The 53982-nt window shown below is 60.9% G+C and carries 66 protein-coding genes, 2 tRNA genes and 1 riboswitch (1 of these 69 only partly in view); of the genes, 39 read left to right on the top strand and 29 right to left on the bottom strand.

Features of this window, described 5'->3' with window-relative positions:
- Nucleotides 1-39: 39 nt before the first annotated feature.
- From N6H05_RS08230 to N6H05_RS08250, 5 genes are all read right to left on the bottom strand, one after another.
- Nucleotides 40-1656, bottom strand: a complete 1617-nt coding sequence (locus N6H05_RS08230) for a GMC family oxidoreductase (RefSeq protein ID WP_174834965.1) — start codon at nucleotides 1654-1656, stop codon at nucleotides 40-42.
- A gap of 94 nt (nucleotides 1657-1750) precedes the next feature.
- Entirely contained in the window at nucleotides 1751-3217 is a 1467-nt protein-coding gene (locus N6H05_RS08235; RefSeq protein WP_174834964.1) for an aldehyde dehydrogenase family protein, read from the bottom strand.
- Nucleotides 3218-3328: 111 nt separating this feature from the next.
- Nucleotides 3329-5518, bottom strand: a complete 2190-nt coding sequence (locus tag N6H05_RS08240; protein WP_174834963.1) for a TonB-dependent receptor — start codon at nucleotides 5516-5518, stop codon at nucleotides 3329-3331.
- Nucleotides 5519-5675: 157 nt separating this feature from the next.
- Nucleotides 5676-6101 carry a GlcG/HbpS family heme-binding protein gene (locus N6H05_RS08245; RefSeq protein WP_155178461.1) on the bottom strand — a complete coding sequence of 142 codons (426 nt, stop codon included), beginning with the start codon at nucleotides 6099-6101 and terminating at the stop codon, nucleotides 5676-5678.
- A 36-nt stretch (nucleotides 6102-6137) separates the two neighbouring features.
- Nucleotides 6138-7370 (bottom strand): D-amino acid dehydrogenase, encoded by a 1233-nt coding sequence (locus N6H05_RS08250; protein ID WP_155178463.1) that lies wholly within the window; start codon nucleotides 7368-7370, stop codon nucleotides 6138-6140.
- Nucleotides 7371-7477: 107 nt separating this feature from the next.
- Nucleotides 7478-7562: riboswitch (glycine riboswitch) on the bottom strand.
- Between the two features lie 154 nt (nucleotides 7563-7716).
- On the opposite strand from N6H05_RS08250, the gene N6H05_RS08255 reads away from it, so the two are divergent.
- From N6H05_RS08255 to N6H05_RS08285, 7 genes are all read left to right on the top strand, one after another.
- A complete protein-coding gene (locus N6H05_RS08255; protein ID WP_155178465.1) occupies nucleotides 7717-8427 on the top strand; it encodes a CoA transferase subunit A in 711 nt (236 codons plus the stop codon).
- Nucleotides 8427-9086, top strand: a complete 660-nt coding sequence (locus tag N6H05_RS08260; protein ID WP_155184414.1) for a 3-oxoacid CoA-transferase subunit B — start codon at nucleotides 8427-8429, stop codon at nucleotides 9084-9086. The genes N6H05_RS08255 and N6H05_RS08260 overlap by 1 nt, the downstream gene beginning before the upstream one ends.
- Nucleotides 9083-9796: a protocatechuate 3,4-dioxygenase subunit beta gene (gene pcaH / locus N6H05_RS08265; protein ID WP_155178467.1), complete on the top strand. Its 714-nt coding sequence runs from the start codon at nucleotides 9083-9085 to the stop codon at nucleotides 9794-9796. Before N6H05_RS08260 ends, pcaH begins: the two co-directional genes overlap by 4 nt.
- A complete protein-coding gene (gene pcaG, locus N6H05_RS08270; RefSeq protein ID WP_155178469.1) occupies nucleotides 9789-10484 on the top strand; it encodes a protocatechuate 3,4-dioxygenase subunit alpha in 696 nt (231 codons plus the stop codon). The genes pcaH and pcaG overlap by 8 nt, the downstream gene beginning before the upstream one ends.
- 38 nt (nucleotides 10485-10522) lie before the next feature.
- Entirely contained in the window at nucleotides 10523-11614 is a 1092-nt protein-coding gene (locus N6H05_RS08275; RefSeq protein WP_230461244.1) for a lyase family protein, read from the top strand.
- A 72-nt stretch (nucleotides 11615-11686) separates the two neighbouring features.
- Nucleotides 11687-12799 carry a bifunctional 3-oxoadipate enol-lactonase/4-carboxymuconolactone decarboxylase PcaDC gene (gene pcaDC / locus N6H05_RS08280; RefSeq protein ID WP_230461245.1) on the top strand — a complete coding sequence of 371 codons (1113 nt, stop codon included), beginning with the start codon at nucleotides 11687-11689 and terminating at the stop codon, nucleotides 12797-12799.
- Between the two features lie 126 nt (nucleotides 12800-12925).
- Complete coding sequence (locus N6H05_RS08285; RefSeq protein ID WP_155178475.1) at nucleotides 12926-14095, top strand: MFS transporter; 1170 nt, start codon at nucleotides 12926-12928, stop codon at nucleotides 14093-14095.
- A 184-nt stretch (nucleotides 14096-14279) separates the two neighbouring features.
- Here the strand turns inward: N6H05_RS08285 and N6H05_RS08290 are convergent, their stop codons facing one another.
- A complete protein-coding gene (locus N6H05_RS08290; protein WP_230461246.1) occupies nucleotides 14280-14936 on the bottom strand; it encodes a haloacid dehalogenase type II in 657 nt (218 codons plus the stop codon).
- Nucleotides 14937-15319: 383 nt separating this feature from the next.
- Here N6H05_RS08290 and N6H05_RS08295 point away from each other — a divergent pair, with 383 nt between their 5' ends.
- Nucleotides 15320-17437, top strand: coding sequence for a malate synthase G (locus N6H05_RS08295; protein WP_155184420.1), 2118 nt, complete (start codon nucleotides 15320-15322; stop codon nucleotides 17435-17437).
- Nucleotides 17438-17860: 423 nt separating this feature from the next.
- On the opposite strand, the gene N6H05_RS08300 is transcribed toward N6H05_RS08295, so the two are convergent.
- Nucleotides 17861-19738, bottom strand: coding sequence for a response regulator receiver domain (locus N6H05_RS08300; RefSeq protein ID WP_155178477.1), 1878 nt, complete (start codon nucleotides 19736-19738; stop codon nucleotides 17861-17863).
- Entirely contained in the window at nucleotides 19728-22682 is a 2955-nt protein-coding gene (locus N6H05_RS08305; protein ID WP_174834962.1) for an ATP-binding protein, read from the bottom strand. Before N6H05_RS08305 ends, N6H05_RS08300 begins: the two co-directional genes overlap by 11 nt.
- Nucleotides 22683-22755: 73 nt before the next feature.
- Here N6H05_RS08305 and N6H05_RS08310 point away from each other — a divergent pair, with 73 nt between their 5' ends.
- Nucleotides 22756-23142, top strand: a complete 387-nt coding sequence (locus N6H05_RS08310; RefSeq protein WP_230461331.1) for a very short patch repair endonuclease — start codon at nucleotides 22756-22758, stop codon at nucleotides 23140-23142.
- Here the strand turns inward: N6H05_RS08310 and N6H05_RS08315 are convergent.
- The 20 genes from N6H05_RS08315 to N6H05_RS08410 form a co-directional block, all read right to left on the bottom strand.
- A complete protein-coding gene (locus N6H05_RS08315) occupies nucleotides 23106-24341 on the bottom strand; it encodes a DNA cytosine methyltransferase (RefSeq protein WP_155178483.1) in 1236 nt (411 codons plus the stop codon). The two genes, N6H05_RS08310 and N6H05_RS08315, sit on opposite strands and share 37 nt — an antisense overlap.
- A complete protein-coding gene (locus N6H05_RS08320) occupies nucleotides 24338-24541 on the bottom strand; it encodes a MerR family transcriptional regulator (protein ID WP_155178486.1) in 204 nt (67 codons plus the stop codon). Before N6H05_RS08320 ends, N6H05_RS08315 begins: the two co-directional genes overlap by 4 nt.
- A gap of 363 nt (nucleotides 24542-24904) precedes the next feature.
- Nucleotides 24905-25999: a tyrosine-type recombinase/integrase gene (locus N6H05_RS08325; protein ID WP_284113429.1), complete on the bottom strand. Its 1095-nt coding sequence runs from the start codon at nucleotides 25997-25999 to the stop codon at nucleotides 24905-24907.
- A 53-nt stretch (nucleotides 26000-26052) separates the two neighbouring features.
- Nucleotides 26053-26421 (bottom strand): hypothetical protein, encoded by a 369-nt coding sequence (locus tag N6H05_RS08330; protein ID WP_284113430.1) that lies wholly within the window; start codon nucleotides 26419-26421, stop codon nucleotides 26053-26055.
- The gene (locus tag N6H05_RS08335; RefSeq protein WP_284113431.1) at nucleotides 26418-26858 is read right to left on the bottom strand and encodes a hypothetical protein; all 441 of its coding nucleotides are present in this window, start codon (nucleotides 26856-26858) and stop codon (nucleotides 26418-26420) included. Before N6H05_RS08335 ends, N6H05_RS08330 begins: the two co-directional genes overlap by 4 nt.
- On the bottom strand, nucleotides 26855-27214 hold the full coding sequence (locus N6H05_RS08340) for a hypothetical protein (RefSeq protein ID WP_284113432.1): 360 nt from the start codon (nucleotides 27212-27214) through the stop codon (nucleotides 26855-26857). Before N6H05_RS08340 ends, N6H05_RS08335 begins: the two co-directional genes overlap by 4 nt.
- Before the next feature lie 88 nt (nucleotides 27215-27302).
- On the bottom strand, nucleotides 27303-28016 hold the full coding sequence (locus tag N6H05_RS08345; protein ID WP_284113433.1) for a hypothetical protein: 714 nt from the start codon (nucleotides 28014-28016) through the stop codon (nucleotides 27303-27305).
- Nucleotides 28013-28519, bottom strand: a complete 507-nt coding sequence (locus tag N6H05_RS08350; RefSeq protein ID WP_284113434.1) for a hypothetical protein — start codon at nucleotides 28517-28519, stop codon at nucleotides 28013-28015. Before N6H05_RS08350 ends, N6H05_RS08345 begins: the two co-directional genes overlap by 4 nt.
- Entirely contained in the window at nucleotides 28509-28772 is a 264-nt protein-coding gene (locus N6H05_RS08355; RefSeq protein WP_284113435.1) for a hypothetical protein, read from the bottom strand. Before N6H05_RS08355 ends, N6H05_RS08350 begins: the two co-directional genes overlap by 11 nt.
- 202 nt (nucleotides 28773-28974) lie before the next feature.
- Nucleotides 28975-29274: a hypothetical protein gene (locus tag N6H05_RS08360; protein ID WP_284113437.1), complete on the bottom strand. Its 300-nt coding sequence runs from the start codon at nucleotides 29272-29274 to the stop codon at nucleotides 28975-28977.
- The gene (locus N6H05_RS08365) at nucleotides 29271-29699 is read right to left on the bottom strand and encodes a hypothetical protein (protein WP_284113438.1); all 429 of its coding nucleotides are present in this window, start codon (nucleotides 29697-29699) and stop codon (nucleotides 29271-29273) included. The genes N6H05_RS08360 and N6H05_RS08365 overlap by 4 nt, the downstream gene beginning before the upstream one ends.
- A gap of 14 nt (nucleotides 29700-29713) precedes the next feature.
- Nucleotides 29714-30043, bottom strand: a complete 330-nt coding sequence (locus N6H05_RS08370; protein ID WP_284113439.1) for a hypothetical protein — start codon at nucleotides 30041-30043, stop codon at nucleotides 29714-29716.
- The gene (locus N6H05_RS08375; protein ID WP_284113440.1) at nucleotides 30040-30258 is read right to left on the bottom strand and encodes a hypothetical protein; all 219 of its coding nucleotides are present in this window, start codon (nucleotides 30256-30258) and stop codon (nucleotides 30040-30042) included. Before N6H05_RS08375 ends, N6H05_RS08370 begins: the two co-directional genes overlap by 4 nt.
- The gene (locus N6H05_RS08380; protein WP_284113441.1) at nucleotides 30255-30620 is read right to left on the bottom strand and encodes a hypothetical protein; all 366 of its coding nucleotides are present in this window, start codon (nucleotides 30618-30620) and stop codon (nucleotides 30255-30257) included. Before N6H05_RS08380 ends, N6H05_RS08375 begins: the two co-directional genes overlap by 4 nt.
- On the bottom strand, nucleotides 30617-30952 hold the full coding sequence (locus N6H05_RS08385) for a hypothetical protein (RefSeq protein ID WP_284113442.1): 336 nt from the start codon (nucleotides 30950-30952) through the stop codon (nucleotides 30617-30619). Before N6H05_RS08385 ends, N6H05_RS08380 begins: the two co-directional genes overlap by 4 nt.
- 3 nt (nucleotides 30953-30955) lie before the next feature.
- Nucleotides 30956-31642, bottom strand: coding sequence for a hypothetical protein (locus N6H05_RS08390; protein ID WP_284113443.1), 687 nt, complete (start codon nucleotides 31640-31642; stop codon nucleotides 30956-30958).
- A gap of 1 nt (nucleotide 31643) precedes the next feature.
- Nucleotides 31644-31814 (bottom strand): hypothetical protein, encoded by a 171-nt coding sequence (locus N6H05_RS08395; protein WP_284113444.1) that lies wholly within the window; start codon nucleotides 31812-31814, stop codon nucleotides 31644-31646.
- Nucleotides 31807-32058 carry a hypothetical protein gene (locus N6H05_RS08400; protein ID WP_284113445.1) on the bottom strand — a complete coding sequence of 84 codons (252 nt, stop codon included), beginning with the start codon at nucleotides 32056-32058 and terminating at the stop codon, nucleotides 31807-31809. The genes N6H05_RS08395 and N6H05_RS08400 overlap by 8 nt, the downstream gene beginning before the upstream one ends.
- 1 nt (nucleotide 32059) lies before the next feature.
- Complete coding sequence (locus N6H05_RS08405) at nucleotides 32060-32575, bottom strand: hypothetical protein (RefSeq protein WP_284113446.1); 516 nt, start codon at nucleotides 32573-32575, stop codon at nucleotides 32060-32062.
- A 144-nt stretch (nucleotides 32576-32719) separates the two neighbouring features.
- Nucleotides 32720-33406, bottom strand: coding sequence for a LexA family transcriptional regulator (locus tag N6H05_RS08410; protein WP_048937762.1), 687 nt, complete (start codon nucleotides 33404-33406; stop codon nucleotides 32720-32722).
- Nucleotides 33407-33492: 86 nt separating this feature from the next.
- Here N6H05_RS08410 and N6H05_RS08415 point away from each other — a divergent pair, with 86 nt between their 5' ends.
- The 10 genes from N6H05_RS08415 (at nucleotide 33493) to N6H05_RS08460 (ending at nucleotide 38853) form a co-directional block, all read left to right on the top strand.
- Nucleotides 33493-33711, top strand: a complete 219-nt coding sequence (locus N6H05_RS08415) for a YdaS family helix-turn-helix protein (protein ID WP_284113447.1) — start codon at nucleotides 33493-33495, stop codon at nucleotides 33709-33711.
- Nucleotides 33712-33716: 5 nt separating this feature from the next.
- The gene (locus N6H05_RS08420; RefSeq protein ID WP_284113448.1) at nucleotides 33717-34565 is read left to right on the top strand and encodes a primase/helicase family protein; all 849 of its coding nucleotides are present in this window, start codon (nucleotides 33717-33719) and stop codon (nucleotides 34563-34565) included.
- Nucleotides 34562-36097, top strand: coding sequence for an AAA family ATPase (locus N6H05_RS08425; RefSeq protein ID WP_284113449.1), 1536 nt, complete (start codon nucleotides 34562-34564; stop codon nucleotides 36095-36097). Before N6H05_RS08420 ends, N6H05_RS08425 begins: the two co-directional genes overlap by 4 nt.
- A gap of 223 nt (nucleotides 36098-36320) precedes the next feature.
- Nucleotides 36321-36719, top strand: coding sequence for a hypothetical protein (locus tag N6H05_RS08430; RefSeq protein WP_284113450.1), 399 nt, complete (start codon nucleotides 36321-36323; stop codon nucleotides 36717-36719).
- A complete protein-coding gene (locus tag N6H05_RS08435; RefSeq protein WP_284113451.1) occupies nucleotides 36716-37045 on the top strand; it encodes a hypothetical protein in 330 nt (109 codons plus the stop codon). Before N6H05_RS08430 ends, N6H05_RS08435 begins: the two co-directional genes overlap by 4 nt.
- A complete protein-coding gene (locus tag N6H05_RS08440; RefSeq protein ID WP_185704123.1) occupies nucleotides 37042-37212 on the top strand; it encodes a hypothetical protein in 171 nt (56 codons plus the stop codon). Before N6H05_RS08435 ends, N6H05_RS08440 begins: the two co-directional genes overlap by 4 nt.
- A 5-nt stretch (nucleotides 37213-37217) precedes the next feature.
- A complete protein-coding gene (locus tag N6H05_RS08445; protein WP_284113452.1) occupies nucleotides 37218-38183 on the top strand; it encodes a hypothetical protein in 966 nt (321 codons plus the stop codon).
- 14 nt (nucleotides 38184-38197) lie between these two features.
- On the top strand, nucleotides 38198-38581 hold the full coding sequence (locus N6H05_RS08450) for a hypothetical protein (protein ID WP_284113453.1): 384 nt from the start codon (nucleotides 38198-38200) through the stop codon (nucleotides 38579-38581).
- Between the two features lie 119 nt (nucleotides 38582-38700).
- Nucleotides 38701-38775: transfer RNA gene (locus N6H05_RS08455), tRNA-Thr, on the top strand.
- A 1-nt stretch (nucleotide 38776) separates the two neighbouring features.
- Nucleotides 38777-38853 (top strand) — tRNA-Met (locus N6H05_RS08460).
- Nucleotides 38854-38981: 128 nt separating this feature from the next.
- Here the strand turns inward: N6H05_RS08460 and N6H05_RS08465 are convergent.
- Nucleotides 38982-39530, bottom strand: a complete 549-nt coding sequence (locus N6H05_RS08465) for a hypothetical protein (RefSeq protein ID WP_284113454.1) — start codon at nucleotides 39528-39530, stop codon at nucleotides 38982-38984.
- A 116-nt stretch (nucleotides 39531-39646) separates the two neighbouring features.
- Between N6H05_RS08465 and N6H05_RS08470 the strand changes: the two genes are divergently transcribed.
- The 20 genes from N6H05_RS08470 to N6H05_RS08565 form a co-directional block, all read left to right on the top strand.
- The gene (locus N6H05_RS08470; RefSeq protein WP_284113455.1) at nucleotides 39647-40003 is read left to right on the top strand and encodes an HNH endonuclease; all 357 of its coding nucleotides are present in this window, start codon (nucleotides 39647-39649) and stop codon (nucleotides 40001-40003) included.
- Nucleotides 39988-40194: a hypothetical protein gene (locus tag N6H05_RS08475; RefSeq protein ID WP_284113457.1), complete on the top strand. Its 207-nt coding sequence runs from the start codon at nucleotides 39988-39990 to the stop codon at nucleotides 40192-40194. The genes N6H05_RS08470 and N6H05_RS08475 overlap by 16 nt, the downstream gene beginning before the upstream one ends.
- Before the next feature lie 3 nt (nucleotides 40195-40197).
- Entirely contained in the window at nucleotides 40198-40371 is a 174-nt protein-coding gene (locus tag N6H05_RS08480; RefSeq protein ID WP_284113458.1) for a hypothetical protein, read from the top strand.
- A gap of 211 nt (nucleotides 40372-40582) precedes the next feature.
- Nucleotides 40583-41002, top strand: coding sequence for a hypothetical protein (locus tag N6H05_RS08485; RefSeq protein ID WP_284113459.1), 420 nt, complete (start codon nucleotides 40583-40585; stop codon nucleotides 41000-41002).
- On the top strand, nucleotides 40947-42767 hold the full coding sequence (locus N6H05_RS08490) for a terminase large subunit (protein ID WP_284113460.1): 1821 nt from the start codon (nucleotides 40947-40949) through the stop codon (nucleotides 42765-42767). Before N6H05_RS08485 ends, N6H05_RS08490 begins: the two co-directional genes overlap by 56 nt.
- A complete protein-coding gene (locus N6H05_RS08495) occupies nucleotides 42767-44125 on the top strand; it encodes a phage portal protein (RefSeq protein ID WP_284113461.1) in 1359 nt (452 codons plus the stop codon). Before N6H05_RS08490 ends, N6H05_RS08495 begins: the two co-directional genes overlap by 1 nt.
- Nucleotides 44126-44127: 2 nt before the next feature.
- Nucleotides 44128-44841 carry an HK97 family phage prohead protease gene (locus N6H05_RS08500; protein ID WP_313229125.1) on the top strand — a complete coding sequence of 238 codons (714 nt, stop codon included), beginning with the start codon at nucleotides 44128-44130 and terminating at the stop codon, nucleotides 44839-44841.
- 12 nt (nucleotides 44842-44853) lie between these two features.
- Complete coding sequence (locus tag N6H05_RS08505; protein WP_284113463.1) at nucleotides 44854-46110, top strand: phage major capsid protein; 1257 nt, start codon at nucleotides 44854-44856, stop codon at nucleotides 46108-46110.
- Between the two features lie 90 nt (nucleotides 46111-46200).
- Nucleotides 46201-46464 carry a hypothetical protein gene (locus N6H05_RS08510; protein WP_284113464.1) on the top strand — a complete coding sequence of 88 codons (264 nt, stop codon included), beginning with the start codon at nucleotides 46201-46203 and terminating at the stop codon, nucleotides 46462-46464.
- A gap of 2 nt (nucleotides 46465-46466) precedes the next feature.
- Nucleotides 46467-46781 (top strand): hypothetical protein, encoded by a 315-nt coding sequence (locus N6H05_RS08515; protein ID WP_284113465.1) that lies wholly within the window; start codon nucleotides 46467-46469, stop codon nucleotides 46779-46781.
- Nucleotides 46781-47380, top strand: a complete 600-nt coding sequence (locus N6H05_RS08520; RefSeq protein WP_284113466.1) for a head-tail connector protein — start codon at nucleotides 46781-46783, stop codon at nucleotides 47378-47380. Before N6H05_RS08515 ends, N6H05_RS08520 begins: the two co-directional genes overlap by 1 nt.
- The gene (locus N6H05_RS08525; RefSeq protein ID WP_284113467.1) at nucleotides 47380-47742 is read left to right on the top strand and encodes a head-tail adaptor protein; all 363 of its coding nucleotides are present in this window, start codon (nucleotides 47380-47382) and stop codon (nucleotides 47740-47742) included. Before N6H05_RS08520 ends, N6H05_RS08525 begins: the two co-directional genes overlap by 1 nt.
- Nucleotides 47743-47762: 20 nt before the next feature.
- Nucleotides 47763-48137, top strand: coding sequence for an HK97-gp10 family putative phage morphogenesis protein (locus tag N6H05_RS08530; protein ID WP_284113468.1), 375 nt, complete (start codon nucleotides 47763-47765; stop codon nucleotides 48135-48137).
- 2 nt (nucleotides 48138-48139) lie between these two features.
- Nucleotides 48140-48550: a hypothetical protein gene (locus N6H05_RS08535; protein WP_284113469.1), complete on the top strand. Its 411-nt coding sequence runs from the start codon at nucleotides 48140-48142 to the stop codon at nucleotides 48548-48550.
- Nucleotides 48551-48564: 14 nt separating this feature from the next.
- Nucleotides 48565-49002 carry a phage tail protein gene (locus N6H05_RS08540; RefSeq protein WP_284113470.1) on the top strand — a complete coding sequence of 146 codons (438 nt, stop codon included), beginning with the start codon at nucleotides 48565-48567 and terminating at the stop codon, nucleotides 49000-49002.
- Nucleotides 48995-49363 carry a hypothetical protein gene (locus tag N6H05_RS08545; protein ID WP_284113471.1) on the top strand — a complete coding sequence of 123 codons (369 nt, stop codon included), beginning with the start codon at nucleotides 48995-48997 and terminating at the stop codon, nucleotides 49361-49363. The genes N6H05_RS08540 and N6H05_RS08545 overlap by 8 nt, the downstream gene beginning before the upstream one ends.
- A gap of 140 nt (nucleotides 49364-49503) precedes the next feature.
- A complete protein-coding gene (locus N6H05_RS08550) occupies nucleotides 49504-49671 on the top strand; it encodes a hypothetical protein (protein ID WP_284113472.1) in 168 nt (55 codons plus the stop codon).
- A gap of 46 nt (nucleotides 49672-49717) precedes the next feature.
- Nucleotides 49718-50125, top strand: coding sequence for a DUF2846 domain-containing protein (locus tag N6H05_RS08555; protein ID WP_284113473.1), 408 nt, complete (start codon nucleotides 49718-49720; stop codon nucleotides 50123-50125).
- Nucleotides 50126-50194: 69 nt separating this feature from the next.
- Nucleotides 50195-53416, top strand: coding sequence for a phage tail tape measure protein (locus N6H05_RS08560; protein WP_284113475.1), 3222 nt, complete (start codon nucleotides 50195-50197; stop codon nucleotides 53414-53416).
- Nucleotides 53416-53982 carry the 5' portion of a hypothetical protein gene (locus tag N6H05_RS08565; protein WP_284113476.1) on the top strand. Its footprint extends 123 nt past the window's final position, so 567 of the gene's 690 nt are visible here — the first part of the coding sequence; the start codon lies at nucleotides 53416-53418; its stop codon lies off the right edge, out of view. The genes N6H05_RS08560 and N6H05_RS08565 overlap by 1 nt, the downstream gene beginning before the upstream one ends.

Genomic DNA, 53982 nt, shown 5'->3' on the forward strand with positions numbered 1-53982 from the left:
GCGTACGAGGGCCATCGGCTCCTGCGGTACGATATCTCCTCAGTGGCTTCTTCGGATCAGATCGGCCGCCCGTTCGCCAATCATGATGCACGGTGCATTTGTATTCGCGCTAACCAGCGTCGGCATGATCGAGGCATCCGCAACGCGAAGACCGGTGACGCCCTTGACGCGCAACTCCGGATCGAGAACCGCTGTCGGCCCAATTCCCATCGCGCAAGTGCCAGTCGGGTGGTACATCAGGAAGGCGCTCTGACGGATATACTCGATCCAATCAGCGTCGGTTTCGACCTGCTTTCCGGGTAAGCGTTCACCTTTGTCATATTCACTGAATGGCTTGGAACGGAAAATCTTGCGCACGATCCGGCATCCTTCGATGAGCTGCTTGATCTCATCATCTCCGCCGAGCAGCTCATGTTGGATAATCGGCCGCTCACTTGGATCGGTGGAGCGGAGCAGCAACTGACCGCGCGTCTCGGGCCGGCAGATGTTGATGGCAACGCCAATTGCCGCACGCTTGTACAGGTGTACGCCGTCCGGCGTGAAGTCGTACGCGATCGGCGAGAACGACAGTTGGATGTTGGGCCACTCGAGATGGTCTCGCGTGCGAATGAACGCGAGAGCGGAGGCAACGCATGCCGTGGCTGGCCCTCGCCCAAACAAAGCGAAGTTCAAGCCATGCTTGACTATCCTGGCGACGCTTTGCACTTCGACATTGAGGCTATCGATGCCGACATGGGTCGACATCAACACTCCGGGATGTTCCTGCAGATTTTGCCCCACTCCCGGGGAATCGACGACAACAGGGATGCCATGCTCGCCAAGATGCTTTGCCGGGCCAATGCCCGAGAGCATCAATATTTTCGGCGACGACAACGCGCCGCCGCAAAGAATGACCTCCTTGTTTGCCAAGTAGCGAACCGTGCGCCCGTTCTGAACGCCTTCGACGCCGATCGCGCGGCCTTTCTCGATCAGTACCCGACTGACCATGAAATGCGTCTCGACCTTCAGATTGGATCGGCGCTTCGCCTTGGCCAGATAGGCGCGTGCCGTTGAATGTCGCCAACCCTTGTTCTGGGTGGCTTGGCAGGGGCCGATACCCTCTTGCTCGGCACCGTTGGTATCCGGATTGTGCGGAATCCCCGCACGTACGCCAGAAGCGATGAATGCGTCGGCCAACGTGGTCGATAGGCGGGCATTCGATACGCGCAGAGGGCCCTTGTCGCCGCGAAAGCGCGAGCCGCCGTTTTCGTTCGTCTCGGCCTTGTTAAAGAACGGAAGCACGTCGTCATAGGACCAGCCCTTGCAGCCGAGCTGAGCCCATTGATCATAATCGCCGCGATTGCCGCGAACATACATCATCCCGTTGATCGACGAGCCGCCGCCGAGGACTTTGCCGGCCGGCCACATGTCTGCTCGATCGTTTCGTGAGGCATCCGGTTCCGCTTGATAGAACCAGTTGTACTCAGGATTCATGATCGCTTTGATCGAGCCCGCCGGAATCCGAATGAAAGGCGAGCTGTCCCACCCGCCGGCTTCGAGCAACGCGACCTCAAAACGCTTCTCTTCGCTTAGCCGAGATGCGACCACCGCGCCACTCGAACCGCCCCCAACGACGATAAAGTCCGTAGTTCTAATATCTTGCACAATGCCCTCCATGTGAAGGCCGCTCTAGCGCACCTCGGAAAGTTGGACTTTTGCGGTAGTCGCAAACAGATTTGGCGCTTGGGCCGATCTGCGATGTCGGCGGTGGCTAGCGATCCAGCGGCGCGAGGCAGCCAATTTGCTCCACGGCCATCCGACGGCTGTAGCTGGAGAGAGCGTCAACGCCGAACTCGATTCCGTAGCCGGACTGACCGGCAGGCTCCAGTGGAAGCGCCAGACCAGTCGCCGAGTCCTGACCAGCGACGGACTTGATCTTCAAATGACCGACGCAGAGTTCCTGCCGTAACATGTTGGCTCGAGCCAACTCGCCGGTCCAGAGCGTCATCGCCAACCCGTAGCCGCCGAGGCCGGCCAGTCTCACGGCATCGGAGATGCTATCATATGGAACGACTGCAAGGATCGGACCGAAATATTCATCTCGCAATATCGGCGATGTTGGGTCATCCGCTCTGACCACTGTCAGCGAATGATTCAGCATGTCGTGCTGCACGGGACGACCATCGCGGATGACTTGTTCGCCGCGACCGAGGGCCATGTCGACTGCCGATCGGATCCTGTCCGAATGAGCCTTGGACGCCAAGGGCCCGAATTTTGTGTTCGGCTCGAGAGGATCACCCGGCAAGAAATCTGCTGCAGCGGCTACGAGAGCGTCCGAGAATTGGTCAATACGATCGCTTGGGACGAGGATTTTTGAGCGGGCGACGCAAAGCTGACCGCTATTTGCATATGCTTCCGCTACAGCGTCGATGGCTATGCCCTGATAGTCGGTCATGTCGTCAAGAACCACGATCGCGTTCTTTCCTCCGGCCTCGATGATAGCAGGCACGAGCCGCTCGGCCGCGAGCTTGGCGACAGAGCGGCCCGTCTGGGTCGAGCCCGTGAAGGCAAGCATTGCAACCCCGGGATGGCTGCAGAGCGCTGCGCCCGTCGCCGCTCCGCCAGGGAGGACAGACAGCAGACCGACGGGGATGCCCGCCTCTTCGGCGAGGGTGCCAATCAGTATCGCGGAGCGGGGCGAAATCTCGGACGGTTTCAGCACCATGCCATTGCCGGCCGCGAGTGCTGGCCCAACTTTCATGGCGGCGTTTATACTTGGGTAATTCCACGAGACCATCGCGCCAACGACACCGTAGGGCACTCTCAGCGACAGAGAGATCGCCTCGCGCGACGACGCAATGACTTCTCCGCAAGCCTTGTCGATTGCCTGAGCGTACCAGCGCACAATGTGAGCGGCAACGCAGGCTTCCATCGTCGCAACGGCTATCGGTTTGCCCATGTCGACACAGTCGAGCATGCCGATGCGCTCGGCGGCGGCCTCTATTGCGTCGCCCCACCGCAGCATCGCCATTCGCCGTTCACTCGGCGCGAGCCGGTGCCACAAACCAGCAGCTCGACCCGCTGAACCGACGGCCCGCTCGACATCAGCGTGTCCGCCGGCGCGAAACTGAAGGGCTCTGTCCGGAGCGGTCGGGCTCGTCCAGTCGATGACTTCGCCGCTCATCGGGGTCAGGCTCCCGATAATTCCATCAAAGCTCGTCATGTCGATCTCGGTCACGGCAAATCCTTTGACAGCGAAGCAGCGTTTCGCTGCGGGCCGACGCTCCTTAACAAGGACACGATTCCTGAGTGGTCAAAGCCGCCGGCCAGTGAGGCCGGCGGCGGATGTTCACCAGCTGTAGTTCAGCTTCACGCCAAACTTGCGAGGTGGAAGCACCGAGGCGCGGGTGAACGGTTGGAACGGCGGTGCGAACCGGCGTGTAATGTTGAAGTTGTCCGTCACATTGTCGACGTAAACGGTCAGCTCCCATCGGTCTCTCTTCAGACTGGCGCGGAGGTCGAGCTGGTCATAGGATTGAACCTGCAGGATCGGATCAAACGGAGGAGCCCCGTTACCGGAATAATACGGCCCCACATAACGATAGTCGGCTGCGAGATTGAGTTCAGTGTCACCGATCGAGACAGTGTAATCTGCGCCGCCTGAAGCAGTCCACTTGGGGACATAAGGCAACGCATCGCCGGTCAGATGGGATCCTACCGGGCTCGTAATAGAGGTGAAGCGCGCGTCGGTATATGCAGCGTTCCCGCGAATCTTGAATCCGCGGAACGGCATGGCGGTTGCTTCGAACTCGAACCCGCGGTTACGGGAGGCACCGACATTGGCAGTGACACCGACAGGGAGACCGGTGACCGGGCTGATGGCAACAGAAGCCAGCTGCATGTCGTCCACCTGAACGATGAAACCAGCAACGCTGGCGATCAGGTGTCGGTCAAAGAGCGACGCTTTCAGCCCCACCTCATAATTGGTCGACTTTTCGTTGTCGAAAGCGATCCCAACGGCTGCACTGCTACCCGGATATTTGTCAAAGCCGCCTGAGCGATAACCTCGCGACACAGTCGCGTAAGTCATGACATCAGGCGTCCAGTGAACGGAGAATGAAGCGGACGGCGAGAAATTGCTGAAGCTTTTTGACGTGACTCCGCTGAACGCGTCGTTCGCGCCCACAGCCGGCACGATCACGACGCCCTGCTGGAATGCCCGCGTCCGCTCCCAGCCATATCGCCCGCCGACAGTCAGCTCGAAGCGATCGTTGAACTTGTAGCCGACTTGACCGAAAGCGGCCCAGCCGCGACGCCGCAACCTCGTCGCTTCCCGCACGTCGTTGGCGGGATTGAAAATCGGCGGAAAGGCGCAGATCGTACAGCCAGACAAGGCGAAATTGCGGTTCTGTTCGTGGATATCCTGAAAGGCGTACAATCCGCCAAGCCATGTGAAAGACCCGCCGCTCCTCGACTCGAAACGAAGTTCTTCGGAGAGTGCTGACTGGGTCGTGCGCTGGTCCTGAAAGTTGTCGGGGTCCGAATATCCATCAAAGTCGTACCAGAATTCGGTCTTTACGTGCTGATATCCGGTGATCGACTTGATCGTAAACGCCGGAAGATCGTACGACATGGTTAGAGAGCCGCCAAAGCTCGTGTCGGGCGAGACAACCTTGCGATCATCGAGTGTGGCATAACGCTTCGCGCCGTCGTCCACGACGCCGTAACCGAGATAACCGTTTCTGTTGCGAGAACCATCCAGTCGGAGAATGATCTCGAAGTCTTCGGTGGGCAATGCGCGAAGCACGAAGCGCCCGGCCAGGCTGCGAAGCGTATCCTGATCCTTGTCGATGGTCAGGTTGTGGATGTAGCCATCGGTGCTGTAATATTGACCAGAAAGGCTAGCGAAGAGCTTGTCCTCCACCAATGGGCCGCTGAAACTCGCGCCGAGGCGAACGCTATTGAAGTCCGCATATTCTGCGCGCAGCTTCCCACGAAAGGTGCCGTCGGGCTTCGCGGTCACAATGTTCAGTGCACCGCCTTCGGTGTTTCTGCCAAAAAGGGTACCTTGCGGCCCACGCAAAACCTCGATGCGCTCCAAGTCGAGGAAGCCAGTGTCGAATGCCAGGCTCGGTTGATAGACGCCATCGACGAAGGTTCCGACAGCGGGATCGTTGGATGCCGCCGCTCCGACGCCGCGAAGTACGAGATAGGTCTGGTTGGGAAGCGGCCCGAACGCCTGGTTCTGGCTGGTGAAGAGGCTCGGAACCGTCCCGATCAGGTTTGTCACATTGTCGATGCCCTTCTGTTCGAGGGCAGCTCCGCCGATCGCCGAGACCGCCACCGGGATATCCTGGAGGCGTTCTTCGCGCTTGCGGGCGGTAACGACAATGTCGAGCGATCCGCCCGATGAGGACGCGGAAGAATCTTGAGGCGCCTCGGGTGTCGCCTGCCCGAAGGCTGGCGTCGCCGATCCGGCCAGAACAGTAGCGGCAAGCAGGGCCGCTACCGACCCGTTCGTTCTATTCGACCGAGACATAAACCCCCCTTATTATTTGCTGGAAGGAGCCGTACGCATGCCGCGCCAGCTGCCTGTCCAACTTCATAAGGCGAACGTCCTCCTCGCTGCTTTTGCCAATCTCTCTTCAATCATTGCACTTATGTGAAATACCTTTGCCGCGTTGCGCGGGCAATGATCAGTCCTTCGCGAACAGATTTGCCTCTTCGATGCCCGCAAGTGCACAAGCTTCGTCATTGTCCGAGGTGTCGCCGGTAACGCCGACGGCACCCAGTGTCTGGCCGTCGCTGTCAACCACGATCACTCCTCCGGCGGCCGGCACCATACCGAGAGGCGCTATGCCTACGAGCGAGTTGAAAAATGTCGGTCGTTCGGCCGCGATCGCCGCGATCGAGCGGGAAGAGACGCCGAGATTCAAGGCGCCGGCCGCCTTCGCGATAGCAATTGCTGGTCGAAGATGCGACGCGCCGTCCGCTCGGTGCAGGACTATTGTATGACCTCCCGGATCGAGCACGGCTACGCATAGCGGCTTCAGTCCTTTTTCGGCACCGGCCTTGAGAGTGCGAAGTGCAATATTCTGGGCTTGCTTCAAGCTTAGGATCATTCTCGAAATCCTTCTGATGAATAATGTGGATCGAAGCTACGCGGCGAAGTCGCTGTCCAGGCGCATGGCGATCATCTCGGCAGTTGCAGCGGAAAGCGTCCAGCCAAGATGGCCGTGGCCGGTGTTGTAGTAGACGCCACGCACTCTCCCCGGCCTGACAACAGGCAGCATATCGGGCGTCATGGGGCGCAGGCCTGCCCATGGGGTGACGCTGTCAGTATCCATTTTGGGGAACAGGCGTTCCGACCAGCGCAGCAACGGGCGGATCCGGTCAGCGCGAATATCTAGGTTGAACCCATTGAACTCTGCGGTGCCGGCCACCCGGAATCGATCTGGACCGAGGCGGCTTGTGACGATCTTCGCAGCGTCGTCGAGCAGGCTGACACTCGGTGCAGCTGTTCGGCTCTGCTCGTCTCTCAAGTTTACAGTGATGGAATAGCCCTTCACCGGATAAATGTTTACTTTCTCGCCGAGCTTTCTGGCGATTTCTCGGCTTTCAACCCCTGCGCAGACAACGATGGCATCAGCTGTCTGAGAGGCGATCGGCCGACCACTCTCGTCATCGGTCAAGCTGATGGTACAAATCCGGTTCTGTATCTCCACTCGCCGGACAGCAGCTCCAAACTTGAAAATCACGCCTCGGCGTGCACACGCATCTGCGAGCCCGCGTGTGAACTTGTGGATGTCGCCCGTGGCGTCCCCCGGGGTGAAGAATCCGGCGTGAAGAGCGCCTTGCAGGCTCGGCTCGATCGCGCGCATTTCTCCAGCTGACACTGCGTGCCTTTCGAGCCCGCCCTTGAGGAGGAGGGCGTTGCCCACTTCGGCAGCACGAAACTCCTGTTCATTGTGGTAGAGATGAAGGATTCCGCATCGCTTCAGATCGAAATCGATGCCCTCTGCTTCCGCAATGGTGAACATATGCCTTCGCGCGTCGAGTGCGAGACGAACGGTCGCGATCGTGTTTCTTTCGTGCCGAAAGATATTGCCGCAAAACTCGGCGAGCCACCCGTATTTGTGAAGGCCGGGCTTGAGGTTCAGCAACAACGGCGCGTCATTTTTCAAGAGCCATCTCATACCCTTTGCGATGGTGGCCCAGCTGTTCCAGACTTCGGCATTGCTTGCGGAGAGCTGGCCACCGTTGGCAAATGAGGTGACCATCGCCGGATAGCGGCGACGATCGTAGACGGTGACTTCATGACCGCGGACAGCCAAGCTGTAGGCGGTTGTTACGCCGGTAATGCCGGCGCCGATGATGCTAATACGTGCCACTGGGAGCCGCTCCCCAAAAGGTGGTGGATGCGCCCCATCTGTCCGCTGTGCCTGAGATCGCTATCCCGTCGGCGGGCACCCAGGCGGGCGCCACTCTCCAGATATCTTGATGCCCTGCGGTCCTTTTGCCTGAGAGTTTCCGGGGCGGTTGCTCCTTCGGCGCCGGCGAACGGTCTCTCCCGCAATGGCAAGTCTGGCCTGCCTGGAAATGTGCGCTCAAGTCAATTCGGACGACCGAGAATGACGAAACCGCAAACGTCCTTCACATATCGTCAAAAGCAGCAGCTCCATGCCGATGCGAAGGATAAGGTTCGAAGGAAAATTCCGAACAGTTCCGAGGCTTATAATGCTTTCAAAAATTCGAGGCAGCGCGTCCGAAGCGCTTGAGGGTTTGCTGTTCGACGGAATGTCGATCATGTCGGGTGGCTTTGGCCTTTGCGGAAACCCGGAGAACCTTATCGCGGAGCTTTATCGAAGCGGTACCCGAGGGCTTACAGTGATTTCGAACAACGCGGGCGCAGAAGGCTTTGGTCTGTGGCAGCTGCTGCAAAGCAGGCAGATCAGTCGCATGATCGCATCGTATATTGGCGACAATCGTCTTTTTGAGCGGCAGTTCCTGGATGGTGACATCGAACTTGAGCTGAATCCGCAAGGTACGTTAGCCGAGCGCATTCGCGCCGGCGGCGCCGGCATTGCGGCATTCTATACCCGGACCGGGGTAGGAACCGTCGTCGCGCAAGACAAGCCTGTCGAAACTTTCGACGGCGATGAATATATTCGAGAGCGCTGGCTGAAAGCTGATCTTTCGATAGTCAAGGCTTGGCGGTCTGATCCCGAAGGCAATCTGGTTTTTCGAAAGACAGCGCGGAATTTCAACCCGATCATGGCGACAGCCGGACGGGTGACGGTCGCCGAGGTCGAGGAGATCGTGCCAGCTGGCGCCATCGACCCGGATGAAGTGCATACGCCCGGCATTTACGTCGATCGGATTGTTCGAGCGACGGGCCTCGAGAAGAAGATCGAAAAGCTGACGATTCGCGCTCGGGAGCCTGCATGATGGCTTGGTCGCGCGATCAGATGGCAGCGCGCGCTGCTCGAGAACTCAAGGACGGATTTTACGTAAATCTCGGAATCGGCATCCCTACGCTGGTTGCCAACCATGTCCCCGAAAACGTGACCGTCACGCTGCAAAGCGAAAATGGCATGCTCGGAGTGGGCCCTTACCCGTTCGCTGATGAAGCTGATGCAGACTTGATCAATGCCGGCAAGGAGACAGTCACCACGCTGCCGACTTCGAGTTTTTTCTCGTCTGCCGACAGCTTCGCCATGATCAGGGGCGGGCACATCGACATGGCCATCCTGGGAGGCATGCAAGTCGCGTCGAATGGCGACCTCGCCAACTGGACCATTCCGGGCAAGATGGTGAAGGGGATCGGAGGAGCGATGGATCTGGTTGCAGGCGTCAAGCGGGTGGTGGTCGTCATGGATCATACGTCCAAGGATGGCGCGCCCAAGATCGTCCAGAAATGTACTCTGCCCCTGACCGGCAGGTCGGTGGTTGATCTGATCATTACGGACCTCGGGGTGATGGAGTTAGACCCGCAAGCCGGAGTGCTTGCGCTGCTCGACATGGCACCATCCGTCTGCGTCGAGGAAATCGCTTCCAAGACGAATGCCCCTCTCTTTCTGGGCAAGCTCCGGGAGAATTGCCTGTGACAACGGACATCGCATATGCGCCTGACGACGCGGGCTTGCCACCACTCCTCTACCCAGAGTATCGCTCGACCGGATTGCGTAGTCCGCGTCACCCCTTGGTCAACGCTCCGCAGACTTTGACTGAGGTGAGCGGCCCCAGCGGTTGCTGGAGCGCTCTTATGGGTCAAGCCGAGGTAGACCTAACGTCGCAACATGGATCTGCTCCCCATGGCCAGCGCATCCGCATCTCTGGCAGGGTGCTGGATGACAGTGGTCGTCCGGTACCAAACACCATCGTCGAAATCTGGCAGGCGAACGCGGCCGGGCGGTATATCCATCGCAACGATAATTGGGACGCGCCGCTCGATCCGAACTTCACCGGAGCTGGTCGGGTGATTACCGATGATCAGGGCTGGTATTCCTTCACGACCATCCGGCCCGGAGCTTACCCTTGGGGTAACCATCACAATGCATGGCGCCCGGCTCATATTCACCTGTCGTTGCTTGGCCCCGCCTTCGCCACTCGTCTCGTCACCCAAATCTACTTTCCTGACGATCCATTGATCGAGATCGATCCGATCGCGAATGCGGTTCCGATGCCGTATCGCAATCGCCTCATCTGCCGGTTTGATATCGACACGACCATCGCCAACTGGGCGCTCGGATACCGTTTTGACATCGTGCTGAAGGGGGCAATGCAGACGCCCTTCGAGGGTACTGCCAATGGATAACGACTTGGAAAAGCGTAAAGCGTCTGCGCGGTTCGATAACCAGGATCCTCGATTATTCGGTCAAACTCCTTGGCAGACTGTAGGCCCCTTCTTCCACTACGGTCTGCCTTGGAAAGGCGGCGCTGACTTGGTGGGACTGTCAGATCTGGGAGCCCGACCGGAGCTCTTCGCGGATGATCACTATGTTCTGAATCGCCCGACGCGAACGGGCGCTCCCAGAGGGGATGTGATAGACATTGCTGGCCAGATTCTCGACGGAAATGGCGACCCGATTTCAGACGCATTGGTAGAAAGTTGGCAAGCCAACGCGTCGGGAAGATATTCCGGAGGGGCGGATAAGCGAGCCGAAATTCCACTCGATCCGGAGTTCATAGGGTTCGGCCGATGCGCTACCGACGAATCCGGCGTGTATCGCTTCCGCACTGTTTTCCCGGGCCGCGTGCCCGGACCAGGCAATTCGCTCCAAGCTCCCCACATCGCGTTATCGATCTTCGCGAGAGGGGTGCTGCGAAGACTTTGCACACGCCTGTATTTCGACGGCGCAGAAGGCAACGACACAGATGCCATCCTCTCCCTTGTGCCATCGGACCGTCGATCGACGCTTGTTGCGCGCCAGCGCGATGATGGAGTCTGGTGGCTCGATATTCACATCCAAGGTGATGCAGAGACGGTCTTCTTTTCGCTGTGAGCAGGCTCCTTCACGATCGTTCAGCGACAACGCCGGCGATGCTGGCGGTCTATGACGACCGCTCGACCGTCAAACACGCCCTGGAATTTGAGGCTGCATTGGCGCAGGCTCAAGCCGCAGAAGCGATCATCGAGGAACGCGTCGCCGATGAGATCGGCGCCGTCTGCGCGTCGCTCGCCATCGACCCTCAAATCCTCGCCGACGAGGCTGCGTTCGCAGGTACGCTCGCGATACCGCTGATCGGCAGGATCCGTTCGGCGATGGCGCCAGAGACGGCGATGGCGGTCCACAAGGGCGCGACCAGTCAGGACCTGGCTGACACGGTGATGATGATGCAGGCGAGAGAAGCCTCCGCATTGCTGATCGACGATGCCGATCGTCTCGACCTTGCCCTGACAGCCTTGGCGGAAAACTATCGCCGCGTGCCTGCCGTAGGCAGGACGTTGATGCAGAATGCGATGCCAATATCTTTTGGACTGCGGATCGCCCAATGGCGTGCGGGGATCGCCGAGGCAGCGGCGCGCATGCGAGCCGACGCCGGCGCGTACATATGCGTTCAGCTTGGCGGGGCCTCGGGGACGCGGGCAGGCATGTCGGGCAGAGGCTCTGCGGTCGCGCGCCGGCTATCCAGCGCGTTGCAGCTGAAACCTGCGCCTCCTTGGCATAGCCGCAGAATCGCCGTGGCCGCGATCGGCACGAGCGTCGGCATCCTGGTTGGCACCGTTGGCAAAATGGCAAAGGATATCGCCTTGCTGTCGCAGGACCATATTCGGGAAGCTCTTGAGCCGGTCGTCCCGGGCCGTGGCGGGTCCTCTGCGATGCCGCACAAACGGAACCCGACAGGCTGCCAAGTCGCTCTATCCGCTGCGCATCGCGCGCCCGGACTGGTTGCCACATTGCTGGGGGGCCTTCCCCAGGAACAGGAGCGGGGGCTCGGTGGATGGCAGACAGAGGCTTCAATTCTGGCGGATCTCTTTTCCATCGCCGCCGGAGCAATAGGCTCGATGGTCGTTACGATCGAAGGCCTCCAAATCGATGGAGATGCCATAGCTTGCAATCTCGCGGCTTCCGCCTTGGGGAATGACATAGGCGAAAGCGAAGGCATCGTCCGCGAACTTCTAAACCTCTGACGAGGGATATCGATGCCGTTCACAAAGCATAACGGGGTCCGGTTATACTGGAAGGAGCAAGGCTCCGCAGAGTTGCCAGCCATCGTCCTGATAAACTCAATCGGTACCGACATGAGCTTGTGGGACAAGGCGCTTCCTCATCTCCTGCCGCATTATCGGCTTATACGCCTTGACAACCGTGGTCATGGCGCTTCGGACGCGCCGGGGGGCGACTACAGCCTTGATGTGCTCGGTTCAGACACCGTCGCGGTGATGGACGCAGCGAATGTAGAAAAGGCGATCATTGCTGGGATTTCTCTCGGCGGGATGATCGCCATGGATATGGCGATCAACCATCCTCGGAGAGTGGCAGGCCTTGCATTGATCTGTACCTCCGCCACGATGGACAAGGCGATTTGGACAGACAGGGTCGCAGCCGTCCGGTCCAACGGCACGGAAGCCATCGCAGATGCCGCGATAAATCGCTTCTTCTCGCCGAAGTTCATCGAGAACCGTGCCGCAGAGGTGAGCTCGGCGTGGCGGGCGCTCGTGAACAGCTCCGACACCGGATATGCCGGCTGTGCCGCAGCAATTCGCGACATGGATATCGCGGACCGTCTCGGCGCCATCGCCGTGCCAACGCTCGTCATCACCGGAGACGATGATATCTCCACACCGTTTCTTGGACATGGGGAATTCCTGGCAGCAAGCATTCCCGATGCAAAAGCGGTGCGCCTCAAGACCGGGCATCTTCCCGCTATCGAGGATCCAGCAGCATTGGCATCGGCAATCGTTCGATTCTTCGGCACCAAATCGACTGTGACATCCGCCAGAGACATCCTTTTCGAGGCCGGTCTGGTGACACGGCGCGCAATTCTTGGCGACGAATGGGTAGACAGATCGCTCGCCGGACGCACTTCTTTCAACGAAGACTTTCAGGCTATGATCACCCGTATCGCTTGGAACGAAATATGGAGTCGTCCCGGCCTTGACGAGCGGACGCGGCGATTGATCGTTGTAGCCACAACTGCGAGTCTCGGAAGATGGGAAGAATATGCCCTTCACGTGCGCGCGGGGCTGGCTCAAGGAGGGTTCACGCAGGACGAACTCAAAGAAGTGCTGATGCAAATCGCCATCTACGCAGGGGTCCCCGTCGCCAATACCGCATTTGGTGAAGCTACCAAGATCATTTCCGAGATCGTTTAGCCAGACGTATCGAGAACGATCTGTTCTCATGAACGAAGACGATCGAATAACATCTATCTCGTTTGGAAGAGGACTGACCGAAGCCCACGGGCTAACCCGCTCGGAAAAATCAGCGCGCTGGGAAACATGCAGAGAAACGATCGGAAGGACGCATTGAACTCCGGAAGGGAGGTGGCCGCTGGCGTAATCCTCTTCTGGTTTGGAACAATGGTTTATGGGATCCTGCCACTCTACATCGGCACGCAGGCGCCACGATTGGCCTTGTCCCCCAATATGGCAGGATATATCGGGACGGCTTACCTCTGTGGGTTTGTGGCGAGCACCGCTTCAGCCGTCTGGTGGATTCCACGGTTCGGAATCCGCAAACTGTCCGCTATCGCCGGTATGATATCGCTCGCCCTGATAGGCACGAGCGGGCTTATCACCGATGTTGCCGTTCTTTACCCCTCGCTTTTTGCAGCCGGCCTCGGCTCCGGCGTGATCTATGCTATCGCGTGCCGCATAATCGGAAGCTCTGGTGATCCGGACCGAAACTTCGGATTTGGGACTGGAGGCCAGGTCGCAACGGTGGCTATCGTCATGGCCACGGCGACAGCTTGGGCCATTCCTTCGGCGGGCATGCCAGGCCTGACTTTCCTGACCGCGATCGCCATGCTTCTCTTCTTGTCGTGCGTGCCTTTCCTGCCCGGCCGCATCACGCAGTCCTTCGACGAACCCGCCGCGCACAGGCATGACGGCAGCTTGGCCAGTATTCTAAGCCTGCTTGCCATGCTCTTCCTGTTCGGCGGTGGAACGAGCATCTGGATCTTTGCGCAGCAGATCGGAGTTTCGCACGGCAACTCCCTTTCGGCGACGGGGTATGTTCTTTCTTTTGCCCTCATTGCCAACGCCGCTGGATGCATCGCGGCGTCGTGGATCAGTCGCCGTCTAGGTCGAGGGCCGCTCCTGATCGTCGTTCAATTCTGCCTGAGCGCTTTTTGCTTGCTTCTGGCATATGGGCACGCAGGCCTCCCATATTTCGCGATCGCGATCTTTGGGTGGTCGTTCTTCTATGGATTTTCTGTCGTAATCGGGATGTCCCTGATCGCCGTGGTCGATCGATCGGGAAGGGCGATTACCGGCGCCGGCGCCGTGCAGTCTCTTGGCGCCGCAATCGGCCCTGCCGTCGGCGGCAATATCGTAGGCGGCGGATCATTTGAATCGCTTGGCATCCTGAGTGCGTCGGCCGTGATAGTGTCGTTGCTGCTCGGCCTCACGGCGCTTCAATCTCACCGTCGCCATGCGCAAGACCGGTGAGGGTAGGAACATTGGAAACGAGCCTGCCCCGCGAACTCCTATGGATCGGCCCGCTTGCGGATGGGGTGGGCTTCAGGATCGCGAGCCCGGTGGACCTGCGCCGAGACTGCACTGCAACGGAGCGGTCTGGGTTCTGGCCCATCGAAATAGCCAAGAGGGCAATAATTTCGTCAACGCTCGCGACTTAGTCGCTTAGAAGCTCGACAAGCGAGCCGATGACGCGCTTGGGAGCCGCGTCGAGATATTCGTCTGGCATGCCGCTGCGGTTAACCCAAATTGTGTAAAATCCGGCCTTGGTAGCTCCTGCGATATCCCAGCGGTTCGACGAAACAAAGGCGATCTCCGCACGATCCAGTGCCCACCGCGACGAGTAGACGGAATAAGCCAGCGGATGCGTCTTGAAATTTCCAACCGCATCAATTGAGAACGGTGCCTCGAGTATCTCGTCAAGGCCGGCGGCCACCGTCGCCGTCCGAAGCATTGTCGACGTGCCATTTGACAGAAACGCCAGCCGAGCGCCCTTGGCTTTGAGGTCTGTCAGGGCCTCCAGCGCCCCGTCGTGGGGTTCAAGTCGCAGATATGCATCCAGAAGCTCCTTGCGAATTGCCGGATCGACGGATCCGAATAAACGCAGGACATGGTCCAAGGCATCCTGCGTCAGCTGCCAGAAATTTTCGTAGTTGCCCATCAAGGTACGCACCCACGAATATTCCAGCTGCTTCGCGCGCCATAGATCTGAGAAGGCCTGGAAATCCGGGCCGATGGATTCGGAGTGGCGACGCACGGCTGCATGGACATCGAGGACAGTACCATATGCATCGAACAGATATGCCGGCTTCATGATCGCTCGCCCTATCTCGACTATGTTGAAGTGGAAATTCACGGATGACTCGATAATAACATCTAAGTGGTATCGAGGCGCCGTTGTCGAACATCCTATCACCGCGACGTATCGGGTAGCAACTGTAATAGTATGATATCGACAGGGAATTGCACAGGTGCAAATCAAAGATCGATTTTGTCAAAACTAATGCTCGATCACATAATATGATCCATCTCAATTTCCGTATTGAATGATATTCACATCAGAAAGCGCGAATTTTCGGTAATCGACAGATTCGCAGGCTTGGAAGATGTGGGCCAATGGCGAAGGCCGGTGCGCGGGCCGCTTCGTTGCATTTTCCCGAGTGCGCCTGTCCGAGAAATAGTGCGGAGACGGTATCGATGACAAAGGCTATGACTGAAATAGGTAGGCTGTCGGTCTCCGGCGCGCTTGTGGATTTCGTCGAACAAGAGGTTCTTCCCGGCACCGACATCAGCGCTTCGGTATTCTGGCGAGGACTGGAAGCGATCTATTCCGCTTTTGCGCAAGAGAACGCTCAGTTGCTTCGAGTGCGCGACCGTATCCAGGAGCAACTCGATGGCTGGTACGACGCTCGTGCAAGCGAGCCTATAGACCAGAAAGCCTATCTAAGCTTCCTTCGATCGATCGGATACCTGGTCGACGAGCCGGCGCCTTTCCTTGTTGGCGCTGACAATGTCGACGAAGAACTGTCCGCGATATCGGGTCCGCAGCTGGTTGTGCCGATCTTGAATGCGCGCTTTCTTCTCAACGCTGCGAACGCGCGCTGGGGCAGCTTGTACGACGCACTCTACGGGAGCGACGTCGTCGGTACGAAGGTCGAGGCCGGCGGTTATGACGCCAAGCGCGGCGAAAAAGTCGTCGATTGGGCCAAGCGCTTCCTCGACAGGGCGATACCGCTTGCAAATGGGAGTTGGCGGCGCTGGAAAGGCGGGGAATTGTCGTTGTCCGACCCGGCGTTGTTGGCGGGACGAAATGGCGACAATCTGCTCTTTCGGCATAATGGCCTCCATATCGAGGTCGTCATTGATCACGATCACCCCATCGGCCGGGATGACCCGGCAGGCATCGCCGACATTATTCTCGAATCTGCAGTGTCGACCATATGCGATCTTGAGGATTCGGTTGCCGCAATCGATGCGGCAGACAAGATCGCGGCCTATCGCAACTGGCTCGGTCTGATGAAGGGCACCCTCGAGGACAGCTTTCAGAAGAATGGCCGAATGGTCACCCGCCGCCTGAATCCCGATCGCGCATATACAGCGTCAGATGGAAGCACATTCGCTCTTTCCGGCCGCAGCCTTCTTCTTGTCCGCAATGTGGGTCACTTGATGACAACTCCAGCGGTGCGCCTGCCCGATGGCTCGGAGGCTCCCGAGGGCATATTGGACGGCGTCCTGACTGCGGTCATCGCCCTGCATGATCTGAAGGGTCGAAAGGGCAATAGCCGGCGAGGCTCGCTCTATATCGTGAAGCCGAAAATGCACGGACCCGATGAGGCCGCTTTTACCGATCGGCTCTTCGATGCGATAGAGGATATGCTCAGCCTCCCTCGCTATACGATCAAAGTCGGGATCATGGACGAGGAGCGCCGTACGTCCGCCAATCTTGCTGCCTGCATCTACGCTGTGAGGAACCGGATCGTTTTCATAAATACGGGATTTCTCGATCGTACGGGCGACGAGATTCATACTTCGATGCTCGCTGGGCCGATGGTTCGGAAAAGCGAGATGAAGGCGGCCGATTGGATCGGCGCTTATGAAGATCGCAACGTCCAGATCGGACTAGCGTGCGGGCTCGGGGGCCGAGCACAGATCGGCAAGGGCATGTGGGCCGCCCCTGACATGATGGCGGATATGATTGCGCAGAAGATCGCGCACCCCCAGGCCGGCGCCAGCACGGCGTGGGTTCCGTCGCCTACCGCCGCAACGCTGCACGCCACCCATTATCATGCAGTCAATGTCTCAGTCCGCCAGGCGGAGCGACGCGGTGAACCGGTGGCGCCCCTAGAGCGGTTGCTAGCCCTGCCCTTGGCGGGGGGGCGAAACTGGCAAGAGGACGAGTTGCGAGAGGAGCTTGATAACAATACCCAAGGCATTCTCGGTTACGTCGTCCGATGGATTGACCAAGGTGTTGGCTGTTCGAAGGTCCCTGATATTCACGACGTTGGCCTGATGGAGGATAGGGCGACGCTCCGGATATCCTCGCAGCATATCGCAAACTGGCTGCTGCACGGCGTCGTCAGCGCCGACGACGTTGAAAACTCGCTTCGCCGGATGGCCGTAAAGGTGGACAGGCAGAATGCCGGTGATCGGATATATCTGCCGTTGATCAGCGGTGAAAAAGTAAGCTTGGCATTCGAAGCTGCGCGTTCGTTGATATTCGAGGGACGGGTGCAGCCCAACGGCTACACCGAGCCACTGCTTCATTCATACCGTGCTCGATACAAGCAGCAGCAGGCGGGAGGTTCCCCCGCATAATGCGTGCCGCAGGCACCCTCAGTGTTTCCGCCGTCGATCCCTGCGTTCCGCAGCACCTACCGCGCCGTATCCTCGCCGATTTGCGCGATGACGTGACCGGCTCCTCAATGACAGCATCGTCAAATTCGAGGTGATTGCTGAAGGCGCCCGACTTTCCGACATGCGCTTCGGTGTATTCCTCCAGCCCGGGTCAGTAAATGCCAAGTCTGAATGGATCTGCACTCCCTTAAGGGCAATCGACGCATGGCGCGCACTACGTCGTGCGCTGACTCGTTTGCGCTACCCTCGGTACTCAATAGCGTAGCCACGGCAGTGTATGACGGCAGGAAGTTCGAGTCCGTTTCGTGAGATGGCTGGATCGCGCCTCGTCTTGGTTGTTTGGAGCGCGACTCCTCGGCCCCAAAAAGCTGCCGCGCGCCAGCGTCAGGGATCGACGTAGTCGACGCCGATGCGGGATTGATGCTGCCCCGCCGCCATCAGGAAGCGTGTCGCGAACGCACTCCTTAACTGTGCAACAATTTCGAGGACAAAAGGCGCGTCTGCTTGCGCCGCCTCGCCCGGAAGTTCGGGCAGAGCTTCGATGTCCAACGCATTTGCATTTTCCCCGACCGGAGCGGGGATCTCCTGCGCTGGTGCTGCAGCCTCGGGGGCGGCTGCGGCTGGGAATCCCTGCGCCGCGGAGGCAGCGCGAAGGCCAGCCTCAGTAGCGAACCAACCGCTGGTGGTTGCACGCCCGCCGTCGCGGCTTACCCTCGTGCCGCCGGGAAGGACGAGCATCGTCAATGCCGGCTGCCGTCCCTTCTTGTCGAGCGCACGCAAGATCGTGATCTCACGCGTGCTTCCGACCACGACAAATTCCCCAGGCGTGAACCTTTCGGGCGGTGCCCCGGTCTTCTCCAGCTTGATTAGCTGGACGACGATCGGCCCGTCCTCGCGCGGGACGAGGTCACATGCCGGTGACGCGCACAGCCAAAAGGCGTCATCCGCGTCCCGCAGGACGGTTCCCGTCGTAACGTGACCGCCCCTGAAGGCATCCGATACCATGAAGGCATTTACGGCCGGCACGACCTTCTGCTGCCAATCGATGCTTCGATCCGCCGCGATATGTGCCAGCTCGCGGGCACGGATACGTCGGGCGCTCTCGCCGGCCGGCGCCGTGCCAAGCGTCGTGGAAAGCCGGGCGCTGAGAAGATCGTTGGCGGTCCTGGATATACCGTCGTGGGTCGCAAGCCGCCGCCTGATGATGTCTACGAAGCGGTCGATCAGACTTTGTGCCGAGCCCTCGATATCCGACGGCGACAATACTCCGCTTGCGGCCTCGTCGCTCTCCAAGAGATAAAGTCCGAGCCCGAGTGACAGGTCATCGTCCAGCCAGTTCTCGTGATGCGCGACGGCCTCCAACTCCAGCGCATTCTGGATTTCGGACAGAATCAGGCGGTAAATGTTCGGCTTCCACGCACGCAGCGCCGAACCCAGCCGCCCCCAAACGTATTCTCCCTCGTCCTCCTCGGAACTCGATGGCAGCTTCTGGACGATCGCTACGAAGCAGCTTCCGCAATGCACCCACATAGGCTGGTCGGGCCCGATGTTCAGACCGAGAGGAAGCTCACTTGCATCAGGCTCATAGTCGTCAACGAGGGTCGCGATCCATTGCCGGGCAACATAATCAGCCAAACTCTTGAGGTTGGAGAGATGGATTCCGGCGGTCTGCATGGACTGGCGCAGGTCGTTGTTCCAGCCGATCTTGCCGTCGGTCAAATAGTCACGCAGCCCCGGTGCGTCGATTTCATAAAAGCGCTCCTCTGCAAGGATATCCTCGGCCGCTTCGAGAATTTCCGGAGACGGCGCCGTGTCGTCCTGAACCGGGGCAAGCCCGCGCATTGCGGTCGCCACAGTCAGCGCCGTGTTGGCGTTAGCCTCGGCGGTATACAGCACCACCAGATTGAAGTGCGACGACACCGCGAGATGGCGCAGAATCTTGAGCGCCGTCTTCGATCCGGCTGCACCGAGCTGGTAATCAAGGAGAATTAGGTCGCTCTTTCGCGCCTTATCGAGAAGATGCACGTCCATGTCGTCCGGGACGCGCCAGTTCTGGATATCGCAGATGAGACCCTTGGCGTGCATGAAGCCATATATGTGCTTTGCGCGCGCGATCTCGCTGAACTCTTCGTCAGTGGCATCGCTCATCCGGAGATAGTCCGGAAACTGATCATCGATCAGGACGGCGGTGCGGATTGCGTCGTCGCGAAAGCTCCTTTCGACCGCATCGGCAAAGCGCGCCTCGAACGCTTCAAGCTCCACCTTCCAGCCCCCTCATCTCAATTATGAAGTTTGCGCCGGGCAGAATGTGCGGATCTTCCTCGGTCGCGTAACGGATCGCATGGCGGCCAGCCTCAAGGTTCACCCGGGACAGATACAGTCCGACGCCGCGACCGGAAGAGCGGCGCGTGTAGAACAGCTGAAAAAGACGCCAGACGTCATCCCGGTCGATACCGGGGCCGGTGTCACCGACAACGATCTTGCCATCGACAAAATCGAAGCGGATCACTCGCTCTTCCGACCGTCCGACCCAATAAACGGCGTTGTTCACGAGGTTGATGAACACCGGGTAGATGCGTGATTTGAGTTCGGTGAAGCGGATCGAGTCGAAAGCTGGCGTACTCTCAAGCCGGATGCCCCCGTCCGTGAAGACCGGCCCGAAGAAATCGCGGACATAATCAACGATAGCCTTGCCGGTGATCGTCTCTCGCAACCGGGCGCCGGCCAGTTGGAGAGGTGAGAGGAAGCGTAGCTTTTCGGTGAGTGACCGATGCGCGTCCATCGCCCGGGTGAAGGCCAGCGTCTTCTTGGCCGTGTCCGGCAGCTTCTCCAAGTTACGGCTCACCTCACTGTCGAGCGCTTCAAGCTCATGTCCGATGATCTCGACCGTGATTCCGAGCTGTGCGACCGCGTTCAGGTCACGAACCCGGCGATCGAGTTCTTCCCGATCCTCGTCAATCGTGGCGAGCGCCATCTCCGCGTCCACGCCTTCGATTATGGTCCGGATATTACGGACAATCGGCCGGTACCGGTCGTTGAATTCGTCTTCCAGCTCGCGCCGCACCGTTTCCAACAGGCCGAGAAGATCGTTCAGATCGGTGTCTTGCGACAGCTTGCGCAACAGGGGAGTCGTCGCTCGCTCGTATCGCGTCCGGTCGTCCTCAAGATTGGATGTCCAATTGGATGTGATCGCCTTGATACCCTCACGGATGTCACCTTGGAACCCCGAGAGAAGTTCGTTCAGTGCTTTCTCGTGCCGATCCCTGGCGGCTGCAGCGACCTCACGAGGCGAAGACGCACCGACCGTGGCCTCCATCTCGCGGAGCGCTTGGTCGGACAGCAGGATAAGATCGCTGGCTTCATCCAGTTCGTCCCTGAACGTTCGGTAGCGCGATTCAGCGTCGCCCAACGTGTTCGGGACGTCGAGAGGCGTCAGCGCGGCTAATTCCGCGCGAGCCAACTCGACCTCGGCGCGCATCATCGCGACCGTGTCCTTCGAAGCCGGCTGTTTCACATCTTCCAATCGTGAAGAGATGCTCTTCGCTCGCTCAGCCAATTGCGGCATGCGTTTGATCGCGTCGGCGAGGTAAGTCCTGAATTCGCCCCGCCGACGTTTACGCGCCTGCTCGGCCGCCTTGCGACCCTTGATGTTTCGCTTCTTGGTCTCCGCGATGCGCTCTTCGCGTTCCGGAGAGTCTGTTCCGAAATAATCTCTGGCCAGTTTGATGAGCAGGGCCTGGACGAGGAGACGAAGCTCGCGGCTCGCTCGGTTCTCGACCAGGCCTTCGCGGCCAGCCTTGTCCTTTAGCGCGGGATTTCCGGCGCGCGTGAAGGCAAGTCGTCCGAAACTCCGTCGGTGGGCCCAAAAGTAGCGTCCAGCGTGCTTCTGGCGAGTTTCTTCCAGTGAAAAGAAGTCGGCGTCGGCTGAGCCGTATGGCATCACGCGCAAGCCGTCGCGATACACCCGAACCCCACCGTACCGGTCGACGAGTTCCATTAGATCCTGATGCCGCTTGGCATTGTGCGTTGAGGCCATCGCGACCTGCTCGAACGTACCGATCGCAAATGCAAAGGGACCCGGCCGATCCGATCTTGCCGGGGGCAACGACCGCGGGGGCGGAATGATGCGTTCGCCTAAATCCTCACCGAACGCCCGGATTTTGCCGCGGAAAACTCCGGCCTCGTCGAAGGCGCCCTCGACGCTATGTTCAAGTTCTCGGAAATCGGAGAGATCGAACACATCCGAGGAAGCAAGGATACGACGCGGAACATCTCCATGATAGGCGAGAACCTCATAATCGAACACGACCGGCGCAGCCGACAGCGTGTCGGTGAAGCCGGTCAAAATATCCTTGAGCCTTTGCTTGACCTCCTTCGCTTCATCGTCGTCCGGCGCGGAGCCAAGCCAGACCGACAGTTCATGGTGGGCACCAAGTAGATACAGTGCGGTACCATGTGAGGCCAAATCCGCGAAGACGGGCCACTCTTCGAGGTGTCGGGCGGAAATCGGCATCTCCGACCAGAAGTCGATCATGGCCTCTGCGGTCGATCGTGCACCCGCCGCCTGTTCGGCGGCGGTGTAACGCTGCCAATCGGGTGACAGGATCAAGTCGCCTGTGGCAGATCTCTCCCCGAGATTGTCGAGTATCGCCGTTGCCATCGCCCGCAGCCCAACGGCCACTTCGCCGCGCTTGCCGAATGTACGTACAGGCAATGTGATCTGATCAAGTGACAGGAACGGGTTTTCGAAAAGGCGCCAATCGACCAGAACCGCCGAAATCGGACCATCTGCCTGTTGTGACAAAACAAGAGTCGCCGGCGCGAGAAAAGCGGCCGACAGACGTCCGATTCCTTTTTCGCCCTGCCGCTCGCGTGCGGAGCCGGTGAAATCGGCCGGTGGCGCCGGCGGTGGGCCATCAATCTTTGATTCGGTACCGATGACGAGCCACTTCTCGACGAAATCCTGCGCCGACATGCCGATACCGTCGTCGAAGACTGCGGCAACGGCCGGGTCACCGTCGAAGATATTGAGCGATACCTGTGTCGCGTAGGCATCCCACGCATTCTTCCAAAGCTCGCTGACCGCCGTCGGAGCGTCGGCGATCTGACCGCGCCCGAGATGATCGATCGTTCGCGCACGCGTTCGGAAGGAAACGTTCTCCGCAGCCCGTTCCAGCGACCGGCCGGTTTGATCCGTATCGGTCATGGTTTGTGGGGCCACCCGTTGCTATAACCGCAGCATGGCGGACCATATGACACCGGAACAGCGTTCGCGCGCAATGTCACGCGTCGGCGGCAAGGATACGGCGCCCGAATTATATGTTCGACGCGCGTTGCATGCCGTCGGGCTCCGCTTTCGCCTTCATCGTCGCGACCTTCCCGGAAAGCCCGATATGGTCCTCCCGCGGCATCGCACCGTCGTCTTGGTCCATGGATGCTTTTGGCATGGCCATGACTGCCCGCGAGGTGCTCGGCCTCAATCAAACCAGGAGTTTTGGGCGGCGAAGCTCGATCGCAACATCGACCGCGATCACAGCACGCGAATACGCCTGGAAGCGCTCGGTTGGCACGTCGAAACAGTATGGGAATGTGCGCTCGACCTTGGAGTGGAGCGGATAGTGCGCCGACTTCAGCCATCGGCCGACACAAGGGCGTCAGAGAGATAACGCGAAAAATATTCGGCCAGCCTGGGCGGCACTGCGTTGCCGATCATGCGCGCGACCGGTTCGATCATGTCGGTTGGATAGAAGACATAGTCCTGCGGGAAAGACTGGAGGATTGCGGCTTCCCTCAGCGAAATTCCGCGCACCTGACTCGTGTCAAAATGGCCGAAGCGTCCATTCGAGATGCTATGGCATTTCGTCGTAATCGTGGGAGACGGTCGATCCGGGTCCATTCGCGTATAGACATCGGTAAAGCAACGCACCTTGAGCTTCGCGTTCACCTTCCGGTGGCACGCCAGCGAGAGGTCGCCGTGAGGGGTGTTGTCGAGATAGACATTTGACTCGCCGGGTTTAGCCGAAGCCAGACGCTTCAAGTTGAGGTCGCTCAGAGTCCGGGTCTTGTGGTTCGGGATTGTTGCGTGCTGCGCCCCGGCGGGAAGCGACGGCAGATGACCGATTGCCGAACGGACCGATCGGACCGCAGCCGCCGTGTCCTCGAGAGGGACCACCAGATCACCGTCGTGGCCCGGCTCCAGAAACTCCGGCCGCGCCAGCTCCCGTGGAGCAGCAATGAGGATCGAACGACGGCGAAACTGCGGAACGCCGAAATCGGACGTGCAGACGACATTCGAGCCGGTCGCATAACCAAGCTTCCTGAGCTGACTACGAAAATCGTTCCAGACGCCACCATATTTCGGATCGCCGATGCCTTGGACGTTTTCCGACAGGATCATCTCCGGGCGAAACCGCGCAACAAATTTTGCCGCTTCACGCAGCAGATTGCTATCGCGTTCGCGACCTTCCTTCCGGGCGTTGCTGAGTTCCTTGCGGGAAAGCTTTGTGAAGGGCTGGCATGGCGCGCAGATCGCGAACATGAGAGGCGCACCGGGTGCTTCCGCCCTATATTTCTCGATCAGCTTCTCAAGATCGTCGAACAGTTCTGCCTGCTCGCCATCCGGATAGGCATCGGTTGCGGGGAAGATATCCCGCCTGATGAACCGCGGGGTCGAGAAATCAATGGTCGTATTGGGATTGTTCTCGACATAGGTCTGCCGGCAGCGATTGTCCTTATCGACACCGGCGATGACGTAGCCCCCAGCATCGATCAGACCGCGCGTGGTCCCGCCCGCACCGCAGAAAAAATCGACCGCCAAGAACGCGGGCCGCTGCCGACGCGCGGCGCTCATGGACGGTGCGGTCATGAGTTTTTCGTCGGCTTCGTGGACGCGGCAAGTGTCCGAATTGCGGTTACCTCGGCGGGTGAGAATATCCGCCAACCATTCCGGTCGCGCCGCTGCGCATCCTTAACTTTGCCGTCTTTAATCCACCGAAGAAGGGTCGGTTTCGAGATGCCGGCCGCCGCCGCCGTCTCGGCAATGTGTAGATCGCCAGTTTCGCTCATGCCGCCCTCCCGACTGCCTTCAACTATACTCAACCATGGTCAACGTCAACACGACGTTAAGTTCCGGTTGTGAGTCAGGTTGTGGCCGAGTGTAGGGCTCCGGGCCTTGACGGTCCTTTGAGAGCCGATCAACCTAGCCACGACGGTCTGCCCAAAATGATGAATTTCGGCTTGCGGGGGGCAACGATCTGTCGGGTTCTCGTCCTTTTTGTTCATCTTTTCATGCGGAAAGTAGCGCCGAACAGCATGTAGCGGCGGCCTATTTCGCTGTTTGGCGGCTTATGACGGTTCTAGCGTAGTAGTAGCGGCGATTCATACTCATCGCTTTCGTCCTGCTTGGGGCACCAGAATATCCCTTTGAAATCAGGACTTCTTCGTTGAACGGCTCGCTTTTGCTGAGCCGATAGAGATGATTTTGGGATCACTGTGGGATCGCAGATGGGCGTTGGTATGGCGCCCGACTTCTGCCCAGAATGATTCGACCCCCGCTATGAAATCCTCCAGATAATCGGGCCTTAGGTGCCGATAGTGCTTCTTGTTGGTGCCGTCCCCGGAGTGCCCGGCGGCGGTATCGATCTGCGCTTCAGGAACGCCGCGGCGGTGCATCTCGGTCGAGCAGGTGTGCCGCAGCGTGTTCGGCGATCCCAGCCCGATCAGCTTCGGTCGCGGCTTTGTTTCGCCCAGCCGCTTGCGTGGTGTGAGCCAGATCGGTTCGCCCTGATCATCGGTATCGACCGCGCTGATGCCAGCCGCCAGCAGGCACTTCTCGAACGACTTCTTGACGCTGCCAGCGGGCAGCATCTGATATTCGATCCGGCCCGTTGTGGCGTTCCGCTTCGGCTTTTTCCACTGGATCACCTTTCCTTCGGGAAGGTCCGCGAGCCATGGTGCAAGCGTCGGCGCGATTGGGACGATGGAGCGGCGCTTCTTGGTTTGTGCCCGGCCCGGCGCGTTGAAGTAGATCAGATTGTCCTGGATCTGGTCCGTGGTCAGTTCGAGGATCGCCTCCAGCCGTCCGTGCGTGCTGAGCGCTATCATGGCCAGCAGCGCCACATGTTCGCGGTCAGGCTCGGAGCGGGCGGCATCGAGCAGCGCCGCCACCTGCTGCGGGCTGTAGACCAGCGTCTTCCCCTCCGGCTTGCCCTTGATGTTAGGCACGAATGGGGCGCTTTCAATCCTCTCCTCTTTCCACGCCCAGTTGAGCGGCTGGCGAAGCGCGGCGATGTCGCGGCTGATCGTGTGTGCGCTGGCACCTTCCGATTGCCGCAGAGTTATGAACCGCTCGACCAGCGCCTTCTTGACGTCGGCAACCGTCGGCGCGCCAGTGAGGCGACCGGCCTGGCGCTCAGCCTTGAAGAAGCGCAGCCAATGCGCGATCGAGTTGGCGTAGCGCGTAGGGTCGGAGAGATGCTTTTCCGCATGCTCGACCAGCCAGTCGGCCATGATCGCTTCGACCATGGCGACATGCTTTGGTTCCTGTGTCGGCTGGCGCCACGCCTCATAGTGCGCGACTAGGGCGTCTTGCGCCGCCTGTGGCGGCCGATCCGATTCACCGCCTCCAATGCCCGTTGACTTGCGGCATGTCCTACGGCTTCCCGTTCCTCCGCCGTCATCATACCAACATATTCGCCAGTCGTCGCGGTCGGCCCGATACCAGAGCCAGAACGGCCCGAGCTGGGTTCGACCGGGCGCGGCGGCTTTCCGTCGTGCTCCTGCCATGCTGAAATCAGTTCCTTCTTCCTGTCATCGAGGAGCAGGGAATATGCCTCGGACGCGATGAGAGCGCGAACAAGATCGTGGTTAAGATGGGCGCGTGTCCCATTTCGGGCCGCGCGCTCAAGGGCGTCAGTGATTGCGGTGAAGGGGCCGCATGTCGTCATGTCCGAGCCTCCTTCGCGCTCGACCGCCAGTCGCGCTGCCTGCGCGGCGGGATTGTCTTGATGGTCGCGGCATACTCCGCGAACAGGATGATGAGGGCGCGGACCGTGCCGTCGGTCAATTCCCCCGTGATGCAGGCGGTCGACACACCCAGCACGAAAATCAGCCACCAGATGAAGCGCCAGAAGCCGAACGATGCCGTCGGTATATCTGGCGTCACTGTCGCGGCAATGAACGTGACAAGCACCCAAGACCAGAGGATGGCGACAAAGCCCCAGCTCTCGCCCTGGGCGAAATAGGTCGCATGGCATGCCGCGAAGAACCACAGCGCCCGGTGCATCGCATATTGCGTCTGCCGGGTGAGCTGGCAGGCAAGGATGATCGGCGGGTGGAACAGCGTCCTGCCCAGCCAAGCGTCGAGACGGGAGAGGATGGTCATACCGGCTCCCCCAAATCCCAAAGCGGTTCCAGTTTAGCAGCCTCGCAGGTCGCGGGCGTCAGCGCGCAAAGCTGAAAGACGGGATGCGACCGGCCCATGATGCCCAGCCGGATCGCACCGCCGGCATTCAACGCTGCCAGATCCTCCGGCGTCGGCTGGTAGACCGAATACATGAAGTTCATGCCCGAGAGCGTGTCGATCGCGTCGGCAACGAATATCGTGCCGACCGAGCCATCAAGCTCCGCGTTCCAGTTCTTGGGCGCGCCGATCGGGCGCGCGCCGGGGAAGTTGCAGGCCTTCATCGCCGGATCCTCGAAATTCGATCCGCCAGACCAGAAAGGCAGATACATATCCACGTGGAGCTTATGTATACCGCCTGCTCGGCCCCGCTGGTTCGGGTTGCAGCATATGCCAGTAGCAGCGAAGCGATGACTGACCGGATCATCAGATTGCCTCCGGTGCATCAGGCAGATGCGCAAACCGCGCCGTGTCGTCCGGCGTGGCGGTCCTGACCCGCTGAACGCGGAAGATGCCGCCCGCCAGGGGGAAGCCTTCGGGCACCTGAAAGCGCACCGTCATGCTTGGGCAGTGGGCGTCGTAGGCCATGCATTCGAAGCTGGGTTCACCTTCCGGCACTGTCTGGGTCCGGAGGCATAGCAAGTCGCTCACGGCTTGCGGCCGATGCTCGCACCGGGATATGTCTTCTCGGATCGCCACCTCACCAGCCTCGATCATATATTCCATGATGTCGCGCTCAGCATCGACATAGCCGGCTGAATAGGAAGCATGGGCCTTGGCTCCCATATCGTATGCCTGGTGAAAGATGCTGGTGAAGCGCACATCATCCTCGCTGGTGCCAAGCATCTCCGCCAGCCCTTTGACGTCCAGCGGTTTGGCAGCGGCCCGAAGCGCTTCTACCGCCTCCTTCGCCACGGCGGCCAGCGCGTCGAACAGCTTGGCCTCATTGTCGATGCAAGCGGTCATGCAGGCGGTGACCTCGCCCAGTTCGCCAGCCTCTCGATCGTCCTCGCTGGCACCTATAGCGGTTTGCATTTCTGCCAGCTTCGTCATGCCGGGCACCATGTGGCGCCCGATTGGCTTGCCGGTGATGTCGCAAGCGGCTTCCAGCCGGGTGGCGATAGCGAGAAGGTCCGTCATTGCAGCGTCCTCGCAGGCTTCAACGGCACGACATTGCTGGGGAGCGGTCGGACGATGATCGACAGGTTGAACTGTGCTTGCCATTTCGTCGCACGGCCTTCGGCCTGCTCCAGTGTGACGTAGTGCCAGATCTCACGATACTCATCGATCGAACCATCCGGCTTTTCTATGTAAGCCTCCCAGCGATAGGGCGCATCCCATGGCTCGCCGTTGCGAGTCCAGCCCTCACCGGTAATTTGCTGCAAGACGATGCTGCCTTCGATCGGCGCCCATCCCGTAGGCTCGGGCTGGGGGTCGGGCAGCGGCACCCATTCAACAGGCTGCTGCTCGTTATAGTCGTTGGCATCTATCCAGCCGCTATCGCCCCATGTCAGGATCATCCACGGCTGACGCCAGGACTTGTCCGGCTCGACAGGGACATGACCCAATATCCAGCCGCCATCTTTTGGCGCGGTGTCGATCGGCTGCGGCTTGGGGGCGCTGGGCACAGTATTATCGGGCATAATCTTCCTCGATCAAACAGGGGTAATCAGGGCGGCCGGTCTGGCAGGACAGGCAGTCGCAGGGCGGCTTCGTACGAATTTCGTCCGATACCTTTGGGAGCGCGTACGAATTTCGTCCGCAGTCGACCGCCCGAGTTTTCGGGCCGTTCAGCGCCATCGCGATCCTGCCCAGCCTGACGCCGTGACGGGGATCGGGCTGGCCGATCGTCCGCGAACCGTCGGGATGGTGGTAGACGGGGATTTCAACGATCATCGCCCGCCTCCAAGCCGCAAAGCACGGCGCTCCAGAATGCCGGCCACCCTGCGAAACCCGCCCGCACGGGCGCGGCGCTCCCGGTTGATCTTTGCGGGGACCGTGCGATTAGCCGTGTCGGATTCCTCCGCAGCCAGGCGGCGCAGAAGGTCTACAGCTTCGAGCAGGCCGAGGCGGCGGGTGTCCCAATGAGCGCAATCCATCACGCTTCACCTTCGGAGCCGGGCGACCGGGGAGACGGAAGCCGCCCGGCTCCACCAACCGCCTGGGGGACAGCGGCTGGATCGATGGTTGCGGGATCGAGTTTCGCCCGCAGAACCTCCTGAAAAACGATCATGACCTGGCCAGGGCTGGCCTGCGCCTGCGCTTCGGCCTCGGTCGCGGCTTCATCCAGCGTCTGGTAACGCGCTCGGGGTAGCGTCACGCCCGGGCGGACTGTGCGGCCCTTGCGCGCCACCATGAAGGTGAAGCTGCTGGGCACGGTGAGGCGAACGCCGGTCATGCGCCGTCTGCCTTGTCGAGGGCGAGACGAAGAACGGTGCCGGCGTCATCCAGCAGCGTGCAACAGGCGCCGTGTTCAACGGGGTCGGCGGTGCCGCGGAATGCGAAGACGCCGATATGGTGGATGCCGATCAGCATCGCATAGGCGCTGCGGATTGCCTCATTCTGCGCTGCCAGCTCACTCGTCAGGCACTTGATCGTGCGGATATCCTCAGGCGATCGTGGGCCGCGACCGATATGCAGTCCTGCGGTTTCGCTGAAGCTCTTGAAGGCGGCATTGATAGCGAAGGCGGCGTCCATCTTGTCGCGCGTCGTCGCGCCGGCCCGGGCGCAGACGATGTTGTGCTCTGCGATGGCGCTCAGATAGCCCTCATAGGCCGTCGTCTCTTCGGCGGTATAATCCCGCTTGGTGTCGGTGGAAGTCATGGGACCATGCTCCTTCAGGCGGCAATCGGCCGGGGAGGATTGGGGAAAAGGCGGCGGACCTTGTCGCGGTCCGGTTCGGGAGTGGGCTTGGGCGCCGGCTCCTCGTCGGGATCATCATCCGGGTCGTCGCTGCCCCAGATCGGTTGCCACTCAGCGCAGCAGCGCGTGGCATGCGTCGTCGGCTGGAGCGACACCGGGCCTTCGTTGATGATGCAGATCATCGGCGCGAAGTTCTCGCAAGCACCCACGTCCTCGTAGCTTTCGTCACGGGCGGCCATGGTCATGTCGGTGCTGGCGCCGGCCCGCCAATAGATGCAGGTCGAGCAATTGCGGACGTCGGTCATATCGAAATCCTTGGCTGAAACTCGCCGCAGCGATGATCCTGATGGATGGCGGGGAAGTCGAAGGAGCCGCCTTCGTCGGTGGTGTCCTGCGCCCAGCGCGGCGGGTATCGCCGGCACAGGCCGACGCCGTCGGCGCGCTTGGCATGACCAGGGGACATGCTGCTGGGGTTCACTCCGCCCTGGAGGAAGTGGACGCAGCGGAGGCAGGTGCTCATGGCGACACGCCCTCCAGCAGGCCGGGCGCCGCCTTGAGCAGCCTGACGCCGTGCGAAAGGCCGGCATCCATCACGCGGGTTGCCTCGTTCAGAATCTCCCGCACGTTGCAGCCGGGCAGGCTATCGCCGCCCTCGCATCCGCTCGCGATCAGCTTGGTCAGGCAATCGTCCATATGCCGCGCCGGCAGCGCCATCATCGCATGGATGACGTCGAGCCTATGGTTGACCGCAGCGTCGCGATCCTCGTCCGAACAATCCTCTGGGAGGGCCTCCAGCGCATCGTCGGCCTGTTCGAGGTCGAGATTGATGAGCGTCCACAGGCGGTCTAGCGGATGCGGCTGCTTGATGATGATCGAGGTCACGGCCGCGCCTCCATCGCTTCGAGGCTAACGATGGCCGACCAGATCGCTTCGTTGATCGTGTCGTCTGCCATGAGGCGTTCCGCCATGTCCGGCACGACGGCGCCGAGCGCCGCGGCTTCGAGCCAAGGACTGGTCGCGTTCAAATACAGCGCGTAACGCAGCTTCTTGGCCACGGCCGCCGGATCATCGCTGATGCCGATCGACAAGAGGTTCTCATCGGCGCGCGACTGTTCGGTGGACGGACGATCGCCGCGAGTTTCCCATGCGCCGGCCGCAAAGCGATCCCAGGCAGCGATGATAGCCTGGGCGGGTTCTGTGATCTGTTCGGCCATGGCTCAGGCCTCCCCGAACACGCGGCGGAGGTCCGCCAGCATCTGGTCGTGGTCGATGTCGATATCCCGAGATTTCAGGAATTCGATCTTGGCAATGAGATCGGCCGGGGTGGCGGCAGCGAAGTTGTAGACGGCCTTGAAGGCGGCATGCGACGCGTCTTGGAGCCGCTTCTCTTCTCGAGCGATCTCGGGTGAGATTAGTTGCGCTGGGTAGACCTTGGGCTGGTCGAACTCAGCCTTGACCCGATCTTGCTCATCCATCCGCTTGTTGATCAGGCTGACCATCTCGCGGCAGCAGGACACATAGTCGCTCAACTCCGTGAGTAGAGCGCCCCCAATGGCGTGCCCGATGTCGAGCCTGTTGGCGGTCGTCATATGCACGAGGTTGCCATCGGCCGTCTCGTAGGCCAGCGACGTCGTGTAGTGAGGGACCGCGTCCAGTCTGCGCTGCAACTCCTCGTCGCCTTGGCGAGCCGTCGCCTTGGCGGCATCCCATGCCGGCTCATATATCGCGTCGTAATAAGCGTCATAGGCTGCGCTGGCGGCATCCATCTGGGCGACAGCATCCTGCCATTGCGGGCTTACCGCCATCGGGAGGCAGGCGAATGTGGGCGCTGCGCATGCGGCGGCCGGAGCGGCAAGTGCGGGCGCGGCGATGGCCGCAGCAAGGATTTCACGGCGAGTGGCCATGTTACTTCTCCTTCGGGAAGCGGGTGAAAGCGATGAAAATCTGGAAGCCGAACCATTCGAACTGGAACCGCCAGCCGTCGCCGCCGTGCTCGGTTTCGAGCGACGTGCCGCCCCAGTAGCCCCAGTCATACCAAGGCTCGATCGCGGCGATGATCTGGCGAAGGCTACGCATTGGGATCGGCCGCCGCCAACTCTCCGGCTACCGTGATTAAGCCGCCGATGATCTCAAGGACATCGGCATGGACACGGGGCATCAGGTCCGAAAACTCGGTCGATTTCGATCCCGCCATACCGGCGCGCTGGAACTGGTCTTCCGCCAGCCATGCGGCAGACATGAACGAAATGAGCGTCTTCGCGTAGAAGAGTGGGCCGCTGGGCTCATCGCCGAACGCGGTGGTGGTTGCGGGGGCGCCCATGTCAGCGGCCCTCCGCATCATCGCGAAGCGCGGAGACGATAAGGACGTCGCGACGGATAGAGCGGGCCAGTTCGGGATAGAGCGGGTCCACCGCCTCAGGTCCGGCTGGCCAAGTCTGCGCCAGCGTCGCGGATATGGTCGCGGTCGCGGCTTTGATGCCATCGCAGATGCGCTTGGCGTGATCGCTGTCGTCTTCGCCGATGAAGTCAGGAAGCTGATCAGCCAGCATCGCGACGGCGCCAGCCAGGATCATCAGATCACGATCATCACCCTGCGGGATCAGGTGCAACAGGCCATACTGCCCCTCGCACAGCGCAAGATATGTCCGGTCGTGTATCGCGACCAGGCTTGGCACCTTGCCGAACTGACGGCTGCTCGCCTTGTCGGCTTCGGTGTAGAAATCTTCGGTGCGGCCAAGCATCTTGGCAGTCGCGATGATCGGGGTTTCGGTGCGCTGAGGGCGCAGTTCTTCGTTCCGCGAAGCGTCATCGCTCCGCGCCTGGGTGGCGTCGGCCATGTGGAATGCTCCTGTCTAAAGGACAGGGTTATCCATGCGGACGCCCTGCCTGCATCGGCGTCTTCGGCCCGGAGGCGTTCAACCGACGAGGCATTGATTAACCAGATTTCTGGTTAACGCAACAAGTATTTTTGTTGATGCTGGTCAGACGCGGCGGGCGAACCAGACTACCCGGCCTAAGATGCTGATTTCCTCAGCCAATCTTTCTGAGGTGGAAAATATCTCATTCCGACTGATGACCCGGACCTTCTGAGGTTCTGATCCGGGTATCTTCTCCAAATATTTGACGACGTAGCCATCGCCGTCCCAGAGGCAAAAGGCACCAGGCTGGGCGAGTGTTCGCTTGCGTTTGTCTACGAGTAGCTGATCGCCAGACTGAAAATCCGGGTCCATTGAGTTTCCCTCAATCTGGATCGCTACCAAGTCTGCTGGCGTGGCGCGAAGTTCATATTCCACCAGATCTCTCGAGAAGGAGACCTGAGGAACATCGCCTTCGCCGGTCCCGCCGCCGCCTGCGCCTGCGTAGGTCGGCAGACATTCGACCAGGACGGATCGCTGCCCGATTTCCTCGAAAGATTCGAACTCTTTTGCGGCCAGCGCGCCGTTGCCCAAAGCGCTCGCAACATACTGCGCCCAACTGGGCGCCCGCTTTGCTTTGCCCTGCTCGAAAGCGGATATGGTCTGCTGCGAAAGCGAGATCGAACGCCCTTCGCGCATGGCTATAGCCCGTGCCGCTTCGGCGAGCTCTTTCGTGGACCATCCCAGCTTAATCCGCTCCTCGCGGAAAAAGTTGGCCATGTTTTGCACGTAATCGGTTTCAGTCTGACGCATAAAATTGTCATAGCCCCGCTTTCGCGAGTGCGATATCACAATATTCTTGTTGAAAGCTGGTAGAGTCTGGTTAATATCCGCTCACGATGTCCCCTTATGAAGCATTTCAGGCCGCGATCGTGGCCGCGAACGGTCAAACCGCCTTTGGGCGGATCATTGGCGTGTCTCAACAACGTGTCTGGAACTGGTTGCAGGCGGGAAAGCCTCTGCCCGCTGACTACGTCCTTGCGGCCGAGGCGGGGACCGGCATCAGCCGCCATCTTCTGCGGCCTGATATTTATCCCGTTCCCGCCGAGGCGGAGTGACCGCCATGACGGGGGACTGGCATACAGCCGTTGCCGACTTCATCGGCGCGATGGAATTGGAGGGCGTAAAGCCTGCCGAGCCGATCGCGCAGCGGCTGGCGGGTGGCGAGTTGATCCGCTTCCATTGCGATGGGGACGGGAAAGGCAGGCAAAACGGCTGGGCCATCCTTTATCTGGATGATCGGCCGGCGGGGGCTTTTGGCAACTATCGCCTGGGAATATCGCGCAAGTGGCATGTCGACCGCGACCTTTCCCTCAGCCCTGAGGAAAAGCGTCGGCTCCAGCAAGAGTGGGCTGAGGCAAAGGCAAAGCAGCAAGAAGAGCGCGAGCGTAGCGAGGCGGAAGCCGCCCGCGACGCGCAGGAGATGTGGCGTAGCGCGGCCGATGCTTCGCCTGATCATCCGTATCTTGTGAAGAAGCGGATGGACGCCCGCCCGTTCAGGCAGGCCGGGCCGAAGCTGTTGGTCCCGATGTACGACGGTGCCGGGGTCATGTGGAATATCCAGCGGATCGATGGTGACGGCACCAAGCGGTTCCTTCGAGGCGGCCGGACCGATGGTCTGTTCTTCCTCATCGGACAGTTCGCACGGTATGGCGAAACGGCCTGCATCGGCGAAGGTGCGGCGACTATGGCGGCAATTCATCGCTCGACTGGATATCCGTCGATCGTAGCCTTTTCCGCCAAGAATATAGGCGCTGTTGCCCGGCTCTGGAACGCAGCGCGCCCGGATCTCGACTATATCGTCTGCGGCGATGACGACGATCATCTCCCGCGGAACATCGGCCGGGAGGCTGGTGAAGCAGCGGCATATGAAATCGGCGCCCGGTTCGCCCTTCCGGAAAGGGCCGCATGAGCGTGGCGCGAGACTTCGACGACATGGAGCGGGATATGGGCGGCGATGCTGTGCGCGCGGCGCTTGACGCGGCGCGCTGGCCTGGGCCTGAAACTCCCGATTATGATGATCAGCCGAGCGCGGCAATGCCGCAGCAATCGGCCGTCAGTGCTACGCCGTACAGGTGGCGCGAACCGCAGTCTATCCCGCGGCGGCCATGGATATTCGGCCATCATCATATGCGCGGCCAGGTGGGGGGAAAGTTCGCGCCCGGCGCCACCGGCAAGACAACGCATGAAATCGCAACCTGCCTGTCTATGGCGACGGGACGGAGCTTTCTTGGCCCCAAGGTCTGGGGCGGCCCCAAGCGGGTCTGGCTCTGGAACCTCGAAGACAATGGTGACGAGCTGGCTCGGATCATTCAAGGCACCGCGAAACACTGGGGGATCAGCGAGGCCGACATTGGCGGCCGATTGTTCGTTGATAGCGGTCTGGAGGGTGCGACACTGTCGCTGGCCCGGCAAACAGGCTTTGAGGGCCTTGTTATCAATGAGCCCTTGGTAGGCGCGCTGGTGCGGGAATTGCTTGATCGCGAGATCGATTATCTCACAGTCGATCCATTCGTGTCGTCACATAGCGTAGAGGAAAATGACAACGGCGCGATCGATGCTGTCGTCAAGAAATGGGCTTATGTCGCCCAGGCCGCGAACTGTGCGATCAGCCTGACGCACCACGTCAACAAGGCGGCGAAGCCCGGTGAGATAACCTCAGATGCCGCGCGCGGCGCGTCGTCGCTTGTCGCAGCCTGCCGGTCGGCCCTGGTGCTGAACCGCATGACGGCTGACGAGGCCAAAGGCTGGGGCATCCTAGACGAGGATCGGCGCCGCTATTTTCGTGTCTATGACGACAAGAACAATCGCGCGCCTCCGGCCAGCAAGTCCGAGTGGTTCCACCTTGTCTCGGTCGATCTAGGCAATGTGGGCGATGATGGCTTTCCGGCTGACAGCGTGGGCGTGGTCACGCCATGGACGCCGCCGGACGCCTTTGAAGATGTCCGCATCGAGCACCTCACGAAAGTGCAGGAGGAAATCCACCGGCGCGGCAACGTGCGAGCCAGCCCGCAATCGAACCGCTGGGTGGGCCATATCGTCGCGGAGGTTCTCGATCTGGACCAGAAGGACGATGCCGATCGGAGGAAGATCAATTCCATCATCCGCCAATGGGTGATGAACGGGGCTCTCAAGGAGGTCACGCAGCCAGATAGCAATGGCGACCCGCGCCCCTTCATAGAGGTTGGCCGCTGGACTCTAAATTCCGGGCGGTCGGACGAACCCGCACCTCGAAAATCGGAGGTGCGGACAGGTGCGGGTGGTACGGAAAATTCACCCGCACTGCAAAAAAGCAAAGGTGCGGACAGGTACGGGTCCAGCCAGCGCTGGAACAATGACTGGCCAAGTTCAAATCGTCGCCCGGCCCAGCGCAATCCCCTTCAAGATGCTTACCGCGAAGCACTCCCAGAGCGCGGTAATTCAACGGAAAAGGAGGAAAGCTGATGCTGCAATGTTCCCAGACGATGGCCAATCATTGGGGCGCTGCGCCCCTCGATGCAGGCTCCCGCACCTTGGCAAAACACAGGTGCGGACAGGTGCGGGTTCCTCACGCGCACGTAGGCGCACACACGCCCTGTACGGGATATCCCTCCCCCTTAAGGGGGGAGGGTATCCCTTCAGGTATTATTATTACTCAACCCGCGCGAGCGCGCGCGAAGGAGGTTTCATGATCACCCAAAAATCTCGCCTGCCCAGCGCATCGCACGCAGAAATTCCGCTGGCTAACCTGATGCTGTGCTGGACGCCCGGCGTCCATGTCATGGCGGTGCTGCATCCCGATTATGACGATCACGGCTTGTTGCTCGACCGCAGCGACCTGGCCTGCTCAGACGGCTGGTCGGAAATGGACGACTTCGGTCGATTGGATAAGCTCCATCAGGCGCTGGGGCAGATCGTCGTTCGCGACAATGTGCCCATTGAGGCGGTGCGTCGAGCTCTCTCCTATTGCCCGGAGGCTGTCAGGATGGGCTTGGCGCCCCATCCACCCAGCAAGCGCGGTAGCCTCGTCCTCTGTCAGTTCAGCCAGATCGATGAAGATGGGGTAATTCGGGGACCGTTCGCATGACGCGTCCCGAGCGTCCCTATGCAGAAGGGGATCGCATCCGCTTCATGACGCCAGGCTATAGCTTCGATGGCGATACCGGCACCGTCGCCATGGACACACCGGCCAGTTCCGCGCTGTTCGCACTGCGCGATAGTCGCCTTCCTGGCCACGCTGGATGCGAAGTCATCTGCGGGACGGCTGAGGTCGAAATGATCGAGGACCAAACGCCCAATCCCGCCCATGCTCGGCTTGATAGCGAGGTTGGGCAATCGTTCTGGTGGCGCCAGCGAGACTTGCGCGAGACGCGGCGTCGGCTGAGGGCGCTGGGGATGGACAGAAAGCCATGAACCACCGCCGCCCAACGCCCGCCGACATCGTCGCCTCGCTGAGCGCGGTGAAGCTGCTGATCAAGGGAATGAACGGCGCCATGCCGACGCTGGCGGCCGAGATGCGACGCGAGGCCGTCGAGCGCATCGATGACGTGATTGACGATATTGGGAGGTTGAGGCGGTGAGTGCGATGACAAGGGCAGAACGGATTGCGAAGGCCCGTGCCGATCTGGCGGCGGCCTATGCGGCTGACCCGGCCGGCGTCGAGCGGTTCAATGCCCGCATGGCCCGGCTGGCGACGGCACGGAAGCGCGAGCAGCAGCGGATCGAGCATTTGGTGCTTGGGCATCCGCGTCCGGTCGAGCGGGTCACAGAGGGCAAGCGCACCGGCCGACGCAAGCCAAAGATGGTGGAGCGGCCCATGCGGCTGGAGCCCGGCATTGAGGAGGCCGTGCAGATCCGGGAGGCGTGGAACCACAAGGCCTATGGGACGCCAGAGACGTGGGAGCGCTCGACCAGCACGCATGACGGCGCTCTGATCCAGCTGCATCGCAACGGCACGATTGACAAGGACCAGCTCGAATGGGCGGCCCAGATCGCCAACGTCTATCGCAGCCTGGAGGCCGACGTCGCGGTGAAGGTTGCCAGCCTTGAGGCGCGCGTCGACCAGTCGCGAGGCGGCGGCCGGGCGGCGGAAGGCGTGCTGCGCGTGCGGCTGCATCTGGCCTATGGCTACTGGCGCGACATGCTACCGATGCCCAAGCAGTTGGTGCTGGATATGATCGTGGGCGACGCGATCGGCTATTCGGTCGCAGCCAAACGGCACCGTGTCCACAACCGGAAAGCCAAGCGCGAACTCATCGCTGCCATTGACCGTTGGCCGCGGTGCGTCGCTGCCGCCTTCTCGTTGGTGGGGCGCGACGAAATTGACGCTCTGAACCATGGCCAGGCGGTTGAGCCGACATGGCTCAATCCTTCGATCCGGCTGGCGCATGATCAGGGAGAGCGGCAGCATGCGGAACCTGCGAGCGGAAACACGCCTGTCGCTGCCCCGCCGCCGCCAGTTGATGCAGCCTTCTTGAATGATCGCGGAATGTTGCGAGAATGGTCGGACATCGCCGAGATCATTCGGTCGCGAATAGAAGAGGTCGCCTGATGGGGTTAGTCTGCTTGCGTGATCAGTCCGGCGTCGGCCCGCTCGAATGGGAAGTCGAGCAACACGGCTGGACTGAGGATCTGGTAGAACGGGCGCATGACCTGGCGGGAGATCTGTTCGGCGTGTCCGAGATCGACATCGAATATGATATCGCCCTGGATGATCCCCGATACGGATTTCTCAAGCTCATGCGCGATGAGGCAGACGAATATTGGGCGCGGCTGGGCTGGGACGTCACCGATGGCGAAGGCAAGCAACTGCGCGTGATGGAATATCTCTCCCGCCCCCTGCTATGCGCTGTGAAGCGTCTGCACCCAGACGCCAAGTTGGCAATGGCGGATGATGCGTGGGCCGCGTCTTTGGAGGCGGACGCGAATCGGTTCAAGGCGTCGCGCTAACTGAAAATCCCTCTTGCAAGTGGCCACGAAATCGGCCAAAAAAGCCCTAGGACCATTGTGTCCGGAGAAGGTCCACGTGCGCAGCGTGGGCCTTTTTTCGTGGGTTTTGCTCCTGTCGTGCTGGGGTAGCTCAACGGTAGAGCAGCCGCCTTGTAAGCGGTCGGTTGAGAGTTCAAGTCCCTCTCCTAGCACCATAGCCGCATAGAGCAGTCCGGTAGCTCGTCAGCCTCATAAGCTGAAGGTCGCGGGTTCAAATCCCGCTGTGGCAACCAGTTTCATCCGCAGGGTGGAAGCCTCCGACCGTTGGTGATCCCCTCCCAGGTGGCGGTCGGAGGCAGCAATTCGGAGGAAGCTGATGTGGATTCTTGCACTCGGTTCAAGCCTATCTGATGGCAGAAGCTCAGCACTCAGCTTCCATCATGTTCCAGACGGGGCCGGATCGGATTCGGAGTTCTTCGATCGTTTTGAGCCGATTCATCAATTCGACAGAAGGCGGTTCGCGCAAGCCGATACTGCCATTGGAAAGCACGACGTGCCGCTTGCTCAGCATGATATCGAGTGCTTCGCGCATAATCTTCATCCGGGTCCGATTTAGTTCGATCCACTCATTCACGGACGCCGACTGCCGTAAGGCTAGAAATTTGGAAGGCACCCCAGGATCATAGGGAGTAACGCGCGTTTCAAAGTCACGCGCGAACAGGATGTTGTCCAATTTCTTCCCGCTGGAGATCGGTGTGACATCGTGAAGCCCGCCGCTGGGATCTTCCCAAATGGCGTGGTGCATGGCCTCCATAAAAGCGGTGCCGACTTGGTCCAGTCGCCATCCCCATATTGGCTTTCCACCATGTTCGGCAACAAGCTGCCGAACGTTGCTGTAACACATTCCCTCAGTCATCGCCTTGGTAACAGGCACTGATATGACAGTCCGCTTCTTGAAGTAGCGCCTCATGAAAGCAGCACCGTTAGTAGTGGTTATGTCGATTGGTATCCTATCCAGCATCTTGTCCCCCGATTCTCTTTGCGACATCATCGCCGATCGGATGGCGCATTGCAAAGGACATGCCGATGCGCAGCCGCCCGCCTAGCCTCAAGCAGAAGCCCCGCGCCAAGGCGTGGGCCAGCACCCGCAAGAGCAGGCAGGAGCGCGGATATGGCCGAGAGCATGACCGCATGCGGGAGATCGTGCTGAGGGAGGAGCCGCTGTGCCGGCCATGCCACGCGCGCGGACGCATCACCCCGGCGACCATAGCCGACCATATCAAGCCGCTGAGCGAAGGCGGCTCAGGCGAGCGCGAGAACTATCAGGGCATCTGCAAGCCCTGTCATGACGTCAAGACAGCAGAAGAAGCGGCCCGCGCCCGTGGCGCCCAGCCGCCGCGCCTGCGCATGGACATAGGGGCAGACGGATGGCCGAAGCAGTGACCTCGCTGATCGTTAGCCTCAAGCCTCCTCGCTGGGATGGCGGCTTGCCCATGCTGATGCTGTGCGACCAGAACGGCGACGCGCTGCCCGGTCAGGTGTCGTGCCAGGTGACCACGCATAGCGATGGCACGTCACGCGCCGTGGTGACCTTCGACATCGACAGTCACGACGTGACGCTGCGAGGGAGTTGAGACATGACCATGATCGCACCGCTCAAGCTGAGGAAGAAGGACATGGAGCAGGGGATCGCGATCCGGGTCATCGGCCTGCGTCGCTTCCGCCTCCGCACCCGCCTGCTGATCGCCGTGCTGACCGTCGCGGGCTGGGTCAGCCCCGTGCCCCTCGTGATCGACACCGGCGAGGGCTGATCAGAGGTCCGGTGAAACCAACGGAAATCCGCCGTTTTTGACCGATTTCGGGCCGGATCGGCCCCGATTTTACCCTTGATAGGGGGGGCGGGTCAAAAGTCCGGGGTCAGTGGCTCTGGGACCGAGCGTGGGGCCTTTTTTCTGCGCGTGCAGATTAAAATTCCGGTGCGAATTAAATTTGCGCGCCGATTAATTCTCAGGAGGCCCGGCGATGAAGCGCGGACCGAAGGCGGAGACGCCCAGCACGAAACTGGCGCGCGGCACTTTCCAGCCAGTGCGCGACGGCGTCAAGACGGAGATCATCGTCCCCGGCGATCCGCCGATCCAGCCGGACTATCTGACGCCCGGCGCGATCGAGGTCTGGCAGGAGGTAATCGGCCGTGTCATGGCGGCCGGTATCACGGAAGCCGATAGCGCGCTGTTCGCCCGTTATTGCTCGCTCGAAGCGGAAGTGCGCGTGGCCTTTGCGTCGGGCGGTGAGCTGCCCTCAGCCGCCTACCTGACGAACCTGCGCCAGATGGAAGAACTGTTGCGCATCGCCGGTCCGAAGAGCCGGATCGGCGTTGGAGGTGGGAATGGCGCGAAGCCAGCAAATCGCTTCGCCCGCAACGGCGCCGGAAACCGGTCGTGACTTTGCCGCTATCGCGCTGGCCTATGCCAAGCGCGCGGCGGCAGACAAGCAACAGGTCCATCACTGCAAATGGGTCCGCCTGGCGGGCCAGCGTCATCTGGACGATCTGAAGCGATCGAAGCAGAAGGACTGGCCTTACAAGTTCGACCCTTGGTATGCGAACGACGTCTGCGATTTCATTGAAGGCCTGCCCCATGTCGAGGGGCGCTGGGAAACGCCGACGCTGACGCTTGAGCCGGCTCAGATTTTCATCCTCGCCATGGTGTTCGGCTGGCGGGAAAAGGCGACCGGCCTGCGCCGCTTCACCGACACCTATATCGAGATGGCGAGAAAGGGCGCCAAGTCGACGCTGACTGCTGGTGTCGTCCTCTACTGCACATGCTGCGAGGACGAACCGGGGCCGCTTGTTCTGATCGGCGCGACCACCGGCGCCCAGGCGCAGAAGGTTTTCAACCCCGCCAAGCTGATGGTGCAGAAGACGCCGGACCTTCAGGAAGCCTTCGCGCTGAAAGCGTGGGCGCGGGCGATCACCTGCGACATGAACGGCGGGACGATCCAGACCATCAATTCCAAGTCCGCGACGCAGGACGGGCACAATCCCCACCTGGCGGTTCTGGACGAGTTGCACGCCCATAAGGATCGCGGCCTCTACGACGTGGTTCATTCCGCCGACGGCGCCCGGCGCAACCCGCTTTATTGGAAGATCACGACGGCCGGCTATATTTTGGACGGCGTCTGCTTCGAGCAACGGACCTTCACGACGAAGATGCTGGAGCGGTCGCTGATCGCGGATCACGTCTTCGGCATCATCTTCACCTTGGATGGCCCCAAGGATTTCACCCCGGAGCGGAAGGTCGGGGACGATCCCTACGACGAAAAGAACTGGCCCAAAGCCAACCCGCTGATGCCGATCACGCCCAGCCTCGCATCAATGCGACGGCTGGCTGTGAAGGCGAAGGGCGCGCCGGGCGAGGAGGGCGAATTCTTCACCAAGCGCCTGAATCGGTGGATGTCCGCCGCGACAGCTTGGCTGAGCGTGCCGCAGTGGATCGCATGCGGCGATAGCAGTCTCCGGCTCCGCGACTTCGCCGGGCTGGATTGCGACATCGGCGCCGACCTTGCGCACAAGAGCGATCTCACTGCGGTGGCGCTTTCCGCTGTCACCGCCGACGATCAGTTGCTGCTCAAGACATGGTTCTTCCTGCCTGAGGCGGTGCTGAACCGAGAAGGGCAGAGCGACCGCAACAATGTGACGCTCTATCGCCAGTGGCACAAAGAGGGAAAGCTGATCCTCACGCCGGGCGACTGGGTCGATCAGAAGCGTGTCGAGCGCCTGATCCGCCGGCTGAAATCGGTCCTGCGGGTCAACAAAGCGGTGTTCGACCATTTCGCCGCGGCGGAAGAGATGGCCGTGAGGCTCAATGACGATCTGGACGATGGCAACGGCTTCGCCTCCATCCTGCCCAAGAACGCCAAGAACGTCACCGACCCGGCGCGCAACTTAGAAAACCGTGTGATCGGCGGCCCGCATTTGCTCCGCCACGACAACAATCCGGTGATGACATGGTGCGTCGGCAATGCGGTCGTTGACCGCCGTATCGATGGCTCGATCTTGCCGAAGAAGGAGACGCCAATGTCGATGAGCAAGATCGATGGCGTTGATGCGACCGTGCATTCGCTCGCGCCGAAGATGCTGCCGGAAGAGCAGGAGAGCCTGGACGACACGATCGCCCGCCTGAAAGCTCAGCTCGCAGGCGCCGCCTGATGGGTATCGGCACTTGGGTCGGGTCCACGCTTCGCCTTTTCGGCACCGGCCAGAACGGCAAGCTGAGCGGCGCACCGGAGGATGAGCCGTCGCGCAAGGCGATTGCTTATGGGTCGCGCATCGACAGCGCGGGCCAGTCGGTCACCGCCAAGACGACTTTGGGCCTTCCTGCCGCCTGGGCATGCGTCCGGCTTAAATCAGATGTCGTCGGCTCGATGGGCATGGGCGTGTTCGAGAAGTCCGCTGACGGCGGCCGGAAATCGCGCCCGGATCACTGGCTATACGATCTCGTCCATGAGGAGCCGAACCGCGATCAGACCCCCGCCGAATTCTGGGCAGGACAGGTCGCCGCGATGGATCTCTGGGGCAACGCCTATGCCGAAAAGGAGACGCTGGGCGGCCGGGTGACGGCGCTAACGCCGATCGCGCCGGACCTCGTGACCGTCAAGCGGAACCGCTTCAATGAGCGGGTCTATATCTATCAGGATCGCGGCAAAGCCGAGGAGTTGCCGGCGGACAAGGTTTTCCACCTGCGCGGCCTGACCCTGGGCGGCGATGTCGGGCTTTCCGCGATCGAATTCGGGCGGCGGACACTGGGCAGCGCCATGGCTGCCAACAAGACGGCTGCCGACACTTTCCGCAGCGGGCTCCAGATCGCGGGCTTCATGGAGACGGCTTCGGTCAGCATGAAGCCCGATCAGCGCGCCGACCTAATGGCGATCTTTGATGCATGGAGCAGCGAGGCGATGCGCGGTCGCGTCGTGCCGCTGGAGAAGGATTTCAAATTCCACGGCCTCAAGATGAACCCGGCCGAGGTTCAGTTGCTGGAATCTCGCGGCTGGGATGTCGAGGAAATCTGTCGCTGGTTCGGCGTGTTGCCGATGCTTATCGGGCACGCGGCAAAGGGCCAGACGATGTGGGGCAGTGGTATCGAGCAACTGTTGCTCGGCTGGCAGACGCTGCTGCTCAATCCGCTGCTGACCAACATCCAGCAGGCGGTCAAGAAGCAGCTATTGCCTGCCGCCGAACGCAAGAAGGTCTATCCCGAGATTAACCGCGAAGCGCTGATGGCCGCCGACAGTGCGGCCCGCGCCGCCTTGTATTCGGCCTTCGGACAGAACGGCGTGATGACGCGCGGCGAGATGCGCAACCGCGAAAACCTGCCCTCGCTGCCGGGCGACGATTTCCTGACGGTGCAATCGAACCTCGTCCCGCTCGACATGCTTGGCCAGGTCAACGCGCCAGAACAGGGCGCCCGATCGGCGCTGATGAACCTGCTTTTCGGCGGCGACTTCGACGCCGCCATCGATAGCCGCCTTGACGCGAAGCTGAACGCCCGGCCGCATAGAAAGGAATGACGATGCGCCTGCATCCTGAATATGGCCGCAAGCACAGCGGCGCCCTCAAGGTCCGCGACTTCGATTTCGAGATCAAGGCGGTCTCGGAAGACGGTAAGTTCAACGGCTATGGTTCCGTCTGGGACGTGGTCGACAGCTATCAGGAAGTCGTCGCCAAGGGGGCCTTCACCGAGAGCCTGGCCGAACTGGCTGCGAAGGGCCGCCCGGTGCCCGTGCTGTGGCAGCATCGCAGCAGCGAGCCGATCGGCGCATGGTCGAACCTGAAGGAAGACGATCACGGTCTGTTCGGCGAAGGACAGATCCTGCTTGATGCCGGCGACACGGAAAAGCGCGCCTATGCCCATATGAAGGCCCGCACCGTAACCGGCCTGTCCATCGGCTATTGGGTGCGGGAATCGTCCTATGACGAAAAGACCGGCATCCGCACCCTGACAAAGCTCGACCTTGTCGAGATCAGCCTCGTGACCTTTCCCGCAAATGATGATGCGCGGATCGAAGCCGTCAAATTCAAGCTCGCCCACGGCGAACTGCCCACCGATCGCGAATTTGAGAAGTTCCTGCGGGAGGCAGGTTTCTCGAAAAGCCGGGCCGCTGGCCTCGTCAGCCATGGCCTTACCGACCTGCGCCGGAGGGAGTCCGAGCGCGAAATGACGATCACCCCGGCCCTCAAGGGCCTCTCGGACACCCTGGCCGGCTTCTCGCTGAAGTCCGCCTGAAAGGATATTCCCATGAACATGCTGACTTCCGCCACGGCGCTGGCCGCTGGCGCCCGTTCGCTTGAGTTTGGCCGCAAGGCCGCAGGCGACGATGACAAGACGCTGGAGGGCCTCCAGAAGCAGCTGGGCGACACGCTCGGCGAGGTGAAGGAGTTCGCCAAGGAATTCAAGGCGAAGAGCGAGGCCGGTGAAAAGGTCTCGACCGAAACGAAGGAAAAGGCGGACAAGGCCCTATCGGAACTGGAAGGCCTGCGCGGCGAGATCACCGAACTGTCGCAGAAGCTGGCCCAGTCGCGCCGTGGTGGCGATGATGACCAGCCCGCGCTGAAGAGCCTGGGCGTCGAAGTCGCCAATCATGACGAGGTACGCGCCTATGTCGACGGTGGCTGCAAGGGCACCATCGGCTTCAGCGTCAAGGCGGTCACCACGGCGGCCGGCTCTGCCGGCGGCCTGATCCGCCCCGATCGCCAGACCGACATCGTGGGCATCCCCCGCATGGGCCTTCGCGTTCGCGATCTGCTGACGCCCGGCCGCACCGACGGCAACTCGATCGAGTTCGCCAAGCAGGTGACCCGCACCAACAACGCCGCGCCGGTCGCGGAAGGTGCGCAGAAGCCGGAATCGGTCTACGAATGGGACGTGGACGACGCGCCGGTGCGCACGATCGCGCACTGGGTTCCTGTTTCGCGCCAGGCCATGGACGATATCCCGCAGCTGGAAAGCCTGATCGACGGCGAACTGCGCTGGGGCCTGGACGACGTCGAAGATGCTGAGCTTCTGCTTGGCGACGGCACCGGCCAGCACCTGAATGGCCTTTATACCCAGGCGACCGCATATGCGCAGCCGTCGGGCGTCTCGATCTCGGGCGAAACCAAGATCGACCGCCTGCGCCTTGCCATCTTGCAGGTCGAACTGGCTGACTTCGCCCCCGACGGTATCGTCATCCACCCCACCCAGTGGGCGAACATCGAACTGACCAAGGACGCGGCCGGCGGCTATATCTTCGCCAATCCGCAGGGCGTGGCCGGTCCGGTCCTGTGGGGCCGTCCGGTCGTGTCGACCAAGCGCATCGGCGCGAACAACTTCCTGACCGGCAATTTCAAGCTGGCCGGCCAAATCTTCGACCGCATGGATACCGAGGTCCGCATCTCGGATCAGGACCGCGACAACTTCATCAAGAACATGCTCACGGTTCGTGCGGAAAAGCGCCTGGCGCTCGTCGTGCGCCGCCCGGCGGCTCTGGTGAAGGGTTCGCTGGTTATCGCCTGACCTGACGGAGGTGGGTCCATCGTAATTCCGATGGACCCCCTTTCCGATCATCGGCGCACCCCCGCGCTGATGACCCGAAAGGAGAAAGTCATGAGCAAGAACGCGATGGTTCTGGATGATCACTATGGCGATAACGGTTCGGTCGCCGCCGGCATGATCCTGAAGAACATTTCCAGCACTCGCTTTGCCGAGCTGGAAAAGAAGAGCCTCGTCCGCGAAGCGACTCCGGCTGAGGTAAAGGCCGGCGACCAGCATTCGATCGATGCTGATCCCTCGAAGAAAGAGGGTGGCGAAAAGCAGGCGGCGGAAGGCGGCAACAAGAAGGCTGCCGATCCGAAGAACAAGGACGCCTGATCATGGGCCGTTCCGCTCGCCGCTCGCGCGGCTTCATGTGCGCGCCGGCTTTCACTGTGAAGCCGTCGATCACCGGCACCGCGCAGGTGGGCCAGACGCTGACCGGGGCGAGCGGCACGATCCGCAACGGGACGGTCAGCGCCCGTCGATGGCTGCGCAATGGCGCGGCAATCTCCGGCGCCACCGCTGCCACCTACGTCGTTCAGGCTGGTGATGTCGGTGCCAAGATCACCTATGAGGTGACCGCCACCAATACCCTCAACACCGCCAACACCGTCAAATCGGTGTCGGCTGAGACGGCTACGGTCATCGCCTGATGCGCGTTATCGTCATCACCCCTCCCGCGCCCGTCGTGACGTGGGAGGAGGCTGACCAGCATTTGCGCCTCGATGGCGATAACGAACAACGCGAGATGGTCGAGCGGCTGATTGCCGCGGCGACCCAGCATATCGACGGCCCGGATGGCTGGCTTGGCCGCGCGCTTGGTCTCCAGACGCTCGAAGCCCGCATGTGCGGCTTCTGCGATCTCATCCGGCTGCCCTATCAACCGATCGTGGACATCGTGTCGGTCCATTATCTAGACGGCACCGGGCAGCCCGTACTGGTCGAACCTGACACCTATGAGCTTTTCGGCCGTGATCTCGGCTGCGCGTGGGGCAAGTCCTGGCCGACGCCGGGCGCCTATCGTGGCCACACCGAAACCGTGCGCATCCGCTACCGCGCCGGCTATGCGGTCGACCCCAACGCCGTTCCGGTCGTGCCCAACGTCCCCGAGCCGATCAAGCAGGCGGTCCTGCTGATGGTGGGGGACATGTGGCATGCGCGCGCCACGATCGCGACCGGTACCGCGATGCAGGCCGTGCCGATGTCGACGACAGTGCAGAACCTTCTGTCGCCCTTTCGGGTATACGTCTGATGTCGCTAGATTCGGGGCGTCGGAATAAGCGCATTGCCTTCAAGAAGAAGGTTGCCGGCATAGACGGACGCGGACATGCCACGGTCGGAGAACAGTGGGCGCTGCTCGGTAAGGCCAGCGCCAGCATCTACTTTGGTTCCGCGGATGAGCAGCGCGCGTCCGCTGAAGATGGGGCTACGCAAAAGGCGTCGTTCGATGTGCTGGACAACAGCATGACCAGATCGCTGACCGTTCAAAATCGGTTGTATTTCCCTATTCGTGGTGCCGATCCAGAAAAGTGGCCCGCGTGGGACATCCGCGCGATCGTGCCGCTGGGTGCCAATGAGGGTTTCCGCATTACAGCGGAGAGTGTGCCAAATTGAAATTTGTCGGCCTGGCCGCGATGGACCGCAAGCTGGTGGCGATCCGCGATGCGGTGTCCCCTGAGGCGCGCGAACGCTCATTGCTGGCTGGCGCGGAAATCGTCCAGGCGGAGGCAAGGCGGCTTGTACCGGTTCTGACGGGCAACCTTCAGGACAGCATCATAATCAGTTTCGACGGCGGGCTGAATTCTTCCGCCGTGTCGCAGCGGCGCTTCTTCTCCACGGTCTATATCGGCCCGTCGCGGCGCGAGGGCTTTTACGGTCACATGGTGGAATTCGGCACGTCTCACTCGGCGGCCCATCCATTCATGCGCCCGGCACTGGACAATAGCCGTGAGGAAGTGCGCCGCGCGATGGGGGATTTCCTCTGGGCCGATATCAAGAAAGCTGCCTGATCATGGACGTTGAGGATGTTCTGCGGCTTCGTCTTGTCGAGGCGGCACCCGTCGTCGCCAAGCTGGCCGATTATGAGAATTCCAAGGCGGTTTTCTGGGTTCTGCGGCCGCAGGGATCTGGCTTGCCGGCGGTTGTCCTGACTTGGGTGTCTGCGACAGTAGCTGAAACAATGAAAGGTCTTCAGGCGCTACAATTCAGGCGCTTGCAGGTTGATACCTATGCCAACAGCGTAATCACGGCCCAGCAGCTACGTGACGCCATCTTTACGGCGCTACAGCCTCGCTATCGGGGTCATGGTTTCTACTTTCGTCCGGCGTCGATCTACGGCTCGCGCGATCTGAGTGATCCGGCGGCCAATGGCCCGATCTACCGGACGTCCACCGATTTTATCATCCGCTTTTCACCGGCCTGAAGGAGGCTCCTGACATGAGTGACGTTGAAACCGGTCATTTGACCGAATTCTGGCTGTGGGATCCGACGCTCGGCACCCCGGCCCTGGTGGAGCTGGGCGAACTGACCGAGGTCCCGCTGCCCGAGGGCACGGCCGATCTGGTCGAAACCAGCCACATGAAGACGATCGGCTACAAGAGCTATATCAATGCTCCGCTGAAGGACGGCGAGGAAGCCGACCTGGTGATGAACTACATCCCCGGCTCGCCGACCGATATCCTTTGCCGCAAAGCGAAAGCCTATGGCCGGCCCCTCGAATACAAGATCGTGCTGGTGAACGGCGACGGCACCTGGGAAATCTCCGGCGAACTGATCGTGCGCAACTATGTGCGCTCGAACCCGATGCTCGATCGCCGTACCGGCACTCTGCGGGTGAAATGGTCGAGCGAGGAAACGGAGGCGGCCGGTGAATAACCCGCTCCGCGGGGAGGCATCGTTCAAGGCCGGCGCCTCCACCTTCACCCTCGTCTTCGATGTCAACGCCTTCTGTGAGCTCGAAGACGAAACCGGCTTCGGCGTCGCCGAGCTGATCGAGCAGATCCAGGACAGGCCCAGCTTTCGCTTGCTCCGCTCGATCTTTTGCGCGGGCCTCCAGACCCATCATCCCAAGACCTCGCTGGCCGAAGCGGGCGAAATCATGTCTGACGCCGGTCTGGAGGGCATCAAAAATGCTCTCCGCTCCGCTTTGCAGGCTGCCATGCCCAGCAAGGCTGACAGCGACCAAGACGAGAGTGCGGGGGGAAAGGCGCAGAGGAAAAGGGCTGGGACTGGATAAAGCTCCTGACCCTATGGACGCAATCGGGGCGCGACCCCGATGCGTTCTGGCACCAGACCCCCCGCATCTTGGCGGCGACATTGCGGGGATATCGCGCCGCTTGCCGCCGGGAACATGATGTAGCCACGTTCCAGGCTCGGTTGACCGCCGCCCTCCACCGCTACCCGAAAAACAAGCCGCTGCCTTCGCTCGACGAACTGACGAAGCCGGCGCAGTCCAATCAGAAACAATCCACCGATGAGATGCTTGCCGCTTTCCAGGCAATGAAGGCGGCCGGGGCACCGATCAGAATCAGGAAAGTGGCGTGAAGTCAGACTGAGCGCTACATCTCTCCCATCTCAGGGAGGGAAAAACATGATTATCGCGATTATGCTGTTAGCGGCTCAAGCCGGCGAAGTGCCGGCATCCTCGGGCGCAACCGGCGCTCCTCCGGAACGGGCCAAGATTGTAATGTATCGCGGTGGCAGCATGATGGGGATGGCCTTGGGTTGCCCCATTCGATTTCATGAGCGCGAGATCGTCGAACTTGGACGCGGAAAGTTTGCTGAATGGGAGGTGTCTCCCGGCAGCTATATTCTGACCAATAAGACCAGCAGCGTTGAAGTGAATGTAGCGGCTGGCCAGACGAAATATGTTCGTTGCATGATCAAGACAGGCTTCATGACCGGGCGAGCTGACTTGCAAATCGTCGATGCTGAGAGCTTCGCGAAGAATGCCGCTGAATTCGAGAAAAAAGAGATTGCCGCGCCCTTAGAGCAATAGTGGGCCAGCAATTTGAACTGCAACCAGCAGGCCGCCGATAATTTCGGCGGCCTTTTTAGTGGGGCTTGAATGAGCGACGATCTTAAAATCGGCGGCATGCATGGCGAGCTCGGGCTTGACGTGCGCGGCTGGTTTGACGGCTTTGAGGACGCCCGCGAAGTGCTGGCCGATTTCGCCAAAGAGGTGATGTCGCAGTTCAAGGAACTGGAAGGCAATATCCGCAACGCCGCGATCGGCATGACCGCGACGATCAGTGCTTCGTTCGCCGGTATGACTGTCGTCACCAAGCGTGGCGCCGGCGCTTTCGAAAAGTCCATGAACAATGTTCATGCGGCTTTGCGCGGCATAAGCGGCGATCAGTTGGAAGCGCTTTCGCAGGCTGCCCGCAAGCTCGGGCCTGAGGTCGGACGCGGAGCGAAAGAGGCCGCTGACGGTATCGAGACGCTTGCGTTGGCCGGCATGTCGGCGCGCGACATTCTGGGCGGCGGATTGGAGCAGACCTTGCGCCTGGCGGCCGCCAATGCTGCTGAGCTCGGTTCGTCCGCCGCGCTGGTCACCGATGTCATGGCCCAGTTCAACAAGTCGACATCCGACCTGGAGGCGGTAGTCAATCAGGTGACCGGTTCGCTCGATGCGTCGAAGCTGGGCTTCAACGACTTCAAGGATGCCATCGCGCAGGGTGGCGGCGTGGCTGGTGCGGCGGGTGTCAGCTTCGAGGATTTCAATACCGCGCTGGCCGGCACTGCCGCCCTGTTTGGCAGCGGCTCCGATGCCGGTACCAGCTTCAAGACATTCATCACCACGCTGACGCCCAAGTCCAAAGAAGCGGCGGCGATGATGGAGAAGCTGGGCCTCGACTTCTATGACGCGACCGGCAAGATGAAGGGGCTTGCCGAGATATCCGACATGCTGCGCGAGAAGCTTGGCAATCTTTCCGACCGGTCGCGCACCAATGTGCTCAACGAGATTTTTGGCGCCGATGCCATGCGCACGGCCATTGGCCTCATGCGCCTTGGCGGCGATGCCTTTGATGATCTCCAGCGGTCGATCGGCGAGACTGACGCGGGCGAAAAGCTGGCAATCCAGCTGAAAGGTGTGGAGGAATCGTCCAACCGGCTGAGCGACGCGTTCAACGAACTCAAGATTGCCATGGGCGAAACCGGTATCCTCGCCGTCTTCACCTCCGTACAGAATGCGCTGACCGGCATTACGCGTTGGTTTGCGGAGCTTCCGCTGGCGGTCCGTCAGGTCATCGTCGCCATCTGGGGACTGACGGCAGCGGTAGGGCCTATGATCCTGGCGCTGATGGGCATCGGCAAGATCCTTGCGCCCGTCATCCTCTTGCGTGGCGGCTTCGGCCTGTTCGGAGCGGTACTGGCTGGCCTGATCAACCCGATCGGCACGATGGTTGCGCTGCTCGGCCGTCTTGCCATCGCGCTATCGGGGGTCAGTGTTGCGCTGCGCACCGTGGGCCTGGCGATGACCGTGTGGGCAGGCTGGATCGGCCTCGTGGTGACCGCTCTGACGCTGCTGGTCCTGTGGTCCACGCGCACCGTTACGGCGAATAGCGCTGCCCGCCAAGCTGCGGATCGCGCTAGTGCCGCCTATGAAAAGCAGCAGGCGGCCACCCTTCAGCTGGTTTCGGCGACCGGCGCCGCCCGTAAAGCCCTGATCGACAAGATGAAGGCTGATCGCGCGGCCGAGCTTCAGGCAATGGCCACCGCCAAGGCGGACGTCATGGCCGCCCGGGCGGCGCTGGAGCGCGCGAAGTCCAACCTTTCCAAATCGAAATCGGAAGTGAAGATGAGTGCGCGCGGCGACCTCATCAGCCCCAAGGTAGCGCCCGGCATCAAGGCCGTCGATCAGGCGGAGGCCGACCTTCTGTCCCGCGCGAAGACGCTGGAAACGATCGCCAAGACGGTGGAGGGCTATAGCCGTTCGATCAATACGCCCGAATTCGGGACGGTGGATCTCGATCTAGGCGAAGACGACAAGAAGAAGGCGAAGGGTGCGAAAGGCCCGTCCGCTCAGGACCTGGCCAACCGGCGCGAGCAGATGGCGCTGGAACAGCAGATGGCGGTTGCCCGCGCGCGCGACGACAAGGATGAGATGCGCCGGCTGCAGGACAAGCTGGATATATTCCAGCGCCAGCGCGACTATGAAGATGCCGGGCTGAGCGCCAGCGCTGCCAAGCTGGCGGCCGAAAAGGACATTGCGGAGATAAAGGCGGCCGAGGCCGAATATGATGCGCGCGAGGTAGCTCGCGCCGAAAACGCACTCGACCAGCAACTGGCTGAAATTCGCGGCGATGAGCAGATGGTGCGCCTGGCAGCCGACAAGGCCTATCTCGAAGAGCGAACCACGTTCTGGCAAGGCAAGGGCTTGACGCTGCTGGAAGCGCAAAAGCGGGCGGCGGACGATCTTGTGCAGGTCGATATCGCCCGCGCCGACGCCGCTGCCAAGCTGGCGCAATCGCAGGCCCTGGAGAGAGAGGTGGAGCTATCGCGCCTGCGCAATGATAGCGCCGATCGCCAGCGCGCGGCTGCCCGGGCAGCGGAGCTTAATCGCCGCGCCGAGCAATATTACCGAGATGGTGAAGGCAAGGTCGGCGAGGACGAAGCCCGCGACCGTGCAGCGCGCGAGATGGATGAGGAAGAAACCGCCCGGCAGCAGGGCCAGTGGCGTGATGTTTTCCGGGGTGGGTTCCGCGCTGCCATGGACGGCGATCTAAAGAGCTTCGCGAAGAACTGGTGGAAGGACCAAGTGTCGCGCGGCATGGAAGAAGCGCTGAACAATCTTGCGGACACGCTGTTCAACCTGTTCCGGCAAGCAATGGGGCAAGGGGGTGCAGCCGGCGGATCCGGCGGCGGTATTTTGGGCTCGATCCTTGGAGGCTTCACCACCATTTTCGGCGGATCGGCAAGTACCGGCAGCAGCGATATCGTCCTCAACAGCAACGCCGTATCGAGCGCTTTCGCAGGTCTCCCGGGCTTCGCGACTGGCGGCAGTTTTGAAATCGGCGGGAAGCCGGGGATCGATACCAACCTCGTGCAATTCTGGGGCACCGCCGGAGAGACGGTCAACGTGCGTCGCGGTAACGATGATAGCGGCGATCGGTCGCGTGGCGACACGCACATCTACATGCAGGGCGTCATGACCAATGACCAATTCTGGGACACGATAAAGCAGGGCAACGACCAGGCGGCGCAAACTGGCGCTGCAAAGGGCGCAGCGTCGGTCGTGGAAGGCAACCAGCGGAGCTATGGTCGCATGTTGCAGGCAGAGCGCTGATGGCGAAGTTGGCCGTAATGCCGTCCCTCGGCGTGGAAGGTCTGACCTTTCAGCCCCAGCGCGAAGATCTGGTGGCGCCGGAAACGAGCGGCCGGATGGGCGGCGTGCAGATCGGCTGGCCGCGCTGGTCCCTATCGATGAACCTGGCCAATCTAGAATTCCCCGTGGCCGATGAATGGATCGCCTTCTATCGCAGCCGGCGCGGGGCGCAGCGTGTGTTTCTGGGCTATGACCTGTCCCGGCCTTACCCGGCGGCGCACTGCAAGGGGTTCCGCAACATGCTGACCGTCGCAGGCATGCCCTTCATGGGCGCAGCTGGCGGCTGGTCGCAGACGATAAATGCCGATGGCGACGCAGTATTGACCCTCAACGATGTCCCGTCGGGTCTGAAGCTCGGCTGGGGCGACTATATCGGCTTCAAGTGGGACAGCGCCGACGCGGATGAAGGCGACGCCGATCGCCGCTTCCTCGTCGCGGTGACTGGCGGTGGACAGTCGGATGCCGATGGCACAATCAGCGTGGTTGTCGAGCCATCGGTCCATGATGTGGTGCCGGCGGGCGCCGTC

This window comes from Sphingobium sp. WTD-1 (assembly GCF_030128825.1).
Lineage (GTDB): Bacteria > Pseudomonadota > Alphaproteobacteria > Sphingomonadales > Sphingomonadaceae > Sphingobium.

What these genes read in the sequence shown, in the direction of transcription:
- N6H05_RS08365 (WP_284113438.1), bottom strand. Translation starts at nt 29,699, where the DNA reads ATGACTTCCACCGACACCAAGCGGGATTATACCGCCGAAGAGACGACG.
- N6H05_RS08500 (WP_313229125.1), top strand. Translation starts at nt 44,128, where the DNA reads ATGCGCCTGCATCCTGAATATGGCCGCAAGCACAGCGGCGCCCTCAAG.
- N6H05_RS08410 (WP_048937762.1), bottom strand. Translation starts at nt 33,406, where the DNA reads ATGCGTCAGACTGAAACCGATTACGTGCAAAACATGGCCAACTTTTTC.
- N6H05_RS08370 (WP_284113439.1), bottom strand. Translation starts at nt 30,043, where the DNA reads ATGACCGACGTCCGCAATTGCTCGACCTGCATCTATTGGCGGGCCGGC.
- N6H05_RS08440 (WP_185704123.1), top strand. Translation starts at nt 37,042, where the DNA reads ATGAACCACCGCCGCCCAACGCCCGCCGACATCGTCGCCTCGCTGAGC.
- N6H05_RS08240 (WP_174834963.1), bottom strand. Translation starts at nt 5,518, where the DNA reads ATGTCTCGGTCGAATAGAACGAACGGGTCGGTAGCGGCCCTGCTTGCC.
- N6H05_RS08400 (WP_284113445.1), bottom strand. Translation starts at nt 32,058, where the DNA reads ATGGGCGCCCCCGCAACCACCACCGCGTTCGGCGATGAGCCCAGCGGC.
- N6H05_RS08480 (WP_284113458.1), top strand. Translation starts at nt 40,198, where the DNA reads ATGACCATGATCGCACCGCTCAAGCTGAGGAAGAAGGACATGGAGCAG.
- N6H05_RS08390 (WP_284113443.1), bottom strand. Translation starts at nt 31,642, where the DNA reads ATGGCCACTCGCCGTGAAATCCTTGCTGCGGCCATCGCCGCGCCCGCA.
- N6H05_RS08305 (WP_174834962.1), bottom strand. Translation starts at nt 22,682, where the DNA reads ATGACCGATACGGATCAAACCGGCCGGTCGCTGGAACGGGCTGCGGAG.
- N6H05_RS08540 (WP_284113470.1), top strand. Translation starts at nt 48,565, where the DNA reads ATGAGTGACGTTGAAACCGGTCATTTGACCGAATTCTGGCTGTGGGAT.
- N6H05_RS08245 (WP_155178461.1), bottom strand. Translation starts at nt 6,101, where the DNA reads ATGATCCTAAGCTTGAAGCAAGCCCAGAATATTGCACTTCGCACTCTC.
- N6H05_RS08360 (WP_284113437.1), bottom strand. Translation starts at nt 29,274, where the DNA reads ATGACCGGCGTTCGCCTCACCGTGCCCAGCAGCTTCACCTTCATGGTG.
- N6H05_RS08495 (WP_284113461.1), top strand. Translation starts at nt 42,767, where the DNA reads ATGGGTATCGGCACTTGGGTCGGGTCCACGCTTCGCCTTTTCGGCACC.
- N6H05_RS08260 (WP_155184414.1), top strand. Translation starts at nt 8,427, where the DNA reads ATGGCTTGGTCGCGCGATCAGATGGCAGCGCGCGCTGCTCGAGAACTC.
- N6H05_RS08430 (WP_284113450.1), top strand. Translation starts at nt 36,321, where the DNA reads ATGATCACCCAAAAATCTCGCCTGCCCAGCGCATCGCACGCAGAAATT.
- N6H05_RS08325 (WP_284113429.1), bottom strand. Translation starts at nt 25,999, where the DNA reads ATGGTCGAAGCGATCATGGCCGACTGGCTGGTCGAGCATGCGGAAAAG.
- N6H05_RS08520 (WP_284113466.1), top strand. Translation starts at nt 46,781, where the DNA reads ATGCGCGTTATCGTCATCACCCCTCCCGCGCCCGTCGTGACGTGGGAG.
- N6H05_RS08490 (WP_284113460.1), top strand. Translation starts at nt 40,947, where the DNA reads ATGGCGCGAAGCCAGCAAATCGCTTCGCCCGCAACGGCGCCGGAAACC.
- N6H05_RS08345 (WP_284113433.1), bottom strand. Translation starts at nt 28,016, where the DNA reads ATGACGGACCTTCTCGCTATCGCCACCCGGCTGGAAGCCGCTTGCGAC.
- pcaG (WP_155178469.1), top strand. Translation starts at nt 9,789, where the DNA reads ATGGATAACGACTTGGAAAAGCGTAAAGCGTCTGCGCGGTTCGATAAC.
- N6H05_RS08470 (WP_284113455.1), top strand. Translation starts at nt 39,647, where the DNA reads ATGCGCAGCCGCCCGCCTAGCCTCAAGCAGAAGCCCCGCGCCAAGGCG.
- N6H05_RS08385 (WP_284113442.1), bottom strand. Translation starts at nt 30,952, where the DNA reads ATGGCCGAACAGATCACAGAACCCGCCCAGGCTATCATCGCTGCCTGG.
- N6H05_RS08515 (WP_284113465.1), top strand. Translation starts at nt 46,467, where the DNA reads ATGGGCCGTTCCGCTCGCCGCTCGCGCGGCTTCATGTGCGCGCCGGCT.
- N6H05_RS08290 (WP_230461246.1), bottom strand. Translation starts at nt 14,936, where the DNA reads ATGAAGCCGGCATATCTGTTCGATGCATATGGTACTGTCCTCGATGTC.
- N6H05_RS08510 (WP_284113464.1), top strand. Translation starts at nt 46,201, where the DNA reads ATGAGCAAGAACGCGATGGTTCTGGATGATCACTATGGCGATAACGGT.
- N6H05_RS08320 (WP_155178486.1), bottom strand. Translation starts at nt 24,541, where the DNA reads ATGAGCGAAACTGGCGATCTACACATTGCCGAGACGGCGGCGGCGGCC.
- N6H05_RS08285 (WP_155178475.1), top strand. Translation starts at nt 12,926, where the DNA reads ATGCAGAGAAACGATCGGAAGGACGCATTGAACTCCGGAAGGGAGGTG.
- N6H05_RS08435 (WP_284113451.1), top strand. Translation starts at nt 36,716, where the DNA reads ATGACGCGTCCCGAGCGTCCCTATGCAGAAGGGGATCGCATCCGCTTC.
- N6H05_RS08530 (WP_284113468.1), top strand. Translation starts at nt 47,763, where the DNA reads ATGGACCGCAAGCTGGTGGCGATCCGCGATGCGGTGTCCCCTGAGGCG.
- N6H05_RS08310 (WP_230461331.1), top strand. Translation starts at nt 22,756, where the DNA reads ATGTCACGCGTCGGCGGCAAGGATACGGCGCCCGAATTATATGTTCGA.
- N6H05_RS08465 (WP_284113454.1), bottom strand. Translation starts at nt 39,530, where the DNA reads ATGAGGCGCTACTTCAAGAAGCGGACTGTCATATCAGTGCCTGTTACC.
- N6H05_RS08295 (WP_155184420.1), top strand. Translation starts at nt 15,320, where the DNA reads ATGACAAAGGCTATGACTGAAATAGGTAGGCTGTCGGTCTCCGGCGCG.
- N6H05_RS08395 (WP_284113444.1), bottom strand. Translation starts at nt 31,814, where the DNA reads ATGCGTAGCCTTCGCCAGATCATCGCCGCGATCGAGCCTTGGTATGAC.
- N6H05_RS08425 (WP_284113449.1), top strand. Translation starts at nt 34,562, where the DNA reads ATGAGCGTGGCGCGAGACTTCGACGACATGGAGCGGGATATGGGCGGC.
- N6H05_RS08475 (WP_284113457.1), top strand. Translation starts at nt 39,988, where the DNA reads ATGGCCGAAGCAGTGACCTCGCTGATCGTTAGCCTCAAGCCTCCTCGC.
- N6H05_RS08405 (WP_284113446.1), bottom strand. Translation starts at nt 32,575, where the DNA reads ATGGCCGACGCCACCCAGGCGCGGAGCGATGACGCTTCGCGGAACGAA.
- N6H05_RS08230 (WP_174834965.1), bottom strand. Translation starts at nt 1,656, where the DNA reads ATGGAGGGCATTGTGCAAGATATTAGAACTACGGACTTTATCGTCGTT.
- N6H05_RS08420 (WP_284113448.1), top strand. Translation starts at nt 33,717, where the DNA reads ATGACGGGGGACTGGCATACAGCCGTTGCCGACTTCATCGGCGCGATG.
- N6H05_RS08330 (WP_284113430.1), bottom strand. Translation starts at nt 26,421, where the DNA reads ATGACGACATGCGGCCCCTTCACCGCAATCACTGACGCCCTTGAGCGC.
- N6H05_RS08415 (WP_284113447.1), top strand. Translation starts at nt 33,493, where the DNA reads ATGTCCCCTTATGAAGCATTTCAGGCCGCGATCGTGGCCGCGAACGGT.
- N6H05_RS08535 (WP_284113469.1), top strand. Translation starts at nt 48,140, where the DNA reads ATGGACGTTGAGGATGTTCTGCGGCTTCGTCTTGTCGAGGCGGCACCC.
- N6H05_RS08555 (WP_284113473.1), top strand. Translation starts at nt 49,718, where the DNA reads ATGATTATCGCGATTATGCTGTTAGCGGCTCAAGCCGGCGAAGTGCCG.
- N6H05_RS08255 (WP_155178465.1), top strand. Translation starts at nt 7,717, where the DNA reads ATGCTTTCAAAAATTCGAGGCAGCGCGTCCGAAGCGCTTGAGGGTTTG.
- N6H05_RS08335 (WP_284113431.1), bottom strand. Translation starts at nt 26,858, where the DNA reads ATGACCATCCTCTCCCGTCTCGACGCTTGGCTGGGCAGGACGCTGTTC.
- N6H05_RS08355 (WP_284113435.1), bottom strand. Translation starts at nt 28,772, where the DNA reads ATGATCGTTGAAATCCCCGTCTACCACCATCCCGACGGTTCGCGGACG.
- N6H05_RS08375 (WP_284113440.1), bottom strand. Translation starts at nt 30,258, where the DNA reads ATGAGCACCTGCCTCCGCTGCGTCCACTTCCTCCAGGGCGGAGTGAAC.
- N6H05_RS08275 (WP_230461244.1), top strand. Translation starts at nt 10,523, where the DNA reads ATGCTGGCGGTCTATGACGACCGCTCGACCGTCAAACACGCCCTGGAA.
- N6H05_RS08505 (WP_284113463.1), top strand. Translation starts at nt 44,854, where the DNA reads ATGAACATGCTGACTTCCGCCACGGCGCTGGCCGCTGGCGCCCGTTCG.
- N6H05_RS08315 (WP_155178483.1), bottom strand. Translation starts at nt 24,341, where the DNA reads ATGACCGCACCGTCCATGAGCGCCGCGCGTCGGCAGCGGCCCGCGTTC.
- N6H05_RS08350 (WP_284113434.1), bottom strand. Translation starts at nt 28,519, where the DNA reads ATGCCCGATAATACTGTGCCCAGCGCCCCCAAGCCGCAGCCGATCGAC.
- N6H05_RS08485 (WP_284113459.1), top strand. Translation starts at nt 40,583, where the DNA reads ATGAAGCGCGGACCGAAGGCGGAGACGCCCAGCACGAAACTGGCGCGC.
- N6H05_RS08560 (WP_284113475.1), top strand. Translation starts at nt 50,195, where the DNA reads ATGAGCGACGATCTTAAAATCGGCGGCATGCATGGCGAGCTCGGGCTT.
- N6H05_RS08525 (WP_284113467.1), top strand. Translation starts at nt 47,380, where the DNA reads ATGTCGCTAGATTCGGGGCGTCGGAATAAGCGCATTGCCTTCAAGAAG.
- N6H05_RS08445 (WP_284113452.1), top strand. Translation starts at nt 37,218, where the DNA reads ATGACAAGGGCAGAACGGATTGCGAAGGCCCGTGCCGATCTGGCGGCG.